Raw genomic sequence first — 56851 nt, 5'->3', positions numbered from 1 at the left:
GATCGCCGGCAGGTTCACGGTGAGGTGCTCGGGGCTCTTGCGGGTGGTCATCCACCCGTCGGCGAGGCGCGCCACCCGCCGCAGGGCGCGGGTGGCGAGCGGCTGCGGCACCGGGTTGGAGGCGATGTAGATCGGCGGCGGCGACTGCACGGGCCTGGGCCGCAGCGTCACGTCCTCGAACGAGGTGTACCGGCCGGCGACGGTCACGCCGTCCTCCGTCCAGAGGCGGCGGACCACCTCCATGTTCTCCTCCATGCGGGACGCCCGGGAGGCGTCGGTGACGCCGTAGAGCGCGCCCTCGCGGGCGGAGGCCTCGTTGGGCTTGACGATCCCGGTGCACACCGCGAGCAGCATCCGCCCGCCGGAGAGCTGGTCGAGCGTGGCCCACTGGTCGGCGAAGAGCACCGGGTCGCGCACCGGGAACGTGGCCAGGCAGCCCACGGCGAGGGTGACCCGGCGGGTGACGGCGGCGAGCGAGCCGAGCAGCGCCACCGCCTCCGGCCGCGGCTTGGCGAGCAGGCTGTCGCCGATCCAGACCGAGTCGAACAGACCGGTCTCGTCGGCCCAGTGGCCGGTCTCGACCAGCTCCGACAGGCTCAGGACGTCGAAGAACGTGCCTCGCTGCGGGAGCGTCAGCCCGATCGTGCGCTGTTGGGGCATCCAGGATCCTTCCTGCGCTCAGAGGGTGATGCGGCCGTGCGGGGTGTCGAGCACGGCCTGCAGGCCCGGCGGGCCACCGGTCTCGGGCGGAGTGACGTCCAGGGCGACGTCGAGGGCGGCCAGTACGCGCCGGGCGGCGGGCGGGTCCGGGTGGCGGCCGGTCAACGACACCAGCCGCAGCTGCGGCAGGCCGTCGGCGGTGGGGTGGCGGGCGTCCTGCCAGTCGATGAGCGCCGGTGCGAGGCCGTCGAGCCGGTCGCCGCGGTTGGGGGTGAGCCGCCACTCCAGGAGCCGCCCGTCCGGGGTCCGGCGCGAGAGCGGCGCGACGTCGCCCGGGTCGTAACCGGCCTCCCGGGCCCGGCGGACGGTCGCGTCGAGGTCGGCGGGCCGCACCACCCACGCGGCGAGCCGCGGCCCGGTGAGCCGGTCGATGCCGAAGACGTCCGGCAGGGGCCGCGCGGCGAGGTCGTCCGGACCGATGAGCTCCAGGTAGGCGCTTCCGCCGAGCCCGACGAGGTGGTTGCGGGTGCCCCGTCCGACGTGCCGGCCGCCGAGCACCGGCGCCACCCCGGTGCGGCGGGTGAGGTCCGCGACCAGCGCGTCGAGGTCGGGGGCCGCGAGGACGAGGTGGTCCAGCCGGGGCTCGATCACGGCGCCACCTCGGCCGGGGTCTCGCCCCACCGCCGCACGACGCCCAGGTCGAGGTCGAGGTCGAGGTCGAACAGGTCGAGCACCCGCCCGACGGTGTGGTCCACCATCTCCTCCAGGGTCGCCGGGCGGGCGTAGAACGCGGGCACCGGCGGCGCGATCACCGCGCCCAGCTCCGTCAGCTCGGCCATGGTGCGCAGGTGGTTTCGGTGCAGCGGGGTCTCCCGGACCATCAGCACCAGCCGGCGCCGCTCCTTGAGCACCACGTCGGCGGCCCGCGCGAGCAGGCTGGTCGTCACCCCGGACGCGATCTCCGACATCGACTTCACCGAGCAGGGCGCCACCACCATCCCGAGCGTCCGGAACGAGCCGCTGGAGATGGGCGCGCCCAGATCGGTGTTGGAGTGGCAGACGTCGGCGAGCGCGGTGAGGTCGGCGACGGACATGTCGGTCTCGTAGGCGAGCGTCATGCGCGCCGACTTGCTGACGACGAGGTGGGTCTGCACCGGGGTGGGGCGCAGCAGCTCCAGCAGCCGCACCCCGTAGGTGATGCCGGACGCTCCCGAGATCCCCACGATCAACCGGGGCTCAGCCACGGCTCGCCTCCAGCCAGTCGGGGGGCGCGGGCGCGGTGAGGGCGTCGATGTCGAGCTCCCGCTCCCCGGGCACGGCGATCCGCGTGAACGTCATCGGCTCGGCGTCCACGGGGACGGTGGCGTCCATGCCCATCTTGGCGCCGACGCCATCGGCGGTGGACGGGTCGAGCTTCGAGCCCTGGCTGCCGGACACGACGACGAGGTCGCGGTCGGCCTGGAAGCGCGTGGCCACGGCCCACTCCACCTCGGTCGGGTCGTGCACGTCGACGTCCGTGTCGACCACCGTGACGTGCTTGATGTCGTAGTGGGTGCCGAGCGCGCCCAGGATGACGTTCTTCGCCTCGCCCGGCGCGGGCCGCTCCACCTGGACGTAGAGGTGGTAGCGGCAGGTGCCCCCGCGCGAGAGGTGCACGTCGCGCACGCACGGGAAGCTGCGGCGCAGCCCGGCCAGGAAGGACGCCTCCCGCGGGATGCCGCCGAGCAGGAGGTGCTCCAGGCCGCCGCCGACGATCGTGTGGAAGATCGGCGACTCGCGGGACGTCAGCGCGTCGATCTCGACAACGTGCCGCTCCGCCCGCTGCCCGTAGTACTGCGGGAACTCGCCGAACGGCCCCTCCGGCTCGCGCACCCGCGCGAGCAGCCGGCCCTCCAGCACGATCTCGGCGTCGGCGGGCACCCGCACCTCGTTCGTCACGCAGCGGACGACGGGCAGCGGCTCGCCGCGCAGCGCCCCGGAGATCTCCAGCTCGTCGTGGTCGATCGGGACGATGGCCTGCGACGCCATCAGCGTGAGCGGGTCCACCCCGATCACCACGGCGATCTCCAGATCCGCGCCCTCGGACTCCTGCTCCCGGAAGAACGCCAGCGTGTGCCGGGGCAGCAGCAGCGCGCCCAGCCGGGCCGGCCCGCTCACCTGGAGGCGGTGGATCGAGACGTTCTGCACGCCCGTGTCGGGCCGGCGCGCGATGAGCAGGCCCGCCGTGATGTAGGCGCCGTGGTCGTGCTCGTTGTGGGTGGGGATCGGCAGCATCGCGGTGAGGTCGACGTCCTTGCGCACCACCTGCTGGCAGGCGGCCCCGTCGACCTCGCGGCTGGGCACCGGCTCCAGGCACGCGGCGCGGTAGCGCTCGACCAGCCGGTCCTGCGGCACCCCGGCCGCCTCGGCCATCCACGCGCGGTCCGAGAGCAGCCCGGACACGATCGGGACCGGGTGGCCGCCCGGACGCGGGAAGAGGGTGGCGCTGCGCCCGTCGAGGCGGTTCGCGATCCCGGCGACGCCGAACCGCAGGTCCACGCCCGGCCGGGCCACCGCGAGCCGGTCCCGCGACCGCAGGTGGTCGAGCCAGCCGCGCAGGGTCGCGCCCACGGGCGGGCTCACGACGCCTCCTCCCCGACCAAGAGCCGGTCCGGTGCCGCGCGGCGCCGTCGCAGCAGGTGCACCACCGTCATGATCACCAGCGGGCAGGCGACCGCGACGTAGGCGTTGTCGATCCCGAACGGGTCGCCGGCCAGGAACCACCCGGTCGTCGCCACCAGCGCCGCGAGGATGGACACGACCGCGCCGCGGCTGCTGCCGTACCCCGGCCGGTAGAACATCAGGACGATGAGCACGGCGAGCGCCGCCCGCAGCGACTTCGCGAGGAACGTCACCGCGAGCACGTTCGAGGCGAACAGCGCGAGCGCGATCGGGACGACCCCCGCCGCGAACGTCGCGACCCGCAGGAAGACGAGGTCCTTGCGGTCGTCGCCGGCCCGGTTGAAGTACGGCCGGTAGAAGTCCTTGAGCATCAGCGTCGCCGACCCGATGATCAGCGCCGCGATGCTGCCCAGGATCGCCCCGACCAGCCCGCACATGACGAGCCCGGTCACCAGCGGGTGGACGTCGACGGCGAGGGTGGGCAGCGCGTCGATCGAGTCGATGCCCGGGTACAGCACGGCGGCGACCATGCCGACGACGGCCGCGAGGATCCCGAACGGCACCAGCATCAGCGCCGAGTAGAAGCCGGCGCGCTGGGCCCGGCCGGGGTCGCGGACCGTCGTGACCGCCTGCACGACGTACTGGGTGGCGAAGATCGCGCCCACGCCGGCGATCAGCCAGGCGAAGATCTGGCCCCAGCCGACTCCGTCGACGGAGAAGGCGGTCGCGGGCAGCGCCGCCCGCAGCTCCCCGAGCCCGCCCACGCGCGACACGCCGATGCCGGCGAGCACGGCCACCGCCGCCAGCTTCATCACCGCGTGCAGCACGTTGGTGTAGACGACCGACCGCATCCCGCCTACCACCACGTAGACGGTGGCGAGCACGCCCACGACGACGATCGCCCAGGTGCGGTCGATGCCCAGCAGGTTGGACAGGATCGCCCCGCCGCTGGCGTAGATGGCGACGGCCACGATCAGCAGGGCGCAGGTCATGATCACCGACGTCGCGGTGCGCACGCCCTCGCCGTAGAACCGCGCGAGCGCGCCGGAGATCGTGTTCTCCCCCAGCGCCTTGTACTTCCGCGCCACGAAGAACGAGAACAGGACGAAGCCCACCGCGAGCGCGACGACGTTCCACGCCGCCGAGATGCCGACCGAGTACGCCTCCTGGGCGGTGCCGAGCGTCGCCGAGGTCCCGATGAACTCCGACATCAGCAGGAACCCGATCAGCACCGCCGGGAACACCCGGCCGCCGCTGGCGAAACCCTCCGAGGTGCGCGACGCGCGGCGCACGACGTAGCTCAGGGTGGCCAGCACCGCCATGTAGCCGACGACGATGAGCAGGACGATCCAGGTCGAGCTCATGTGAACACCCCGCCCCCGTCGACCACCAGCGTCTGCCCGGTCACGAAGCCCCCGGCGGCCGAGGCGAGGAACAGCACGGCCCCGACGAGGTCGTCGGGCACCATCTCGCGGCCCAGCGCGCGGCCCCGGGCTGCCGTGGCGATGTAGTCGTCGGTGTTGAGGGTGCGGGTGGCCTCGTCGCTGACGAGACCGGGCGCCACCGCGTTGACCGTGATGCCGTCCGGGCCGAGCTCGCGGGCGGCGGCCCGGGTGAGCCCGTCGACCGCGGCCTTGGACGCCACGTAGTGCGCGAAGCCGGGGGCGCCCATGCGCGCCACCGTCGAGGAGATGTTGACGACGCGCCCGCCGCCGGCCTCCCGCATCGCGGGCGCCACCGCCCGGATGCCCTGCCACGTGCCGCGCACGTTCACCCGCAGGACGGTGTCCCAGTCGTCGGTGGTCAGCTCCGTGAGCGGGCGCTTCGCGGCGATGCCCTGGTAGATCGCGGCGTTGTTCACCAGCACGTGCACCGCGCCGAACTCAGCCCGGGCCCGCGCCACCACCCGCGCCCAGTCGTCGTCGGAGGTGATGTCGCCGGGCTCGAACACCGCGCGGCCCGGCCCGGCCGCGCCGGCCTTCTCGGCGAGCGCCGCGCCCGCCTCGGACGCCGCGGGCACGTCCGTGGCGACGACGTTCGCGCCGGCCCCCGCGAAGGCGTGCACGTAGCGGCCGCCGATGCCGCCGGCGGCGCCGGTGACGACGACCGTCGTCCCGTCGAATCCCATGTCTCGGGTCCCCTTCCGGTCGATCACGCGGGAGCGCTCCCGGGCTGTGCCGCCGCTGCGGGGCCGGGCGCCGGCGCCGCCTCCCCGTCGCGGTCCAGGCCGCCGCGGGTCTCCGGCGAGAGCGCGGCGCCCACCAGGAACAGCGCCACGCAGGCGGCCAGGAAGATCGCGAGCCGGCCGGGGATGTCGGCCATCGTGGGGCTCGCCAGGCTGACGAACGTGGTCATCAGGCCGCCGATGGCGAAACCGCCGTTCCACACGAGCGCCGTCGCCGTCGCGCGCAGGCGGGTGGGGAACCGCTCGTTGAGGTAGATCGGCACCACGGCGTAGGAGGCGTTGGCGAGCACGGTCAGCAGCAGCCCGTAGCCGAGCAGCGCGCCGGTGTCGGTCGGCCCGTACCCGGCCATGCCCAGCACCAGCAGCGGCAGTGCGACGAGGTTCACCGCGCCCACGGCCAGGCACACCGGCCGCCTGCCGAACCTCTCCGACAGGTGCCCGGCGACCAGCGCGGCCGGCAGGATGGCGAGGCTGGTCCACACCAGCAGCAGCCCGCGCGGCCCCGGCGGCACCTCGTTGATGCCGGCGTAGAACGTCGGCAGGTACCCGGACGTGAGGTAGTACTGCGCGCCGCCGCCGATCACCAGCGCGAGGCTCGTCAGCAGCACGCCCCGCCGCTCGGGCGCGAACAGGTCCGCGGCGCGCGCCGGTGCGCCCTGCGGCGCCGTCCGGGCGGCCTGCCAGACCGGCGACTCCTCGACGAAGCGGAACAGCAGCAGGCTCAGCAGCGAGGCGACCAGGCCGGAGAGGAACATGACCCGCCACCCCCAGTGGGCGAACTGGTCGCCGGGGAAGGCCGCGGACACGGCGAGGAACACCAGCGACGCGATCACCGCCCCGATCGCCGCGCCGCCGCCGGCGACGAGCCCGGAGACCAGGCCGCGCCAGCGCGCCGAGACGGTCTCGGTGCCGAGCGTGTGGGTGGAGGCCACGACCCCGCCGACGAGCAGCCCCTGCACGAGGCGCAGCGCGATGAACGCGACCGGGGCGAGGGCGCCGATGGCGGCGTGGGTGGGCAGCAGTCCCATCAGCGCGGTGGCGATGCCGACGCCGACGACGGTGACGATCAAGGTCCGGCGCCGGCCGTTGCGGTCGGCGTAGCGCCCGAAGATCGCCCCGCCGAGCGGGCGCATCACCAGGCTCACGCCGAACGAGGCGAACGTGGCGGCGAGCGTCAGCGTCGGGCTGGACGACGGGAAGAACAGCGGCCCCACCGTCGAGGCGACGTAGAGCAGGATGAACAGGTCGAACAGGTCGAACCCGAAGCCGACCACGGAGGCACCGCCCGCCGTGATCATCTGCCGCCGCGTTGGGGCGGCGGGGGTGCTGGCGCTGGTCACGAAGTCCTCCGGTGGGGTCACGTCGGGGTTCACCAGGTCACGGGCAGCCGGCGCACGCCGAGGTGGCGCCCGCCGCCCTCGAGGGGGTCGGTGCGCTCCACCTCGCCCGCCACGCGGAAGCCCGGGATCCGGCGCAGGACCTCCTCCACCGCGGCGCGGATCTCGAGCTTCGCCAGCGCCATGCCCGGGCAGGTGTGGATGCCCGCACCGAACGCCAGGTGCCGGTTCGGCCTACGGTCGATCACGACCTCGTCCGGCCGGTCGAACGCCTCGGGGTCCCGGTTGGCCGACGCGAACAGCAGGATCACCCGCTCCCCCGCCTTCATCTGCTCGCCGGCCAGGCACGCGTCGGCGGTGAGCCGTCGGGGGAACCAGTGCAGGGGCGTCTCGTAGCGCAGGACCTCGTCGATCGTGCTCGTGACCAGCGTCGGTTCGTCGATGAGCCGCTGCTGCACGTCCGGGTGCTCGGCGAGGTGCAGCAGCGTGTTCGACAGCCCGAGCGCGGTGGAGTCGTGCCCCGCGTAGGTCAGGATGAACATCATGTTCGCGAGGGTCTCGTCGTCGGCGCCGAGGCCGTCCTCCTCGTTGGCCCGCACGAGGCCGGTGACGAAGTCGTCGCGCGGGTTGGCCCTGCGGTCCTCGAACAGGTCGATCCAGTACCGGCAGACCCGCTCGATCACGTCGCGGCCCTCCGGGCCGGAGGCGTGCTGGAGGAACTCGAGCGAGTAGCCGCGGATGTCCTCGGTGTGCCGGGCCTCGAGGCCGTAGAGCTGGGTGATGACGTCCAGCGGCAGCGGGATCGCCAGCTCCTCGACCAGCTCGGCCGACCCCCGGTCGACGAACCCGTCGACGAGCTCGTTCACGGTCGCCCGGATGCGCGGTTCCAGCGCCTTCGCCGCCGCCCCGCTGGTCAGCGGGGCGATCAGCCGCCGGAACGCGCTGTGCTCGGGCGGGTCGTAGTCGATCGGCGGGAAGCGGTGGTCCGACACCGCCGGCACGTACACGCCGCCCGTCGAGGAGTAGGTGGCGTGGTCGCTCGCCACCGCCTTCACGTCGGCGTACCGGGACACCGCCCAGTACCCGCCGTACTGCTCGCCCCGGGAGACCGGGCAGCCGGAACGCAGCTCCGCGTACAGCCGGTACGCGCGCTCCGGCGACAGGTCCGGGGAATGCGGATCGAAGACAGGACCACGCTGTCCGTTCTCGCCCACGCCGGCTCACCTCCACTCGAACTCCTGCAACGGTACGATCCGGACGGTCTGGAAGGTACGTCCGATCCGCAATGGGAGGCATAGCCCGCACGCGGCGGCTCCAGGGGGAGCGCTGTGGAGCGCCGCCCGCTACTCCGCAGCTGCTCCGGCCTCGCACCCCGTCGGCCGCGTCCCGCGACGCCGTACCGCCGGCTCTCCCGCCGTCTCGCCCGCCCTCTCGACCGCCGCGAGCAGCCGGTCCAGGAACGCCGCCACCGGCGGTGAGTCCAGCGCGCTGCGCCGCCACACGACGCCCAGCTCCCGGCGCGCCTGTTCGTCGGACACGGGCACCACGTGCTCGGCACCGGTGGCGGCGAGCCGGGGCAGCAGCGCCACCCCGACGCCGCTGCGCACCATCCCGTGCACGATCGACAGCTGGCCGGTCTCGAGCACGACGCGGGGTGTGAAGCCGGCCCCGTCGCACAGCTGGTCGGCCAGCTCCCGCAGGCCGTAGCCGCTGCGCATGCACACGAACTCCTCGTCGGCGAGCTCGGACAGCGCGACGTCCGCCCGGCCCCGCAGCCCGTGCCCGGGCGGGAGCAGCGCGACGACGGGCTCGCGGACGAGCGTGCGGGAGCCGAGCCCGGCGAGCGTCGCGGGCATGCGGGTGACGGCCATGTCGAGCTCGCCGCTGTGGACGAGCTGCTCGAAGTCGCGCGGGACGTCGTGCTCCACGATGCGCACGGCGACCTTCGGGTGCTCGGCGCGGAAGGCCGCCAGCACCGCTGGCAGCAGGTACGCGCCGACGCTGGGCAGCACCCCGACCGAGACGCGGCCCTCCCGCAGGCCGACGACCGCCTCCACCCGCTCGCGGCCGCGGGCCATCTCGTCAAGGGCCCGCTCGGCGTGCTCGAGGAAGGCCTCCCCCGCGGCCGTGAGGACCACCCGCCGGGCCAGCCGCTCGAACAGCTTCGCGCCGACCTCCTGCTCGAGCTTGCGGATCTGGATCGACAGCGTCGGCTGCGCCAGGAACAGCGAGGCCGCCGCCTGCGTCATGCTGCCCTCCCTCGCCACGGCGACGAAGTAGCGCAGCTGGTGCAGCTCCACGGCGGCCGCGCGCTACCGGGTCCGGCGCAGTCGGCGCAGGGCCGCTCGCAGGCGCGCCGCCAACGTGCCCGCGAGGAGCGTGAGCGCGCCGGGAGGCCGCGCCGGGGCGGTCGGGGCGCGCCCGCTGCGGGCGCTCTCCTCGACGGCCGCGGCGAACTGCTCGAACATCCGCCTGCTCACGTCGCCGGCCAGCGCGCGGCCGAACTGGGCGATGCGCCCGCTCAGGAACAGCGCCGCGTCGGCCCGCAGGACCGTGCCGCCCTCGGCCGCGGGCTCGGCGGCCAGCCGGATGTCGGCCTGCGTGGCGCTGCCCCCGGTGTCGGCGCCCTGGGCGAGCACCCGCATCCGATGCTGGTCCGGAAGGTGCTCGACCACCTGCGCCAGCCCGTCGAACGCCAGCTTCACCGGACCGAGGGCCACCGTCGCGCGGCCCCGGTAGCGGTCGTCGGGCAGCACCTGGACGAGCTCGGCGCCGGGCAGGCAGGCGGCGAGCCGGTGGAAGTCGGCGAGCACCTCCCAGACCCGGTCGACGGGCGCACCGAGCTCGCTGCGCACCTCCACCGTGGCCGACGGCGCACCGGCGGGCAGGCGCACCTCGGCGGGCACGGGTGGAGCCCCGGCGGCATCGGGGGCGCTGCCGTCGGCCCGCGCCGTGGGCGGCCCGCCGCCGCGCCCCACCAAGGTGCGGTGGCCGCAGTTGCGCGGGGCCGGCAGCCCGTCGGGGTGCTGCGCCGCGACGTCCGCGACGGCCGCGAGGATCCCGCGGTAGCCGGTGCACCGGCACAGCACGCCCGACATCTCCACCGGCAGCTCCTCGGGCTGGACGGCGGTGCCGCGCGGGCCGCTGGTCAGGAGGTCGTAGCTGCTCATCAGCATGCCCGGGGTGCAGAAGCCGCACTGCAGGCCGTGGTGGGCGGAGAACGCCTGCTGCAGCGGGTGCTGCTCCTCGGGGCTGCCCAGCCCCTCCACGGTGACGACATCGGCGCCCTCGCACTGCACCGCGAACAGCAGGCACGCGCGCGCCGCCTCGCCGTCGACGAGGACCGTGCACATTCCGCACACCCCGTGCTCGCAGCCCAGGTGGGTGCCGGTGAGCCCGAGCTGCTCGCGCAGCGCGTCGGCCAGGTGCACACGGGGCGGCACCGAGACCACGACCTCCGTGCCGTTCACCGTCATCGCGACGTCGACCCGCTCGCCGGCCGCGACCTTCGCCACCCGCGCTTCCGGGACCCGGGTCATGCTGCCTCCTCCGTCGACGTCCGGGCGCGGCGCAGCGCGGCGGCGAGCTCGCGCGCGGCGAGCACGCCGTAGAGGCGCCTGCGGTACCCGGTGGAACCGTGCGCGTCGCCCCCGGTGTCGACGACCTCGGCGGCGAGCCGGGCGGTCTCCGGGCGCAGCCGCTCCTCGGTCGGGTGCTCGCGCACGAGCGCGGTGACGTCCCGGGTGACCGGGCGGTCGGAGATCCCGAACCCGGTGATCCGGGCCTGCTCCACCGCGCCGTCGGCGCCGACGCGCACGCGGGCGGCGACGCCGGCGAGGGCGAAGTCGCCGTGCCGACGCGCGATCTCGGCGAACCCGAAGCCCTCCCCCGGCCGGGCCGCCGGGAACGTCACGGCGACGACGACGTCCTCGGGTCCCGCACCGGTGGTCATCGCCCCGGTGAAGAACTCCGTCGCCGGGACGGTCCGGCGCCCGGCCGGACCGGCGACCTCGATCGACGCCTCCAGGCACGCGGCCACGGCGGGCAGCTCGGCGGCCGGGTCGGCGTGCGCGAGGCTGCCCACGACGGTGCCGCGGCTGCGCAGCTCGCGGTGCCCCACGAAGGGCAGCGCCATCCCGATCAGGGGAACCGCCCGCGCCTCCGCCGATCGCTCGATGGTGCGCTGCCGCACCGCGGCGCCGACCCGCAGCCCGTCCCGGGACTCCACGGCGTGCAGCTCGCGGACGGCGCCGATGTCCACGAGGGTCGCGGGGCGGCCGAGCCGCATCGCCAGCACCGGCACCAGCGACTGCCCGCCTGCGAGCACCTTCGCGTCGCCGCCGGCCAGCTCGCCGAGGACGTCGTCGAGCGTGGCGGGACGGACGTAGGCGAACGGCGGGGCCTTCATGCCGGCCTCACCGGCCCTTGAAGTCGGGCTTGCGCTTCTCGCCGAACGCCTTGACCCCCTCGGCGAAGTCCTCGGTGGCCCGCAGCATCGCGTACGCCTTGCGCTCCAGCTCGATCCCCGTGTACAGCGGGCCGTCCAGGCCCTTGTCGAGGACCTCCTTGGCGGTGCGCTGCGCCGACGGCGAGAACGCGGCCATCTTCGCGGCGAGCTCGTCGACGGCGGCGTAGAGCGCGTCGCGGTCGTCGTGCAGGCCGGCGAGCACGCCCCAGTCGAGCGCCTGCTGCGCCTGGATGCGGGTGGCCGTCATGATGTGGAACTTCGCCCGGGACAGCCCGATGAGCCGGCCCAGCCGCTGGGTGCCCCCGGACCCCGGGATCATCCCCAGGTTCATCTCCGGCAGCGCGAACTGGCTGCGCGGGGTGGCCAGCCGGATGTCGCAGGACAGCACCAGCTCCAGGCCCACGCCGAAGCAGTAGCCGTCCACGGCGGCGATCACCGGCTTCGGGCTGCGCGCCGCCGCGGTGACGTTGTGCCCGAGGTCGGTGAAGTCGAACGGTTCGACCTCCATGAACCCGGCGATGTCGCCACCGGAGGAGAAGTGCTCGCCGTCGGAGCGGACCACCACCACGCGCACCTCGTCGTCGCGGTCGATCTCGGCGAACCGCTCCGCCACGAGCCGGCGCATCTCCCAGGTGATCACGCTGTACTTGCCGTGGGACAGGGTCAGGTACGCGACCCGCCCGTCGTGGCCGCGCTCCAGGAGGACGTCGCCGCCGGTCAGTGCCATGTCTGTACTCCTTGTTCCTTCTGGTCGAGCAGCCGGTGCAGTACGTCGCCGTGCAGCGGCAGCCGGGTGATGGGGACGCCTGCCGGGCGCAGCGCGTCGGCGACGGCGTTCGCGAACGCCACCGGGAAGCTCATGGACGAGCCCTCCCCGCACCCCTTCGCACCCAGCGGGGTGAGCGGGGACGGCGAGACCACGTGGTCGGTGCGGAGCTCGAAGGCGGTCTCGGCGCTGGTCGGGCACAGGTAGTCCAGGAACGTGCCCGCCGTCGGCTGGCCCGACTCGGCGTAGGTCATCTCCTCGTACGCCGCCCCGCCGAGGGCGTGGGCGAGCGCCCCGTACACCTGGCCGTCGAGCAGCTGCTGGTCGAGCACGGTGCCCGCGTCGTGCACCGACGAGACCCGGTCGACGGTGATCTCGAGGGTGTCCGGGTCGATCCGCACGGCGACGATCTCGGCGACGAAGCCGTAGCAGAGCGAGGAGTTGATCCGGTCGTCGCGGGTGGCCGCCCGGACCTCCGCCGGGGTGAACGCGGCCTCCTCGTAGAGGCGGGCCGGGGTGCCTGCGGGCAGGGCGCCGGGGTCCCAGTGCACGAGGCCGGCTGCGTGCCGGAACTCCACCGCGCGCGAGGGGTCGTCCCGGTGCCGGACCTGCCCCTCGGCGAGCTCCAGCTCCTCGGCCGGCAGGTCGAGCATCGCGGAGCCCGCGGCCCGGACGGTGGCGGCGATCCGGTCGGCGGCCTGCACGACCGCGCTCGTCACCAGCGGCGCGAAGCGCGAGGAGTAGCTGCCGGAGGTCACCGTCCACGGCGTGGTGGCGGTGTCCATGTCGACGACGACGCGCACCTGCTCCACGGGCAGTCCGAGGCGCGCCGCGGCGACCGCGCGGGCCACGGTGGCGTGCCCCTGCCCCTGCGGCACGCTGCCCAGCAGCACCGTCACCAGGCCCTGCACGTCCACCGAGAGGCGCACGTGCTCGGTGGAGCCGGACTTGTCCCGGCCCGGCCTGCGCTGCTCGGCCGGGGTGGCGAGGCCGACGTAGCCGATGTTGGTGCCGGACGGGTCGACCACCAGCCCCACGCCCACGCCGTAGTAGCCGCCCGCGGCGCGCACCTCCTCCTGGCGGGCCCGCAGCTCGGCCAGGTCGGCGTTCTTGGCCGCGAGGTCCACGGCCGCGAGGTAGTCGCCGGAGTCGTAGACGCCGCCGGTGGGTGTCTCGTGCGGGAAGGAGGACACGAGGTTGCGCCGGCGCACGTCCAGCACGTCGCGGCCGGTGGCGTCGGCGACGGCGTCCATGAGGCGCTCGAGGCCGAAGTAGAGCTGCTGGCCGCCGAAGCCGCGGTTGAGCCCCACCGGCATCCGGTTGGTGACGACCGCCCGCGCCCGGATCTCCACCGCGCCGATGCGGTACGGGCCGGTGATGTTGCCGTAGCACCGGTAGAGCGTGGACGGCTCCGGCGGGCGCAGGTAGGCACCGACGTCGTCGACGAGGTCGGTCTTCAGCGCGGTGACGGTGCCGTCCGCCGCGACGGCCGCGGCGAACCGCATCACGCGGTCGGCGCCGGCCGAGCTCGCGAGCAGGTGCTCGACGCGGTCCTCGCTCCACCGCACCGGCGTGCCCGCGTGCTTCGACGCCAGCGCCATGAGCACCACGTACGGGTAGATCCCGGCCTTGATCCCGAAGCTGCCGCCGATGTCGGCGGGCACGTGCAACCGGATCCGCGAGACGGGCACGCCCAGCGCGCCCGCCATCACCGGGACCATCGTGAACGGGCCGTGGAAGTTGGCCCAGGCCTCGACGCCCGGCCCGGCCCCGTCCTCGGTCCACGAGGCGATGACCGAGTAGCACTCCATCGGCACCGACGAGTAGCGCGGGAAGTCGTACTCGCCCTCGACGACGTGCTCGGCGGCCGCGAACGCCTCCTCGACGGGCCCGAAGGAGAACGTCCGGTCGGTGGCGACGTTCGACCCCGCCCCGTCGTGCAGCAGCGGGGCGTCCGCGGCCAGCGCGGCCCGCGGGTCCACGACGGGAGGCAGCGGCTCGTAGTCGACGCTCACCAGCTCGGCGGCGTCCTCGGCGGTGTACCGGTCGGTGGCCACCACCACGGCGACCGGCTCCCCGACGAAGCGCACCTTGTCGGTGCCCGTGGGGTAGTAGGGCATCGCCGCCCCGGTGGACAGCGGGAACGGGCGCAGCGCGGCGCGCACCTCGTCCGGGCCGATCACCGCGGCGACGCCGGGGTGCGCCCGGGCGCGCGACAGGTCGACCGAGCGCAGCAGGGCGTGCGGCTGCGTGGAGCGCACGACGGCGGCGACCAGCGTGCCGGGCAGCGGGTCGAGGTCGTCGAGGAACCGGCCCCGGCCCGTGACCAGCGGCGCGTCCTCGGTGCGGGAGGGGATCCAGCGCTGCTGCTCAGGCACGGCTGGCCTCCGGCGCGCTGTCGGCCAGTGCGTCGAACTCGCCGGCCACGAGCGTGCGGCGCAGCGTCTTGCCCACGCCCGACCTCGGGATCGAGGCGACGGCGATCACGCGCTTGGGCCGCTTGAGCGACGGCAGCGCCTCCCGGGCGTACGCGATCGCCTCGTCCACCGCGGGCATCGGCTCGGTGCCGCGGGCCGGCACGACGAAGGCGGTGACCGCCTGGCCCCAGCGGTCGTCGGGCAGGCCGACGACGCACACGTCGTCGACGGCCGGGCAGCGCACGAGCGCGGCCTCGATCTCGTCGGGGTAGAGGTTCTCCCCGCCGGAGTTGATCATGTCATCGACACGGCCGGACACCCACAGGTCGCCGTCCTCGTCGGCGACCGCGAGGTCGCCGGTGTAGTACCAGCCGTCGCGGATCGACTTCGCGTCGGCGTCGGGCCGCTGCCAGTACCCGCCGAATGCCTCCGGGCTCTGCATCGACACGATCACCTGGCCCTGCTCCCCCGGCCCGACGAGCGCGTCGGGGGCGGCGCCGGGCTCGGGGGCCACCAGCCGCACCCGGGAGAAGATCCCGGCGCGGCCGGCGGAGCCGGGCTTCGCGGCCACGTCCGGACCGATGGTGAAGGTGTAGATCTCGGTGCTGCCGAAGTGGTTCACGAACGCGCGGGGCCCCACCTCCGCGACGAGCTGCTCGGCCAGGGCCGGCGTCATCGCGGCGCCGGCGTAGGCCAGCCGGTCCAGGGCGCGGGCCTCGTGCAGGCGCCCGGTGCGCACGAGCGACCAGTAGATCGTGGGCACCAGGTACAGCGAGGTGACGTCCTGCGCCGTGATGAGCTCGAGCGACTCCTCCGCGTCGAACGCGGGCTGCGCGACCCACGTGCCCCCGACGACGATGCTGGCCAGCAGGGTTCGCAGGCCCATCGTGTGGAACATCGGCATGACGCCGAGCACGACCTCGCCGAGGCGCTGCTGGGTCTGCACGGCGTGCGCCACGGCCGCGGAGTGCTCGGCCCGGTGGGTGCGCGGCACGCCCTTGGGGCGGCCGGTCGTGCCCGAGGTGTAGAGCATCACGCTGGTGTCGGTCTCCGCGGGGTGCGCGTCGGACGCGTGGTCGGGCTCGCGCCCGGCGGCGGCGTCCAGCTCCGCGGCCTCGCGCACCACGACCGCACCGCCCGCGGCGGCGGCCGCGGCGCGCTCGGCGTTGGCCGGGTCGGTGACGAGGAGCCGCGCGCCCGAGTCCTCGACGCAGTAGCGCAGCTCGTCGGGCGAGAAGCGGGTGGACAGCGGCACCGACACCGCGCCCAGCTTCTGCGCCGCGAGGTGCAGGCTCGCGAGCGGCTCGCCGCCGGCCAGGGCGAGCGCGACCCGGTCGCCGGGGCGCACCCCGGCCCCCGCGAGGGCGCGCGCCAGCTGGTTCGTGCGCGCGTCCCACTCCCGGTAGCCGAGGTGCCGCCCGCTCCCGCGCACCGCGGCCCGGTCGGGGAAGCGCTCGGCCGTCCACCGCATCGCCGTGCCCAGATCCATCCGGCCTCCTATGCTCTGTTTCGGACCGTACTGCTCGGATGGACGCCAACGCAAGGGTGGACCGTACGTCTCGGACGGTGCCGTCGGTAGGATCGGCGTCCGCGGGGGAGGAGTGGTGCCGTGAGTGGCGCGATGGATGGCGCAGTGAGTGACGCAGTGGGTGTGCGACTGTCGGCGACGTCCTACGTCGTGCTCGGGATGATCGCCCTGCGCGGCCCGTCCACCCCGTACGAGCTCAAGCGCGCGGTGGGGCACTCCGTGGGCTACTTCTGGCACTTCCCGCACGCCCAGCTCTACTCCGAGCCCGACCGGCTCGCGGCGCTGGGGCTGCTGGAGCTCGCCGTCGAGGACCGCGGGCGGCGGCGCAAGACGTACTCGCTCACCGACGCCGGGCGCCGCGCCCTGCGCGCGTGGCTCGCCTCCCCCACCGACGAGCACTTCCAGATGCGCGACATCGCCGAGCTCAAGCTGTTCTTCAACGAGGCCGGCGACCCGGAGAACGTCACCGCGCTGGCCCGCGACCAGATCAAGCAGCACGAGGCCCGGATCGCGGTCTACGAGTCCATGGTCGAGCGCTTCGGCGCCGACCCGGCCGCCCAGCCCCGGATGATCACCCTGGAGCTGGGCCTGGAGATGGAGCACGCCGCGCTGCGGTTCTGGACCGCGCTGGCCGACGACGACCTCGACCGCCTCCGCGCGGAGCGCCGCGAGCGGACCTGACGCGCACCACGCGACGTGGGTGTAGACCTAGGCCGTCTCCGAAAGGGGCGACGCGCCTCCTGGACCCTCGATGAACAGCGGCTACCGCTGTGCCCGGACCGGCTCTACGTCCCCCCGTCGACGGGTGGCCGCGGGCCGCGGTGGACGCGCTGGCGCTCGCGCCAGCCACACGGATCTTCGGCATGCCACCGCCGGGTGCGCGACCGTGTGGTGTCGTAGAAGATCAGGTCGCACTCCGCACGAGCGCAACGCCGCAATCGGGACTGATCGAGTTCACCCAGTTCATCGATCAGTCGCCGCGCCAGCGCCGCGGCCATCGAAGCGTCCGTCCAGACGAACCGCCGCTGCGGGACACCGTCCGCCACGACGAGCTCGACGCGTGCAACGCTCTGCGCGGCAAGATCGTTGATCTCCCGGCAGTCCAGGGTCCCGTCGCCGACGAGCGCCTCTACCGCTGAGACCGCGGCCTGCTGGAGCCGGCGCAGGTCGGCCAGGTCCGCGGCCGCAACCGGCCGGTCGACGACCTCGGCCAACTGCACAGACGCGACCGCAGGATTCGACAGGACCGACTCGGCGTAGGCCGCGGTCGTCCCTCCAGGCCGCCGCGGCCGACCCAGGTTCGCCAGCAGGAGCAGGGCGTGCGGAGTCATCCGCTCAGCTCACGCGGTCCGCGACGATGCGTCGTCGAGGCTCGCTGACCAGGCTGTTGGCAGCCTGGGCGTTCGGGTGCGTCGCGTATCGCCGAAGAGACGCGTCGGCGTGCTCCCGGCTCACCCACTGGCTGAGCACCAGCAGGTGACCGGGGTCGTCAGCATCCACGAGCAGCTCGTGACCCAGGTAGCCGTCGAAGGCCGGCATGTCCCGCCAGATCGCCTCGGTGAGCGCCCGCCCTTCTGCCGCCCGCGCCGCGGGGAACCGGGACTCCCAAATCGAGTAGATCGCCATCGCGCACTCTCCCGTCACGGTCTTCAGATGATTAGACCGTGATCGGCGCCCTGGCGTCAACCCATGGAGGCGGGCCCTGGAGAGGACGGGCCGCCGCAGCCGGGAGGCATCACAACGTCCGGGAAGACCGCAGCCGCAGTTCGTCCTGCTGTTCGACCAGCACGGCACAGGCTCCGGCTCGGTCGCCGACCGTGCTCATTTGCCCCCTCAGGGCCCGGATCCCGCCAGGTTCGCGCCGGCCGGCTCCGGGGCAGCGGGATGGGCGCGTCGAGCCGCAAAGCCCTGGATGACGAGCACGGCTCCGAGTACCACGAGCACGATCCCGAACAGCCAGGTCAGAACGGCGAGGCTCGTGCCCGGATAGACCAGCACGACGGCACCGCCGACCACCGACAGGACGCCGGAGGCGATCCCCCAGCCACGTTCCGCCCCTCGTTCCGAGCCGACGGCGTTCGCGACACCGGCGACGCCCTGCACCACCCACAACGCCCCGATGACCAGCCCGAGGAGCAGCGCGGTCTGCAACGTCGACCGCAGGCACAGCAACCCGACCAGGATCGACAACGCCCCGAGCAACACGGACAGCACGCGAACACCGGGTCCGCGGCCGGCCGAGAAGCCCGACACCAGCTGCAACACGCCGGCAACGAGCAGCTGCACAGCGAACAGCCACGCGATGACCACGATCGTGGCGCCCGGCCACGCGAGGACGAGCACGCCGATGAGGATGCTCAGCGCCCCGGCGCCGAGCACCAGGCCCGGCGAATCCGCGATCTGCGTGAGACCCCGCACCCCCGCTGTTTCGTCTGGTGCGTGTGCGGTCATGGCTCCTCCTGGCCGTCGTCTCGGTCAGCGTCCACTTCGGCGACCCGGTCCGCCTCGCCCGGACCGGGTGACGCGGCCGCATCCAGGCCGTACGGGTGTGAGCATTTTCAGCCGGTCAGTTCGCTGCCCCACCCGATCCGGGTCGTCCTCGACATGACGGACGAGATGAGGCCGAGGATGCACAGACCGATGACGAGGTCGACGACGGCGGTCGCCAAGCTCCCGCTCAGCGTCCCGCCGATGGCGAACGGCAGCACGACCCCCACCACGGTCACGAGGCCGACGATCCAGGCGAAGAACGAGCGTGGACGCGGCGCTGTCACCGCGAGCAGGTGTGCGAGCCCGGTTGCGGCCAGCGCCAGGACGGCCGCGGTGATCGCGTAGTTCACGGCGAACGAGCCGCCCAGTGGCAGCAGCGGTGGCACGGTCATGTTCAGGTCCAGGGCGCCGTTGCCGATCAGCACGCCGACCAGCGCGACGAGCGCGGCCACGACCGCGGTCGCCACTCCGCCGGACCAGAGTCGGGCCGAGTTGACGATGACCCGCGGCTCGGCTCGCCTCTCCGGTGGGCTCATCGTGCCTCCGTCCTAGGAGTGCGGGGTCGCGCGGCTTCCGACCCCGCCGTCTCACGGGATCTGGGTCGGCCCGGCGGTTCGACAGGTGCCCGACGCTAGGCGGCGAGGCTTGCGAGCACCTCCCCTGATGAGGGTGACCGCAGACCGCGGCCCGCTCGGCGAACCCGTCCGAGACGCGGGGGCCGAATCACCTCGTGCAGGTGATTCGCGCTGTTCCAGGGCGCCGAAGGCTGACCACTCGATGGCGAGTCGGACGAACGCCCATGAAGAGCGCACAGAGGTCGCCGAGTGCGAATCCGAGAATCCGAGGTTGCAGCAGCGGAACGGCTGGTCGAGCGACTGGTCGACCGGGGTGATGACGAGGCCGTGGCGGAACTGCGGGCTCTCGCCAGTCGTGGCGACGCGTACGCGACGGAGGTCCTGGTCGCGATGAGCGACCCGCAGACGGCCGAGGCGGTGCGGGCCCGAGCCCACAAGGGCGACCGCCATGCACAGGACCTGGTGGTCGAGTGGCTGATCGATCCAGGCGATCCGGAGGCCGTACCCGAGCTGCGGACCTACGCCGAGGCCGGCAACGGCTATGCCGAAGAGCAACTGGTTCGGCTCCTCTTCCACCAGGGCGACGAGCAGGCGGCCACCGAGCTGCGCGCCCGCGCTGAAGCCGGCAACAGCTACGCCGCGATCCTGCTGGTCCGCCTACTCTTCGAACGAGGCGACCAGGCGTCCGTCACGGAGCTGCAGGCTCTCGCCGACGCAGGCGACCGCTACGCGAGCACGCGGCTCGCCACGCTGCTGACCGCCGATCGAGAGTCCGGTGCCGACTCGTAGAGAAGCACCCGACCACCGCGTCAGCAGAGCGTCCTTCGACCCGGCGGTGGGGGTCGTACCGATCAGCTCGAACTCGAGCCGCTCCATCGCGAGCAAGAACACGCCGATGACAACCGGGACGACAAGGACCACGAGCACGACCACACGAGCCTCCTGACGCAGGTGGGCCGGAGCATCGCAATCGATCGCACTGGCGCACCGGCGCCGTTCGGATCATGGGCCGACCTTTCACCGAGCGGCCGGTCGAAGCATCACCCGCAGCGAACGAGCCGCAGCGCGGGGCTACGCCGAGTGGGTGTGGCGCGGAGAGTACGAACGGCTCTACCCGTCGCGGCGTGGCGCGAGTTGACTCGGTCGTCCATAGCAGCAGGGGGGAGCCATGGTGACGGCACGGCGCGACCGCGGGCGGCAGCCTCGCGGCGCTGCCCGGGACGCGCACTCCGAACTGCCTGGTGACGGCCCTGCGGCATGGGTCGTCCACCGCAGGCAGGGCGCAGCCGCCGCGCGCGATGCGGTGCACGAGGTACGGAGCTCCCGATCCTCTGAGCCGATCGTCCGCCGTCCCTGCTTCATCCCGGCGGGGGGAGCCCAGGTCGTTCCGCTCGGCGGGACTCTTCCTGACGCGGACCTCGCGGGGATGAGAGGCGGGCATGGTGCGAATCGTGGATGTGAGCAGGTCGGTTCCGGGCCTCCCGGAACCGTTCGTTCCCCGCCCGAGGCTGCTTGCCGCGCTGGATGACGCCGGCGGTGACCGGACGGTGCTCGTCTGCGCCCCGGCCGGATTCGGTAAGACCTCGCTGCTGGCGCACTGGACCCGGTCTGCCGAGGCGGCGGGTACCGCGGTCGCCTGGGCCGACGTCCACCGCTCCGACGACGACCCGAGCAGGTTCTGGGTAACCGTCCTCAATGCCGTGAGGGCCTGCCGCGTCGTGCCCGCGGACAGCAGGCTCCACGAGCTGTGCCGCCTCGCCCCGAGTTCGTGGGCCACGTCCGGGTTCGTGACCGACGTCATCCGGGCGGTCGAGGCGCTGCCGGCACGGATCACGCTGGTCCTGCACGACGTCCACGAACTCGTCGCTCCGGCCACGCTGAAGGGTCTGGAGTCGCTCCTGCTGGCCCGGTCTGCACGGCTGCGCCTCCTGGTGTGCAGTCGCTCGGACCCACCACTGTCGCTGGGCCAACTCCGATCGGCAGGCAGGCTGCGCGAGATCCGGGCCGACCAGCTGCGCTTCACCGTGGATGAGGCCGGTGCGCTCCTGCGCCGATCGGGCCTTCGCCTGACCCCTTCGCAGGTCAGCGAGGTGCACGGCGGAACCCGCGGCTGGCCCGAGGGTATGCGTCTGGGTGGTGCCGCGCTGCGCGGCGGCGCCGATCCGCAGGAGTTCCTGCAGCGGCTCACGACGAACACCCGCCCAATGGCCGCCTTCCTCGTCGGCGAGCTTGTCGCCACGCTCCCGAAGGCTGATCGGAAGGCGCTGTCGGCGATCAGTATCGGCGGACCGGTGCCGGCCGAGCTGGCGGCCGTACTCACCGGCCGGCCGGACGCGGGCCCGCTCCTCGACCGGCTGGCCCGTGAGACCGGGCTCGTCGTGCCTGTCCGCGCACCTGCCGCGCCGTTCAGCATCCGCCCGCTCGTGGCGGCGCTGCTACGGGGTGAGGACTCGATGCGGACAGAAGAGCATTCGGAGCTCCACGCCCGGGCGGCACGCTGGTGGATGGCGCACGGCGATCCCGTCGCCGCGACGGCCCAGGCCATCCGGGCCGCCGACGACAGACTGCTCGTCGAACTGGTGCATCGGTGCGCGGCGGCGCTGCTGGTGACCGGCTACCACCTCGAGCTTCGCCGGGCGCTGTCAGCGGTGGGTGAGCGAGTGGTCGCCGGCGATCCGTGGCTCACCCTCTGCTCCGCGCTGCTCCGCATCGAGAGCGGGGACGCAACGGGGGCCGAGGCCGACCTCCGGCGTGCCGGCGAGTTGTTCCCCGCTGAGCCCGACTCCCGGCTCGCCGTCCTCCGCTCCATCGCCCAGCTGTTCGACTTGGCATCCAGCGCCGACCTCACGGCCGATCCCCAACCGCTCGGCGAGGAGCGAAGAGGATTCGACGCCCCGGAGTGGAACGCTTTGGCTCTGGTGAGTGTCGGAGGCCGGGCCTTGCTCGCCCACGCCGCCCCGGTGGCGGCCTCCGCGGCGTTGGAGGATGCGCTCGAGCTCACCCGCCGGCACGGCTTCCGCTACCTCGAGATGCAGTGCTTGGCGCTGCTCGCCGGGGTAGCGGGTGTCGCCGGGGACTACCGGGCGATGACAGCCGCGGCGAACGGAGCGCTCCGTGTGGCGGCCACTCGCGGATGGGATCGGTCGCCCTGGTCGGCCACCGCTCGATGGATGCTCGCCTACTCCGCGCTGATGCGGGCCCAGCCCGCCGAGGCGCGCCGCTACGCGAGCGAGGGGCTGCGGCGAGGCGGGACCGCGCTCCGGCCGCGGCTCGTGTCCGCGTTGCGAGCAGTGCACGGCGCCGCACTCTTCGACTCAGGCCGGCGGCACGAGGGCCTGCAGCAGATGCAGCAGGCGAGGACCGACCTCGGTGGCGTTCCGTTGAGCGCCGAGCAGGCCGCCGTGCTGGCGGTGCTGGAGCACCACGCCGCGGTCGTGCTCGACAGGCCGGTCGACGCCCGCACGGTCGTCGACTGGCTCTCCGACCGCATCGGCAGGCCGGGGGAAGTGCTGCTCATGCAAGCGTGGGAGAAGCTGTCCGTGGGCCGGAGCAACGCCGCCCGCGCGGACGTCGAGCCGATCCTCGCCGGCGCCGTCCCCTCGGTCCTGCCGCACACGCTCGTCGAGGCGCTGCTGGTCGCGGTCAGCGTCGACGTGTCGGGTGGCCAGGTGCACACCGCGAGGAACGCCCTGCGGGCCGCCCTCTCCTCGGGCGCGTCGCTGGAGGTCGTACGGCCGTTCGCGCTGGCCGAGGCGGAGGCGCGTGAGCTACTCGGAAGCCACGTCACCCACTCCGGTTCGACCGAGCCTTTCGCGGTGCGGGCACTCGCCGCGGGACGCAGCCACGAACGACCGACCGCGGATCTCGACGCCGCCGAGCGGCAGGTGATCGCGCTGCTGTCCTCGCCACTGTCGGTGGAGCAGATCGCCGACGAGCTGGACATCCCGATCGACGAGGCGCAGGCCCGGCTGCGCATGATCTACCGCAAGCTCGGGGTCAGCAGTAGGCGGACTGCGGTGACGGCAGCCTCGGAGCGCGGCATTCGCCGCTGAACGATCGAACTCAGTCCACGAACCAGACTTCGGCGAGGTCGACCGCAGCCAGGCCCTGGTCGGCGGCGATCCGTTCGAGTGCGGACGCGAGCCTCATCGACAGGTCGACGGCGACTTCGGCCACGCCGTCGATTCCGGCCTCGGCGAGCACGGCGGCAGCCAGGCTGCGCGCAGCGGATATTCCTTGCTCCTGGTTGCTGTCGTCGGACAGCGCGGCTCGTACCAACTGATAGGCGCGCCTTCGAGCATGGAGATCGATGGATTCGCCTCGACCCGTCCTGTCCTCGCTCACGCGTGCTCCTCCGGGCCCGACCCTAGGCTTAGCGCCGATCGTGCTGCCACGAGCCCGCGGCTCCGGACACTGTGACCCAGGATACCCACGCAGGGAGTCCTCATCGGTCCAGAGGGGTGGAGAACAGGTCCACCAGGCGGACTAGGGTCACCACAGCCACCCGGGAGAGCACGGGCACAGCGCCCTCGCCGTCGGCTCGAGGAGCATGAGCGTGAGTCACCCGCCCCCAGAAGCGCATTCCCGACGGAACGTGCTCGAGGCCATGCGCGCGCTGCTGTCCGACGACCACAGTTACGAACGAGGGCTGGCCGTCCTGCGGGATCTGGTGGACCAGATCGCCCGGGACGAGGGAGCGGCCGGACTCTGCGACTTCACCGTGGCGCTGTCACTCGGGCTGGCGGAGGCGCTCCAGCGGATCGCTCACGAGCAGGATCTCCCCACCGCGGACCTCGCGGAGGTCTGGTTCGCGGACTGACGGTGGACCGGCCCCATCGTCACACCTCCTCCCAGCGACCGCCGACCGAACATCTCGGGGCGCCGACGGTGGCCGTCTCCAGCGCGTGCAGCTCCGCCGCCTCCTGCGCGGACACCATCCCGATCGCCACGAGGTCGAGCGGGCTGATGAAGCCGTCGCTGATGCGGAAGCCGCCCGCAGCGGCCGAACTCGACCGCCGGCTCCACCGCCTCATCCACTGCGGGTGACCGACCAGCAGCCGGAACGGCGGCGAGTCACGGTGACCTCGGCAACCGCTGGAGGGAAACCACCTCCAGCCCCATGGCGCTGCAGAGCGCGAGCAGGTCACACAGGTCGGACTGGCCGCCCAAGTCCCCGAACATGATCGTCTGTGGAGGGACGGGACGTACGCCCATCGTGCAGAACGCGCCTTGGGCACGCTCCGAGAGGCGGCCGTTCACCCGAACCTCGTACCGAGCAGTAGCCATCGTCGGCCTCTCCTCCTTTCGCCCCCGTCGGGGGCGCACCCAGCCTGGCCCGCCAGATCCCACCCGGCATCGCCCCGGCCGGATGAGCGAGAGCGCCGCAGCTCCGCTCGACCGTTCCAGTCGTCGATCCACTCATCGTCTTGATTCGACGGCCGGTACCGCCTGGAGCGAATTGATGATCGTGCCGCCGGGAAACACGGAGTTCGCCGTCGAATTATCGATCTCGATCCTCGACCGCACCGCGGCCAGCACCGTCGAGAATGGACGGACGGACGGACGGACCTCCGACGCCCACGACGTACTCCCACCTGGTCGAAGCTCCGTAGGCCCCTCTACTTTCGAGGCGCCACGCCTGTTCCGCGTCCCTGGACACTGCCGATCGGTAGCGCCTATGGTGATTACTCTTCGGCCGGAGGCCCTGGACCCCGACCCCCTGCCCGTAGGCTGACCGGACTCCACATATACACCAAATGCCGTTCCTGACCTCTTGGATGGACCAATCAGCACCACAGGAGGCAAACGCACGAGCATTTGAGGGTCGACCAACCGAGGGGGATTGATCGTCGTGGCACCCGTTCCGCACGCCAAGATCTCGATTCCGCCGCTTCCGCCGGAGTTCGTCGTACGGACCGCTCTCCGTGCCGCCCTCGATGCGGGCGTAACAACCGACGTGACGCTCGTCTGCGCCCCCGCCGGGTACGGCAAGACTCTGCTGCTGGCGGACTGGTCGCGTTCGAGCACGGCGGCGGACACGGCATGGGTGAGCCTCTACCGCGACGACAACGACCCGAGGAGGTTGTGGGCGTCGATCGTGGCAGCTCTCGCCGCATGCCCGTCGGTCCCCCCTACCAGTCGCCTGCACGATCGGTGGATCTGGCGGGCCGATGCGCAGCCGGAGTTCCTGGCGGAGCTCGTCGACGCCGTCGAGGCAGTGCCCCGACCGATCCGGTTGATCCTCGACGACGTGCACGAGCTGGTCGATCCGGAGGCCCAGCACGGCGTCCAGATCCTGACCCAGAATCACCCGGCCGGCATGCAGCTCGTCCTCTCCAGCCGACTCGATCCCCCACTCTCCCTCCCGCGGCTGCGCCTCGCGGGCCGGCTCCGCGAGCTGCGCGCCGCGCAGCTGCGCCTCTCGCTGGCCGAGACGGGGTCGCTGCTCGAGAAGTCGGGGCTGCGCCTCATGCCCGCGCAGGTCGCCCTCCTGCACCAGCGCACCGGGGGATGGGCGGCCGGGCTGCGCCTGGCCGCGTTCGGCGTGGCCAACTCTGCGGATCGGGACGGGTTCCTGACCCAGTTCTCCGGCGACGAGCGCTCCGTCGCGGACTACCTCGTCGGGGAGGTCCTCTCCGACCTGCCCGAGGACGTGCAGGAGTTCCTGCGCGTGATCAGCATCAGCGACCCGGTCCCGACCGGGCTCGCCGCCGAGCTGTCGGGGCGGGAGGACGCCGGCAGCGTGCTCAATGGGCTCGACCACCGGACATCCCTACTGTCGCCGATCGGCCAGCGGCGCGATGCCTACATCGTCCACGAGCTCCTGCGCACACACCTGCTCGCCGATCTCCGGCGGCAGGGACTGAAGCGGGCAGCCGAGCTGCACGGCGTTGCCGCCCGCTGGTGGGCGAGCCGGCCCGAGCCGGTCCATGCCCTTGACCACGCAGCTCAGAGCCACGACTCGAAGCTGTTGACGGACCTGCTGCACCGGTTCGCCGTTCCGCTGATCCTGGCCGGGGACCACCAGCCGCTGCGGCGCGCCCTCGCCAGAGCCGGCGCGCAAGCCGTCGCCACAGATCCCTGGCTGGCTCTGACCTCAGCGGTGGCCCACCTCGAGGCCGGGGAGCTCCCTGCAGCTCGGGGCGATCTCCGCCGCGCCCGGCAGTCGTGGCCCGCCGACGGCCCGGCTGACCTGGCCGTGTTGCGCATGGTGGCCGAGCAGCTCACCACCTGTGTCGGCGAGCCAGTCGCGTCCTCGACCTCCCCTGCTCTCGGCGTCTTCGACGAGCTGCCCGTCGAACCCGAGCTGGAGGCACTCGTCCGACTGAGCCGCGGCACGGCTCGGCTGGAGAGGGACGACCGGGCCGGGGCACGCGCGGAGTTCGAAGCCGCGCTGCTGCTGAGCCGCAGCCACGGCTTCGACTACCTGACGATGCAGTGCCTCGCCCTCCTGGGCGCCGTCGCGGGCACGACGGGCGACATGCAGACGATGCGGACGATGAGCATCGAGGCCGCTGCCGCCGCGGTCGAACACGGCTGGGAATGCTCGGCGTGGTCCGGCACCGCCACGGCGATGCTGGCGTATGCCGCGCTCCTGCGGACGGAGACCGCGGAGGCCGAGCGCCTCGCGACCGAGGGCCTCGCGGTGGGTGGGGCAACGTCACCTTCCCAGCTGCGGTTCGCCCTGCAGGCCGTTCGTGGTGCCGCGGCCTTCGACCGCGGGGACAGGGCGGGTGGGCTGGCCGAGCTGCAGCAGGCACGCTCGGAGTTCGGTGACCTCCCGGCGAGTCCGGAGCAGGTTGCCGCGCTCGCGATGCTGGAGTTCCACGCCGCGCTGCTGCTCGGGCACTCCGCGGCGGCGCGGACGGTACTGGGATGGCTGGCCAGCCGCACCGGCGAGAACGGCGAGCTGCTGATGATGCGTGCGTGGGCCGACGCGACGAGCAGCCGCGGCGAGCACGCGCGGTCGCTGCTCCGGCCGGTGCTGGAGGGAGCCGTGACTGCGCTGCTCCCCCAGAGCCTGGTGGAAGCGTGGCTGCTGGAGACATCGCTCGCCGTCACCGCCGGAGAGCGACCAGCCGCGCGCCGGGCCCTGCAGAGCGCGCTGGCCATCGCCGAGCCGCTCGACGCCCTCCGGCCGTTCACGCACGCGGGGCCGGGCATCCGCGAGCTCCTCGTGCACCAGCACGGCAGCTTCGGCGCCTCGGACGCGTTCGCGGAGCGTGCGCTCGCCGCAGGCGCGGGTAATAGAACACGGCAGGCGCTGCTGAGCGAGCGGGAGCTCACGGTGCTCGGGCTGCTCCCGTCGCTGCTGTCGCTGGATGAGATCGCCGTCGACCTCACCGTTTCGGTGAACACCGTGAAGAGCCACGTGAGGTCGATCTACACCAAGCTCGGCGTGAGCAGCAGGCGACTGGCCGTGCTCTCCGCCCACGAACACGGGCTGCTCAGCGGCGGCGTGCGGCCGGACGCCCTGTCCGAAGTAGTTACAGGCCGGATTATTCAGCACTGATCCGCCCGGGCCGCCCTCCCCCGCTGTTCCCGGGTCGGGCGGGGCATCTCGTCGGCCCGCCGTGAACCGCCGCGTCGCGCTGTCACCTGGGTCATCACTGGTTCCTCCTCGGCACGGCGGACTGCGCGCTCATCGCGACGAGCTCATTCGAGGTGGGGCTCGCTCGCCCCTGCGAGCGCGTGGTGGATCCACCGGCGGGCCCCGGGCTCGAGCGTCAGCGCCTCGACGGTGGCGGGGTCGAACCAGGCGGCGTCGGTGATCTCGTGCCCGTCAGGGCGGGGACGTCCCCACACGGCCCAGCCGTGGAAGCACAACACGAACTGCTGGCGGATCTCGTCGCCCATCGCGGACTCGACGACGTGGGCCGGGTCGGTGAACAACCCGACCAGCCCGGTGATCTGCACGCGCAGGCCCGCCTCCTCGGCCGTCTCGCGCACCGCCGCCTCGACGGCGCTCTCCCCGACATCGACGCGACCCCCGGGCAGCTCCCACGCACCGCTGTCGCGGCGTCTCACCAGCAGCAGACGGCCCTGCTCCTCGCGGACCGCGACGAACACGGACGGCGTCACGACGGTTGCCATTGGGGCCTCGGGATCGCGGAAGTGCACCCTCCGGACGGCCCTGAGGCCGGTCCGCCCGCTCCCACGATCCACGTCCGTCGGCGTCATCGCTGCCTCCCGCCTCCCGGGACCGGACCGCCGGTCGCGGTCACCAGCGACGTTCCCGTAGGGGCGCGACACCTGGCATCGCCCACGGGGGGTGAGAGCACGGGCCATCCGAACGGTTCGCGCTGGACATCGGACTCGACCTCGTCGCCGTCCACCCCCACATCCCCCTCGCACCGGACGTGATCCGGGACGGGGAGCTTCACGTGGCGACTGATCTCGACGCCCGACACCATCACCCAAGGCAGGTGAGGTCTTACCGCGAATCCGGCGCCACGATCGACCCGGTCGTCGACGGTCGGCGGCGAACCGCCCGTGCCGGCCCGGGTCCGGCCTTGCTCACGGAGGAGACGTCATGACAGAGGCCTCCCGTACGAGCCGCAACTCGCACGAGGACTACTACTCACCGGACACGGAGATCACCGGCTGGGCGGGCTGGGTCGCCTTCGCCGGAATCATGATGATCATGCTCGGCTTCTTCCAGGCGATCGAGGGGCTCGTCGCGCTGTTCAACGACGGGTTCTACCTGGTTCGCCCCGATGGGCTCGTGGTGAACGTCGACTACACCACCTGGGGCTGGACGCATCTCGTCCTCGGCGCCGTCGCGGTCGCCGTCGGGCTCGGGCTCGTGGTCGGCAACACGTTCGCCCGCGTGGCCGGCATCGCGATCGCGCTGATCAGCGCCATCCTGAATCTCGTCTTCATCTCCGCATACCCGGTGTGGTCGACCATCGTCATCGCCGTCGACGTCATCGTGATCTACGCCATCGTGGTGCACGGCCGCGAGCTGAAGCGCACGAGCTGAAGCGCAGGAACACCGACCGGCACTTGGAGCGGCGTCGGCGACGTCGACACGACCCCGGCTCATCTGCGGCGGGTGATGCCGGTCAGATGCCAGGGGTCGACCGTTGGCCAATCGGCGGTGGCCCCGTGCCAGTAGCGGTGCCCCAGGCACGGATCGAGGAGATCGAGATGCCTTTGTGGGACGTGATCGTATCCATCTTCTGGTTCATGATTCTCTTCACGTGGATCTGGCTGCTGATCAGCATTTTCGGCGACATCTTCCGGGACCACGAGCTGTCCGGCTGGGGCAAGGCGCTCTGGATCCTGTTCCTGGTCGTAGCGCCTTGGCTGGGTGCCCTCGTCTACCTGATCGCTCGCGGCCGCTCGATGAACGAGCGCGCTCGGGCTCAGGCCCTGCGCAACGAGCAGGCGTTCGGGCAGTACGTCCGGGAGACCGCCGCGGCCGGCACGACGAGCACGGCCGACGAGCTCGCCAAGCTCGCCGACCTGCGAGACCGGGGCACGATCTCGGCCGAGGAGTTCGAACAGGCCAAGGCCAAGGCCCTGGGCCATGGCCCGGTGCAGGGTGCTCACGCGCGCCGCGACCAGCAAGCGACCACCTCATCCATCACGTGACGGAACCACTGCGATTCCCCGGCGTGCAGCCCGAGTGAGCGAGCTCGCGAGCGAATCGATGTCACAGGGCCTGCGCGCTGCGTTCACTCCTCATGGCCGGGCCGCCCGAGCGCAGCGAGGGCGAGCGATGAGCGGCGCGCCGGTGTGAGCGAGGCCGGAGGAGCAATGCGGCGATCGGTCGGTCGACTCCGCTCCAGGTGGACCGACGAGCGGGAGCTGGCCGATGCCGTCAACGGCACCGTGGTGGGGTCTGCGGTGATGGTGGCCGCAAGCCTGCACGGCTCTCTCGGCCAGGTCGTGATCGCCGTCGTCGCCACGTTGTTCGTCTACTGGCTGACCGAGCGCTACGCCGACGTACTCGGCTCCGGCGTGCAAGGGCCTGCGCCCAACCGGAGCCGCGTCGTCGGTGCGCTGCGGCGCGGTTGGCCGATGCTGCAGTCCTCCTACGCTCCGGTGATCGTGCTGCTCGCGGCCTCGGCGCTCGGTGCGGAGCTGCGGGGAGCGGTGCTGGCGGCGCTGGGGCTGTCCACCGCGTTGCTCGGCGGCCTCGGGTACGAGGCCGCGCGCCGTTCCGGCGCCCCGACCGCTGCCGCTCTGGGCTGGGCGGCCGGGACCGCCCTGCTCGGCGTTGCCATCATCGGGCTGAAGTACGCCCTGCACTGATGAGCCTGGCAGGACCACAACCTCACACGACATCAGTCCGCCGCTACTCGGGAATCGGATGCGCCGCCACCACGGTGATCCCGAGCGCCTGGAGCTGGACGATGATGCCGTGCAGGTGCGACTCGTCGAGCACCTCACCGTCGATGACCGTCTCCGGTGGAACCTCGGTGATCCGCATGTCGCCGAACGCCGCCCTGGCCTCGTCCGTCAGCCGACCTTCGACCCGGAACTCGTAGTGCATCGTTGCCATCGCCTCATCGCCTCATCTCGGGTCGCGGGCCGGCGGCCGACATCGATCGTCTGCCACCCGGGCACCCTGCGCTCACCTGCCGAACGGGACATCGCCCGGCCCGGGTGGAGTGACCGAAGATCGCCCGGCGCGGGGTGGGCGCCCTGCAGCTACTCGCGGGCGAGCATGGCGGCCGCTCGCCCCGGGTCATCCGCCGAAGGTGGTGCCGCCCCGAAGCCGGTGGTCCACGGTCGGCAGCGTGCTGGCCCGCGTGCGCACCTCGCTCCGGACCATGACGAGCTGACCACAGCATCGTCGGTCAGCCCCCCGTTCCCGTAGCGGACGCCACCGGACCCGGGCGGCCCAGGAACTCGATCACTCCGAGCACGCCGAGCAACACGGCAGCGATGATCAGGATCGTGACGCCGGTGGGCTGGTCGAGGAAGACGAACACCAGCGCGGCGAGTGCGACCGCCCCGATCCGCAAGCCGCGCACATGCGCGTGGGCCCAGGTGCCGACCGCGCCGGTCGAGGACGGGCCGACCCGGATCCGGTTCAGCAGCCCGGTAGCCCACCGGCGGACGCCGACGGCCGTCGCCGACGAGCCGGCCAGGAAAGCACCCAGTGCCACGACCAAGGCCAGCACGAGCAGCGATCGCCCGGCGGTTCGCAGGGACTCCACGACGATGTCGAAGCCCGACGCGGCAGCCGGCGCTCCGGCCGGTGGGACGGCACCGACCAGCAGTCCGCGCGCCACGAGCAGCCCGGCAGCGAGCACGACCAGCGCCAGCGCGACGCCAAGGCCGGCGGCGACCACGGCCCGCATCCGCACCCGCGCGAGGTACACGCCCACCGCGAGCAGCAGCAGCGTGATCCAGGGCAGCACGCTCGCGAGGGAGCCCAGCGTGGCGTAGGCCGTCTGCGCGCGCACCAGCTGGTCGGCCGGAGCGAGCGCGATCGTCGGGTGCACCTCGGGGACCATGGCGACGACGGTCAGACCCTCCGCGCTCAGCCGCTGCTTCGCCGCGTCGATGAACGGCGCGAGGTCCAGGTACACGGTGTCGCCCTGCACCGCGATCGCGCGGCTGTCGCCCGAGAGCACTGTTACGGCCTGCTGGTGGGCCACCCGAACGGCCTGGTCCCACGCCGCCGTGAACCGCGGGCTCGCCACGAGCTCGCCGACCTTCTCCCGCACGAAGCTGGTGGTCGCCGACTCGATCGTCGGGGTCAGGGCCTGCAGCCGCTGCACGAGCCGGGGTGGCAGGCCCTGCGCCGCGAGGGCGTCGATCGCCTCGTTCGCCAGTGCCTGCACGTCGACGTGCTCGAACACGGTTGTCGTGATCCGGTTCGTCAGGGCCTCCTGCACCGCGGGATCAGCGGCGAGCGGTCCGACGGTCTCGACGAACTGGTCGGTGTCGGAGACCTCGCTGCGCGTCCACACCGCGACGAGTGCCACGGGTGCCAGCACGCAGCCGAGGACGAGCAGCACGGTGGCGATCACCGACCGCCAGCGGATGCGCCGACGCGGGGGGTGCGGCTGGGTGCGCAGCGCCGAGTTCTCCTCCCGCAACCGCGTGAGCTCGGCGCGTTCGTCGGTTGTCAACGGGGCCCGGACCTCGTCGGGCCGGATCTCGCGGCCCTGCACCTGGGACATCTCCGGTACCTCCGCAGCGTCGACGACCACTGGACGCTCGTCCGTCGACGGGTTGTGTGCCTCGCCCGTCACGGATGACGTGGGCCGAGGGGCCCTGCCGAGCCGCACCTCGACCACGGGACGGGCCGTCAGGACGCGTCGCCGACCAGGCCGAGCACGCCGACCACGACCAGGTAGCCGCCCAGCACGCCGAAGAACACGATCGTGATCACCCGCTGGTGCTCGCGGATCCATGAGATGACCCGCTCGAGGAACTCGCGGGACACGGTCGGCCGGTAGACCGACAGCACCAGCGCCCAGATGGCGAGGCTGAACCAGATGCCGTTGTAGACCACCACCTGCAGCACGCCGCTCGCGGTGCCGCCCGCGCCGGCGGCGATCGCGTTCAGCGCGGCCAGATAGACGAGCCCGGGCAGGTGGGTGAGCACACCGGCGGCCGCGGCGCCGGAGGGCGACATGTCCGTCAACCGGCGCCGTAGCCAGCTGTCGGGTTCCGCCGAGCCGCGGGGCCGGGATCGGGGCAGCCATCCGACCCACGCACCAGCGGCGCAGCCCACCGCGGAGGTTCCCAGCACGAGGTCGAGCAGCGGGCGGACCGCCGAGGACGCGCGCGTCGACTGCAGTCCGCCGAGGAGGACGACGACCAGCGTCCCGACGGTGAGGCTGAACCCGAGCCCCGCGACGAGGTAGGCCACCAGCAGCCGCTGCGGACGCGGCGTCGAGAGCATCGCGAACACGGCCGCCGCGCTCGTCGGACGGATCACGGCGGTCAGGGCGAGAACGAGCGCCTCCGTGCTCATGTCGCCCAGGCCGCTTTCACGCGTTCAGGATCCGGCTCTTCTGCTGCTGGAACTCGGTCTCGGTGAGCACACCTCGGCTCTTCAGCTCGCCGAGCTGCTTCAGCTGCGCCAGCGTGTCGTCCATGCCCCCGGCGGCCTCGGGCTCGACGGGTTCCGGCGCGTCGGCCTGCTGCTGGTCCTGGCGGGCGCTCCGCGCTTCTCGAACACATTTTCAGGTCGGCGCGGCTTTCAGGTCCTGCTTCTGCTGCTGGCGTTCGCTGCGCCGCTCACGTCGCGACTTCTTCGCGGGCGCATCCGGGTCCGGTTCCTTCGGGGTGTCCCGCAGCAGCGCATCGGCCCACTTGGCCTGCGGATCGATGTCCACGAGCAGCGCCTTGGCCAGCAGCGTCAGCGGGATGGCGAGAATCGCCCCGAGCGGACCGAGCAACCACGCCCAGAACACCAGCACCACGAACGTCACGGTGACCGACAGCCCCACCGCGTCCCCGATGAACCGGGGCTGGATGATCGACTGGACCACGAAGTTGATCCCGCAGTACACCACGATGACGATCACCATCAGCTGCGGTCCGCCGGTCAGCAGCGCGAGCAGCGCGGGTGGCACGACGCCGATGATGAACCCGACGTTCGGGATGTAGTTGGTGATGAACGACAGCAGGCCCCAGGTGATCGCCAGCGGGATGCCCATCAGCGCCAGCGCCACCGAGTCGAGCACCGCGACGATCAACCCGAAGACGGTCGTCACCAGCAGGTACTGCCGGGTGCCCCAGGCGAAGTGCCCGAGCGCGTCGGCGATCCTCGGCCGGTCCGCCGCGATCGACGCCAGCCGGTCCCCGGTGCCCCCGGCCTCGACGCTGAGGAAGAGCAGCAGCGCCAGCAGGAACACGAGGTTGGACGCCAGCCCGGCCACGCTGCTCAGCAGCGACCCGAGCACGCCGGCGAAGCTGCCGAGGCTCAGGGAGCTCCTCGCCTGTGCGAGCTGCTCCGGTCCCACTCCCAGCGCGGCCAGCTGCGCGGTCGCGGACGTCACCAGGCCGTCGGCCGTCGACGCGTACTTCGGCAGCTCGGTCGCCAGCCGGGCAACGGAGAAGACGATGCCGAGGGCCAGGCCCAACATGATCGCGTAGACGAGGAGGATCACCACGAGCGTCGTGGCCCATCCCGGCCACCCGTTGCGCCGCAGCCAGCTCTGCGCCGGCGCCACGGCGATCACGATGATGAGTGCCATGAACGCCGGGCCGATCAGCCACGCGACCGCCTGCACCCCTGCGAGGACGATCACCGTAGCGGCCGCACCGACGAGGATGACCATCGCCCGCGGCAGGGCACCCTGCCGTGCCGGCGGGCGTGAGCGGACACCATCCGAGGGCGGACGGGCGGCCGGGATGGCGGGAGTGGCTGCCGGTGTGGTCACCCCGCGGACGGTAGGACCGGTGCCGGACCCGCGGCGTCACCCGCGGCGGGCGAATGCAGCTACTGCGGCCCGGGCCGCGGGACGCTCGTCACGCTCTCGTCCCACCTCCAGCCCGCCGCAAGATCGTGATGAGCACCACGATCGTCAGCAAGGCCCCGACGAACAACCAAGAATCCGACAGCACCAGCCCGACGAGCAGCAGGATCGCCGCAACAACGACGGCCGCCCACGTCCCCCAGCGCACTAGGCGCGCGCGCCACGGCGTGGGCCAGTGGCTCAGGAGTCCGGCCAGCGCGGGATCCTCCGCGGCGAGGGCCTCCTCGATCGCGCGGAGAGCACGCCGCTCCCGTGGGGTCAACTGCATCGCCGCCTCCTACCACTGCCTGTCCGGCACGAACAGGACGTGGTACATCGACGTGCCGGCGAACTGCACGCGGGCCAGCCTGACCGCGGACACCTCGGTCCCCGTCATCCGCTGGCGGTCCGGTCGAGCGCCTCGTCGAGGGTGATCGCGGCGTCGATGAGCGCCAGGTGCGTGAAGGCCTGCGGGAAGTTGCCGATCTGCTCACCGGTGAGGGCGATCTCCTCGGAGAACAGCCCGACGTGGTTGGCGTAGGTGAGCATCTTCTCGAAGGCGAGCCGGGCGTCCTCGAGCCTGCCCGCCCGCGCGAGCGCGTCGACGTACATGAACGAGCAGAGCGAGAACGTGCCCTCGGAGCCGAGCAGACCGTCGGGCGACGCGCCGGGGTCGTAGCGGTAGACGAGGCTGTCGGTGACCAGCTCGTCGTCCATCGCCCGCAGCGTGGACGCCCACATCGGGTCGTGCGGGGCGACGAACCCGACACTGGACATCCGCAGCAGCGACGAGTCCAGCACGTCGCTGGCGTAATGCTGGACGAACGCCTTCCGTTGCGCGTTCCAGCCCTTGGTCATGATCTGGTCGTAGATCGCGTCTCGGGCTCCGCGCCAGCGGTCGACGGCGGCGGGACGGCCGTGCGAGGCCGCCATCCGGATGCCCCGGTCGAGGGCCACCCAGCACATCAACCGGCCGTAGGTGAAGTCCTGACGGCCGCCGCGGGTCTCCCAGATGCCCTCCTCCGGTTGGTCCCAGTGCTCGGCGAGCCAGTCCAGGAGCTCGCGGATCGCGATCCAGCCGCGGTGCCCGACCTGCAGGCCGTGCTCGTCGGCGAAGAAGATGCTGTCCAGGGCCTCGCCGTAGATGTCGAGCTGGAGCTGGTCGGAGGCGCCGTTGCCGATCCGGACCGGGCGCGAGCCGCGGTAGCCCGACCAGTGCTCGAGCGCCTCCTCCTTGAGATCCGACGACCCGTCGACCCGGTACATGATGTTCAGCGGGCCACCCTCACCCCCGACGCGCTCGGCCACCCGGTCCCGCAGCCAGCCGCTGAACTGCGCCGACTCCTCGGTGAAGCCCAGCCGCAGCAGGGCGTAGATCGAGAACGACGCGTCCCGCACCCAGGTGAAGCGGTAGTCCCAGTTGCGCTCGCCGCCCACCTGCTCGGGCAGCCCCATGGTCGGAGCGGCCACCATCCCGCCGGTAGGGGCGTAGGTCATCAGCTTGAGCGTGATCGCCGAGCGCTGCAGTGCCTCCCGCCAGCGCCCCGTGTAGGTCGAGCGGGCCAGCCAGGAGCGCCAGAACGAGACCGTGTCGTCGAACATCTGCTGGAACTCCGCCACCCGGATCTCCCGCGGCGGGCCGTCGGCCGCCGACTCCAGCACCAGACCGCGCACGTCCCCGGCCTTCAGATCGATCGACACCCGCACGTCGCCCTCCTCGACGCGGACCTGCGCCAACCGAGCGTCGTCTGGCTCGCGCACCGCGTGCAGGGTCAGCGTCAGCGCATCGGTGCTGAACACCGCCCCGTGCTGGGTCAGCTCCGTCCGGTGCGCGCGACGGCCGTACTCGAACCGCGGGGCGATGTCGACCTCGAAGCTCATCTCGCCGCGTACGCAGCGCAGCATCCGCACCAGCCGGTGGTTCCCGGTGGCCTCCCGGCCCGACGGCGTCATGAAGTCGACGACCTCGCCCACCCCGGCCTCGGTGATGAACCGCGTGATCAGCACGGCGGTGTCCGGGAAGTACATCTGCTTCGACTCGCAGTCACGCTCGGGCCGCACCCGGAAGTGCCCACCGCGCTCGTCGTCGAGGAGGGCGCCGAAGACGCTCGGAGAGTCGAAACGCGGGCAGCAGAACCAGTCGATCGATCCATCCGTACTCACCAGCGCCGCCGTCTGCAGGTCGCCGATCAGTCCGTGGTCGGCGATCGCTGCCTCGGTCATGACTGCCTCCTGTAGTGCCGAACGAGAGACCGCTCCGCGAGCAAGTCACGCCCCACGGCCACAGCCGCCACCGTGCCCGGACGGGACGGCCGAGGCATCACCCGCGACGGACGAGCGACCGCAGTTGCCTCCACGGGCCCGCCCTGGTCCTGCCCGCCCGGTGCGCCCGCTGCCCGACAGCGCCCCGATTTCGGTCGGGAGCGCGCGACAGAAGCCCCGCCCGCCGCTCACCTCAGCCAGGCGATGCGTCGCCGTCGGCGCCGCCGGACCGTGGGCTTCCTCGACGTCGCGCTCAACCGGCGCCCGAGGAGTCGACGTGTCAGTCGGCCGGCAGTACGACGCCGTCGTCATCGGCACCGGAGCGGGCGGCGGCACGCTCGCCCACCGGCTCGCCCCGTCCGGGATGCGTGCTGATGCTCGAACGCGACTCGGATGATCGAGAGGGAGCACCGTGGCAGCAGACCGGGTGGACGCTCTCGTCATATTCGGGGCAACAGGTGACCTGGCGAAGCTGGAGACCTTTCCCGCCCTGGTGGGACTGGTGGACCGGGACGTGCTCGACGTCCCCGTCATCGGGGTCGCCAAGAGCGGCTGGAACCTCGACCGCTTCCGTGATTACGCCGCGCGGTCGCTGCGGGACAACGGCATGGACGTCGAGTCGCCGGCGGCGCGGACGATGCTCGGCCTGCTCCGTTACGTCGACGGGGATCTCGGCGACGACGCCACCTACGCAGAGATGTCCCGGGAGATGGGTGACGCCCGGCGGGCCCTGTTCTACCTGGAGGTGCCCCCGTTCCTGTTCGGCCGCATCGCCGAGGGCATCTCGAAGGCGGGGCGGGCCGAGGGCGCCCGGGTGATGGTGGAGAAGCCCTTCGGTACCGACCTGGACAGTGCCGTCGCGCTCAACGAGACCATGCACCGGTACTTCCCGGAGGACGCCATCTACCGCGTCGACCACTGGTTGGGCCTGGATTCGCTCAACGACGTCCTCGTTGCCCGGTTCGCCAACTCGATGATCGAGCCGCTGCTGGGCCGCGACCACGTGGAGAGCATCCAGATCACGATGGCCGAGGCCTTCGACGTCGCCGACCGGGGCCGGTTCTACGACGCGACCGGTGCGATTCGCGACGTCGTGCAGAACCACATGCTGCAGGTGCTGGCCACCGTGGTCGCCGACCCGCCGGACGGCTCCGGCGCGAACTCGTGGCTGGACGCGAAGGCGCGCGTGGTGGCCGCACTGCGGCCGCTGACGCCTGCGGACACGGTCCGCGGCCAGTACGACGGCTACCGCGACGTGGACGGTGTCGACGCGCTGTCGACGGTGGAGTCGTACGTCGCGGTCCGGCTCGCGCTCGACTCGTGGCGGTGGGCGGGCGTGCCCCTGCTCATCCGCGCCGGCAAGACCCTGCCCGTGACCGCGACGGAGATCAGTATCAAGTTCCGCCCGGTGCCGTACGACGTGTTCGCCATGTTCGGCGTGACCGGCAAGAACCTCACCAACGCGCTGCGGTTCCGCATCTGGCCGAACACCCGGATCAGCCTCACGCTGGCCGGGAAGAAGCCGGGCCCGGGAGCCGAGCCGCGGCTGAACGACCTCGTGTTCGCCGAGCACGCCGGCGAGGAGATGCGACCCTACGACCGGCTCATCGGCGCCGCCCTCGACGGTCGCCGGGTCTTCTTCGCCCGGCAGGACACCGTGGAGGCGGCGTGGCGCGTCGTCGACCCGGTTCTCGGCGACGCCGTACCCGTGCACACGTACCCGCGGGGCAGCTGGGGACCGAAGGAGGCCGACAGCCTGCTCCCGAACGGCGAGGCCTGGCACGACCCGGCCTGAGCGATGCCGAGAACGCCATGGAGGGAACCTGTGCCGGCCGCACTCCGTGTCCGGGCCGCTGAGTGGTCGGAGCCATCTCCCGCGGGTGATGCCGACGTCGGTCCAGGCGCTCAGAATCCGGCGATGAACAGCAAGCCGACCACCGAGCCGACCGCGCAGGCGAACGGCACCGGCCCGGAATCCGTCGCCACGCATCAGGCCACGCACACCACCACGTCGTGGGCGACAGGGCTCGCCCGCTTCGCCGGTCTGGCGATGGCCCTCCTCGGCGTGCTGTACATCGTCGCCGGGACGGGCGCGCTGTTCCAGAGCACCGCCCCCGTGCCCGGCCTGGTCCACGTGTTCTCGATCGACGCCGTCACCTGGGGCTGGATCCACATCGTCGCGGGCGCGCTGGTGGGTCTCGCGGGGATGGCCGTCATATCGGGGACGTTGTGGGGACGGGTGATCGGGATCGCGGTGACCGCCGTCGCCATCGGGGTGAGCTTCCTGTCGCTGTCGCACCATCCCGCGCTGTCGATCCTCGGGATCATGCTGGGCTTCGCCGTGGTCTGGGCCCTCTGCGTCTTCGACGAGGAAGCCTCAGCGGCATCGCCCACCATGCTGGACTGATCGACAGGCCGTCACGCTCCCCCGCACAGCTCGGTTCCCCATCCCGGCGTCTGGAAGGCGCGGACCATGGACGTGTTGGTCATCGTCGTGGTGGTCGTGGTTACTGCACTCGTCTTCGATTTCACGAACGGCTTCCACGACACGGCGAACGCGATGGCGACCTCCATCGCCACCGGAGCGCTGCGCCCCAAGGCCGCCGTCACGATCGCGGGACTCCTCAACCTGGCCGGTGCCTTCCTCTCCGTCGAGGTGGCCAAGACGATCTCCGGTGGGATCGTCGCCGAGGCCCTGATCACCCCGGTCGTGATTTTCGCCGGGCTCGTCGGGGCCATCCTCTGGAATCTGCTGACCTGGCTGCTCGGGCTGCCCTCCAGCTCCTCGCACGCGTTGTTCGGCGGACTCATCGGTGCCACCCTGATGGCGGCAGGGCCGAACGCGGTCAACGGCACGGCCGTCCTCGGCAAGGTCGTCCTACCGGCCGTGGTCTCGCCGCTCCTCGCCGGTCTCGTGGCCGTCACGGCGACGTTCGTCGCCTACCGGATCACCGCACGGGCCGACGCCGGGACCGCCCATCGCGGCTTCCGGATCGGTCAGGTGGTCTCCGCCTCGACGGTCGCGCTCGCTCACGGCACCAACGATGCGCAGAAGACGATGGGTGTGATCACGCTGACGCTGATCACGGCGGGCGCTCTCGCACCCGGCTCCGCGCCACCGTTCTGGGTGGTCGCCTCCGCGGGGCTGGCGATCGCGCTGGGCACCTATGTCGGCGGCTGGCGGATCATCCGGACGCTGGGCAGGCGCATCAGCGACATCCAGACGACCCAGGGCTTCACCGCCGAGACCACGAGCGCCACTGTCATCCTGGCTTCCAGCCACCTCGGCCTCCCGATCTCCACGACACAGGTGTGCACCGGTGCGATCTTCGGTGCCGGAGCGGGACGCAGGCTCGCGACAGTGCATTGGAGTGTCGCGGGCCGGATGGCACTGGCCTGGGCGGTCACCCTGCCCGCTGCCGCGGTCGTCGGAGCGGCCGCCTCGTGGACGGCGGCGAGCGGGCCGTTCGGCGTCGTCGTGGTCGCGGTGGGCGGGCTTGCGCTCGCGGCCGGCATGTACGCCGCGTCGCGTCGAAACCCGGTGAACGCGCTCAACGTCAACGACGTGCCCACGCTTCCGCCCGTACCCGCCGCGACCCGCTCGGGTCAGGAGGCCGCGTGACCATCGACTGGGGTTCCCTCGTCCTCGCGGCGGTCATCTCCGCCGGCGTCACCTTGGGCGTCGTGTCCCTGGTCGCGTTCGCGGTCGTCGGGCTCTCGGCACGCGCCCACCGGCCGATCGGCGGCCGGGACGACGGCGCCCCACCACCGGTGCGGCCCGCGGTGGGCGCGGCCATCGCCGCGGTCTGCGTGGTGGCCGTCGCGTTGATCGTCGGGTACGGCCTGTTCCTGGTCGTGACGTGAAGCTCGTCCGGCTTCTCGTGGACGGGGTCACCCCTTCAGGGTGATGCACCCCTTCGAATTGCCGTGCGAGAATTTCTGGCTTCGTGGATACCGAAGGAGCAGCAGCATGGGCTCATTGAAGAATAGACTGTCGAAGTTCGCGAAATCATCGAAGGGGAAGAAACTGCGCGACACCGCGATGCGCAAGGCCAAGGACCCGAAAGCGCGGGCAAAGATCGCCAAGAAATTCGGGAAGAAAGGCTAGCGGGAAACGCCATGACCGTTCCCGCGGCTTCCGTGTCCGGCAGGCAACGCGCAGCCGCCGCGGTCGCGCTCCTCACCGCGGTGCTGACGGTTGTGCTCGCCGTCGTGGTGGCGATCACCGACTTCCCGGAGGGCCTCGGCGTACTCGGTTGCGTCGCGATCGCGCTGGGGGCGGCCTGGTTCGGGGTCGTGCGAGGCGGTCGGCAACGCGGCGTAGGGATCGCGGTGGCGGTGCTGGCCCTCCTGGGGGGCGCGGCGCTGCTGATCCGCAACGGCAGCTGGCTCCCCTTGATGCTGCTCGTGCTCGGAATCGCGATCTGGCACGCCGCCGCCCGCGCGGCGTTCCAGGCGCATGTTCACCTTCCTGCCGCCGACCGGCCGCGGCGACCGGTGCTGTTCGTCAACCCGTGGTCCGGCGGCGGGAAGGCCGCCAAGGTCGGGCTGGCCGACGAAGCCGCCGCCCGGGGGATCAGGACCGTTGAGCTGCACCGCGGCGACGATCTCGAGCAACTCGTCCGCGACGCCGTCGCCGAGGGCGCCGACGGCCTCGCGGCGGCCGGCGGGGACGGCACACAGGCCATCGTCGCCACAGCTGCCGCCGAACACGGCCTGCCCTACGCGTGCATTCCCGCCGGCACCCGCAACCATTTCGCGCTCGACCTGGGTGTGGATCGCGACGACGTCGTCGGGGCCCTCGACGCCTTCGTCGACGGCGGCGAACACGTCGTCGACCTCGGGGAGGTCAACGGCCGGGTGTTCGTCAACAACGTCTCGATGGGCCTGTACGCCGAGGCGGTGCAGAGCGAGGGCTACCGCGACGCGAAGATCCGCACCTTGCTCGACACCGCACCGACGGTCCTGGGTCCCGCCGGCTCCGAGCTCGACCTGCGCTGGAGCTCTCCCGACGGTGTGGCCCACGCGTCGGCGGCCACGATCCTGGTGTCCAACAACCCCTACCGGCTCGGCCGTGCCGTCGGCTCCGGGACCCGTCCGCGCATCGACACCGGGCAGCTCGGCGTCGCCGTGGTACCGGCCCGTGGTGACGACGGGACGGCAGGGCACGGACCGTCCTCGCTGCTGCGGCAGTGGTCGACGCAGGCGTTCCAGATCGACTCGGCACAACCCGTCCCGCTGGGAATCGACGGTGAGGCCGTCGTGCTCGACCCACCGATCCGCTTCCGGATCCGACCCCGCACGCTGCGCGTCCGGATCGCCCCGCAGCACCCAGGGGCGTCACCATCGGCGATGCAGCCCGACCGGGTCGTGGACGGCTTCCGCGCACTGGCAGCGATCGCCGCGGGCCGGGTGCCGACGCCGGACGTGCTGCACCCCGAGGACCACCGGGCAAACGAGCAGCTGTGACGGAGAACGACCGGGCCACGGTCTTCTGACCCAATGACCGATCGGCTCCCGGGGGCCGAAGAGGAAGCCCGCGTCCGCATACCACCAGGATGGCCCGGTCACGCCGTGCTCGTGCGTCGCCTGCGGCCGCCGTACACGCCGCCGCCCGCGTAGCTGGCGATGTCGGCGAGCACCGCGATCCCCATCCAGAGGAGGTCCAGGCCGCCGACCAGCCCACCCGGCGCCACGATCACGTACATGAGGGTCGTCCAGGGGAGGATCAGGAATCCCAGGAACGGCACGATGAACGAGCCGAAGCTCGCCTCCCAGCGCATCGGCTGGATCAACCACCAGATGACGATCACAGACCTGGGGCCGAGCAGCAGCAAGATCAGGAACAGGCACATGGCAGTCCTCCCAGGGAGTGTCGAGCCTTTGTCGAGGCCGCCCTCAGGGCTCCTGCCCCGCCTGCTCGGCCGCGGGCGCCGAGCGTTGTGGGTGGTCCGGGATCCGGCGGGCGGCGAAGAGCCCGACCGCCGCGAAGAGCGCCAGCACGGTGAGGGCCGACTGCAGGCCCTCCACCCGCGCGTCGCGGTTCGCGTCGAGGGTGGCATCGGCGACCGGCGGGGGCACGGCGGCCTGATCCAGCGCCTCCTGGAGGTCGGCGTCCGACATGAAGGGAACGCCACCGGCGAGCTGGACGCTCGCCTGCGTCTTGACCTGCTCGGGAATCGCCGGGTTCTCCTGCACCCCCAGCAGGAAGGCCGCGGTCAGGGAGGTGATCATGATGGAGCCGGCGAGCGCGGTGCCGAGAGCGGCGCCGAGGTACATCGCCGTGTTCTGCAGCCCGCCGACATCAGGGCTCAGCTTGTCGGGCACCGCGCTCACCGTCACGGCTCCGAGCTGCGACGCGAGCGCGCCGATCCCCAGCCCGGCGAGCAGCAGCGGCACGGTCACGATCCGGGCGTCCGCGGCCGGGTCGATGGCCACGAGCAGGACGACTACGCCGGCGAGCATCGCGAGCAGGCCCAGCCGCACCACCCGGCGCGGGGACGCGTTCGGGAAGAACCTGGGGATCCCGACCGCGGCCGCGAGCAGCGTGATGGACAGCGGCAGGATCCGGACCCCCGTCTCGATCGCGGTCAGACCCAGTGACACCGACAGGAACAGCGGGATCGTGAAGAACAGCCCTGCCTGCACCAGGTAGAGCAGGAAGAACATCAGGAGCCCGCCCGTCATCTGGCGGTTGGTGAACATCGACGGCTTGACCAGGGGATCCCGGTTCGCCTCCTCCAGGCGCGATTCCCGTTCGAGGAAGGCCCACACGATCAGCAGCCCGATGATCATGAACCAGACCGTGAGCGAGACGCCCAGCAGCGACGGTGCGTCCGGCTTCGGGACGACCCAGCCCCACTCCGAAGATTGCAGCACGCCCAAGACCGCCAGCCCGAGCCCCACGGCCGCGAGGACGGAACCGATGACGTCGAACCGGGTGCGCACCTCGGGCGGGGCGTCCTGGACCCGCCGGGCCAGCAGCAGGATCCCGGCGACGACGAGCACCTCCCCGACGAACACCCACCGCCAGGAGAAGTACGTCGTCGCGACCCCGCCGACGAGCGGGCCGACCGCCACCGCGATTGCGCCGGCGCCCATCACCAGCCCGTACGCGCGCGGGCGGCCCTCGGGCGGGAAGTTGCCGGCGACCAGCGCGACGATCGCGGGCAGGATCAGCGCCGCTCCGATGCCCTCCAGCACGGACCATCCGATGATGAGGACCGGCAGGTTCGGCGCCACCGCGGTCAGCAGCGAACCGGCGCCGTAGACGACGCAGCCGATCGTGAACGCGCGCTTTCGCCCGATCAACGAGCCGACCTTGCCGCCCGTCACCATCAGCATCGCCATGACCAGGGTGTACAGCGTGATGGCCGCCTGGATGCCGGTGACCGTCGTGCCGACGTCCTTGGCCACGGTGGCGATGGCGACGTTCATGACCGAGCTGTCGAGGGTCATCAGGAACTGGCCCGCGGCGAGGGTGAGCAGCACGGAGCCCGCCCTGCCCGTCGCAGGGCCTGCCGGTGCCTCAGTGCTCATCGCCGCCTCCGTCACCGATCCCGCCGTGGGTGCAGGGCCGATGGTGCGGCGGTGAAGCGTGTACAGCCTCATCCCTGACGGATGAGGGCCCCCGCCGGTCGGGACGGATCGTCCATCCCCACAGCGCGCCGGAACGCTAGCCGGGCTGCCCCCCGGCCCTCGGCGCGTCACCGTCGTGCGCCGTTGACCGCCCGAGAAGGGCACGGATACCGACGAGGGCGGGTGGGGCCAGCAGCACGATCGGCACGATCGCGAGCACAGCCACCTTCAGGCCACCGGCGCCGAGCAGCGCACGGACCGCGGCGATCAGGGACAGCAGCCACACCGCGGCATAGACGAGGTTGACCCAGGTCGGCGGGACGCTGCCCGCGGCCCAGCCGTGGCGAAGCCGTGCGCGGAGCGCGAGATGGAAGCCGACGCCGGCGACGACGGCAACGGCCAGCACCAAGAGGACCAGTGAGCTGATCAACGGGTCCCGCTGGTTCGCGTACGTCCCGGCCGCGACGAAGAAGCCCGTGCACAGACCCACGACGACCGCCTGCACCCAGGCCGGTCGTTTCGTGAGGTACGCGGCCAACAACGCCCAGATCATCGGATCCTCCATGTGACCACCGGATCCCCGTCACAGACGCGCGAGCATCGTGCCGGCCGACTCCGGATCGTCCGCTGCAGCCCGGTGCTCGCGCGTCACCCACGCGAGGTGACGAGGAGACCGGAGGGACGACCAACGACGGGCCACCAGCCGCGCCCGCGAGCTACTCACTCGCGCCGAGCGGGCACATCGCCGATCAGGAGACTCGCCCTGCCCTGGTCCGCAGCGCGCGTTTCTGCACGAGCCACCCGACAACCGCCAAGATCACCCAGGCGGCGGTGGCGAGTGCACTCTGTGCGCCGGTGGTGGGTTGACCGAGGAAGGCGAGGCCGGCCGGGGCGAGGGTCGCCAGTGCGTTGAGGATGATGCTCGCGCCGCTGAGCGCGGTCACGGCCGCGAGCAAAGGCTCTCGGTGCCGGTCGGCCAGGAACCCGACGATCAGACCGAGGGCCGCCGCGAAGAGCACCGCGACCAGTGCACTGCCCTCACCCAGGCCCACGTGCACGTAAACCTTGAGCGCGATCGTGGCGCCGGCAAGTCCCCCGATCACCCACATCGCGAACCTGAACACCAACGAGACGAGGACGAGCCCGGCGATCGCCCCGCCGAGAGCTATGACGAGTCCGACGGGAACGTCCGCGCCGAGCAGGTCGGCGAACGCCCAGGCAAGCGCGAAGCCCAGACAGAACCCGGTCAGCCGGAGCGAACGGCCCCCGGCGAAGCACAGCACCAGCCCCACCAGGAGGAGGAGCACGCCCGAAGGTAGGGCTACCTGCGCTGGATCCATTTCTGGTTCATCCCTTCAACGGCGGCGGCGCCGGCTCGGTCGCCGTACGCGCTGCTTTTCGATCCGCTCGTTCCTGCTCCACCTCAGCGCTCAGGAGGGCACGGGTCTCGGCCGTTGGCCCGACGGCGGGTTGCCACCGGCGGGCACGCGGATCTGCATCCATGAGAACGGCCTTGGCGAGCAGCGTCAGCGGGACCGCCAGAATGGCTCCGATCGGGCCCATGATCACAGCCCAGAACAGCACCGAGAACAACGTCACCGTCTGGCTCAGCGATACCGCTTGGCCGACGACCCGCGGCTGGACGATCGACTGCACGACCGCGTTGATGACGGCGTACACGACCAACACGACGACCGCTGTCGACCAGCCTCCTACGAGAAATCCGAAGAAGAGGGGCGGGATGAGGGCGATGAAGTAGCCGACGTTCGGGATGAAGCTGCAGAGGAAGGAGAGCATCCCCCACAACAGTGCGGACGGTACGCCCAGGAAAGCTAACGCAATGGTGTTCAGCGTCCCCTGCACGATGCCGAGCAACGTGGTCACCACCATGTAACGGCGCACATTCGACGTGTACTGTGTGATCGCGGCGATGAAGTCCGGGTTGACCTCTCGGAGCTGGCCGAAGATCACGCGAGCGTACGCTGAATCGGCCGCCATCAGGATCATCATCGTGAGAACGATCACCAGCGCACCGGTCAGCGCCGCAACTCCGCCCAGCGCACCGGCGACCGTTGCCACGATGTTCCGGGGGTCGATCCCTGCCACGATGGCCTGGATCTGCGCCTGACCGATTCCCGCACTACCCAACCATCGAGCGACACCCTCACCGATTTGAGCGAATTGATCCGAATAGGTCGGCAACATCGCCAAGAACTGGGCCAAAGCGATCACGATCGCATACACGAATGCGGCCAGTACCCCGAACACGACGAGGACGATGGTTGGTGTGGCGATTCCCCTCGGCACGCCGCGCGCCGGCAGCCAGTCGCGAACGGGAGCTGCGCAGATCGTGAGGACGAGCGTGAGGAGCGTCGGAGCCAGGATTCCCCGCAGGCTGCTGATGCCCATCCCCGCGACGGTCGCACCGGCCAGGCCGACGAGAATGACGGCGGCCCGCGGGTACCTCTTCATGGAGACGCCATCAGCAGTCGTGGTGCGGCCACCTTCGACCATCTTCGGTGCGGCCGGGGACGTTGAGGGGGTAGTGGAATCTGTTGACATCGCCACCTACGGCGTCATGATGTTGAAGGAAGGGTTGCCTCTCTCGAGCACGTCCAGCAGCGACTGCAGGACCTTCCCGTCCCCCGCGACGTCGGCACCCGGACTGGTGGTGTCGCCTCCGAGGAGCCCGAGCATCCTGCTGGTGGTCAAGGTCAGGGTCATGTCCGCGGTGTTGTCGGCCGGTCGCTCGCGGTGGACGAGCACACCGTTGTGCAGGGTGAGCCGGTGATTGGTGTCGATGTCGGTGAACGTCACGTCGAGGGACAGGTCGAGGTCCCACGCGCGGGGTCCGTTGACCGAGATCGCCAGCGAGTCGAACAGCTGCGCCGGAGTCAGCTGGGCGACGATCGCGGGCGCGGCCGTGGCGGCCGGGGTGCCGAAGTTGCCTTCACGGAGTTCGGTGGCGCCGGACAGGAAGAAGTTGCGCCACGTGCCGTTCTCGGCGCCGTAGCCCAGTTGCTCGAGGGTGTCCGCGTACAGCTCGCGGGCAGGGCCGTGATCCGACTCGGTGAAGACCGCGTGGTCCAGCAGGGTGGCCGCCCACCGGTAGTCGCCGGAGTCGAACGCCGCCTGGGCGAGCTCGACGACCCGGTCGATGCCCCCGAGCGCGCCGACGTAGCGGGTGGCGAGCTCGGCAGGCGGGTACGGCCACAGCCGGGCCGGGTTGCCGTCGAACCAGCCCATGTAACGCTGGTAGATCGCTTTGACGTTGTGGCTGACCGAGCCGTAGTAGCCGTGAGTGCTCCACGAGTCCGTCAGGGCGGGCGGCAGCTCGATCATCTCGGCGATCTCGACGCCCGTGAACCCCTGGTTGAGCAGGCGCAACGTCTGGTCGTGCAGGTACGCGTACAGGTCGCGCTGGGTCGAGAGGAACGAGACGACCCGCTCGCGGCCCCACGTCGGCCAATGGTGGGAAGCGAAGGCCACGTCGGTCCGCGCCCCGAACGTCTCGATGGCCTCGGTCAGGTACTGCGACCACACGTGCGGGTCACGCACCAGGGCCCCACGCAGGGTCAGCAGGTTGTGCAGGGTGTGGGTCGCGTTCTCCGCCATGCACAACGCGCGGTACCGCGGGAAGTAGAAATGCATCTCCGCGGGAGCCTCGGTCCCCGGTGCCATCTGGAACTCGATCTCCACCCCGTCCACGGTCAGGGTCTGGCCGGTCGTGGTGATGTCGTGGGTGGGCACGATCAGCCCGATCTCACCGGTCGACGTCGTCTGCCCCAACCCGGCGCCCACCTGGCCCTGAGGGCCGCGCGCGAGCGCCGCGCCGTACATGTAGCCCGCGCGGCGGGCCATCGCCGTGCCCGCGTAGACGTTCTCCTCGACCGCGTGCTGGGTGAAGCCCTCCGGGGCGATCACCTGAACCTTCCCGGCGTCGACGTCGTCCTGCGTGGCGACCCCGAAGACGCCACCGAAATGGTCGACGTGGCTGTGCGTGTAGATGACCGCAACCACCGGCCGGTCACCGCGATGCTCGCGGTACAGAGCCAATGCCGCGGCCGCGGTCTCGGTGGAGATCAGCGGGTCGATGACGATCGACCCGGTGTCACCCTCGACGATCGTCATGTTCGACAGGTCCAGGCCGCGCACCTGGTAGATGCCCTCGACCACCTCGAACAGACCTTGCTTCGCCACCAGCGTCGACTGCCGCCACAGGCTCGGGTTGACCGTCGCAGGCGCCTCGCCGGTCAGGAACGCGTAGCTGTCGCTCTCCCACACCACCCGGCCATCGGCAGCACGAACCACGCCCGGCTCCCACGCCCCCAAGAACCCCCGAGCGGCGTCATCGAAGTCCGCCGTGTTCCCGAACGGCAGCGTCGTGGACATCTCCCGATGGGCGGACTCCGTGGACCCGGTCGGCGGCTTCTGGATCATCAGCACCCTGCCCGTCGTCGAAGCGTGTCCGGTCGACGCCGACCCTCGCGTGTTGTGGCCTCGGCCGCGTCACTCACGACGGGTGATCCGCGGGTCGTCGCGATGCACCCGCGGCCTCATCCCTGACGGATGAGGCACCTCGCCGCAGTCGTCGGGCAGGTTCGGTGCCCACCCGAGGACGGAGCGGCCGGTGACGAGGAAGCACTACGACAAGCTGACCCCAGCCGCGCGCAAGCGACTGGTCGTGGCGTCCCTGCTGCGGGCAGGCGCCTCGGTGACGCTGCTGGTGCTCGCGTACTACTCCATCCCGCTGGACCGACCACTCAATGCCGCGACCTGGATCGGGTTCGTGCTCGGCCTGGCGGCCTTCGCCGCGGTCATCGCCTGGCAGGTGCGGGCCATCCTCGTCTCCGACGTCCCGCGCCTCCGTGCGATCCAGGCCGTCGCCATCGGCCTCCCGATGCTCCTGCTGCTGTTCGCTTCGACCTACCTCCGGATCTCCCGCGATGCCCCGGACAGCTTCAGCGAGGCGCTGGGCCGGACCGACGCGCTCTACTTCACGGTCACCGTCTTCACCACCGTCGGCTTCGGAGACATCGCACCACGCAGCGAACTCGCGCGGATCCTCACGATGTTCCAGATGATCACCGGCCTCGTGGTCGTCGGGCTGGTCGCGAAGGTCCTCCTGGGCGCCGTGCAGACGGCGGTTCGACGGCGGGAGAGCGAGAGCCCGGCAAGGGCGGTGGCCCCGGACGGCCGGAAACCGGACGCGCCCGACCGCAGGTGACGGCTCACCCGTCACGGGTGAGAGACCGCAATCGGACGGGACCGACCTCCACCGATGCTCAGGTCGGCACCGCTCGCCGGACGGCCGGCGAGCGGTGACCGCGCGCCGGCCGGTCCGGAGTGCACCCGGTCAGGAGTGTGACCGCGCCGCGGCCTTGCCGCCGCGGGCGTGCTCGCGCGGCGTCGCGGCGGGCTCCGGCTCGGCCGACGCGGTAGACCACTTGAACTCCACCTCGAGTTCAACCTCGTCGCCGTCGACCTCCACCTCGACCTCGCAGCGGACGTGGTCGGGAACGTGGAGCTTCACGGTGCTGGCGCCGAGCTCGACCTCGACGTGGCCGCCTGCGCCGAGCGCATCGGCCAGCGCGGAGAGCCTGCGGGCCGCCTCGTGCCGGGTGAGCGACTCCTTCCGGCTGATCTCGACGTCCGACATCACGGTCTCCGTTCTGGATCAGGTTTCCGGCGTTGTGCTCGAGCGACTCACTCGGTGTCGGCGAAGGCCTCGCGCAGCTTGGCTTCCTGCTCGTTCGACAGGTTCGTCGACAGGAGGGTGGCGCCGGTCTGCTTGAACTCGTCCAGGACCTTGTCGACGACGACGTTCGAGGCCATGACGAACAGCGCCGATGTGCCCGGCGTGACCTGCTCCCGCACCTGGCGGACGAAGGAGTCGTCGATGCCCACGTCGGACATCGAGCCCATCAGCGCCCCCATGGCGGCCCCCATCGCCATGCCCAGCAGGGGAACGAAGAAGATGAGGCCGAACAGCAGACCCCAGAAGCTGCCGCCCAGCGCCCCGGCACCGGCGAGGCTGCGCAGCTGCTGCGTCTTCGGCTTCTTCCGCCCCTCGGTCCAGTAGACGTAGGCGGCGTCGTTGATCGTGATCAGCTCTTCTTTCTGCATCCGCTGGAGGAGCCCGAGAGCACCCTCCGCTCCGTGCACCGTGTCGAACTTCCACACCGTCAAGGTTGCTGCCATGCCCGGCCTCCTTCAGGAACGATCGGTCGTCACGCACTCTGCTGACCGCGACCCGCCGCGCCATCACCCCGGAGGGGCGATCGTGGGAGGCGGCTCGGTCCGGGGTGGGCCCTTGCCCTGCTACCGCACCGTCCGGTTCATCTGAGGCAACTGCCGCCGCTGCCCGAGCCGTTCGAGCCAGGCCACGAGCTGGTGATGCACCGAGTCGGCCCCGACCAGGTGCCCGGCGACCGGCCAGTCCGCGGGGTGGATCAGCACGCACCGGGACTGCCAGCCGCCCAGCCCGCCGTGGCAGCCGACGAGCTCCTCGAACGCCGCCACCTCGCCGGTGGACACGTCGATCCGGCTGTTCACGAGGATGTCGCCGACATGGGGAAGCCGGTCGTGACGGCGCAGGTCATCCGCTGCATGCCGGCCGAACATCGCCAGCGGATCGATGCCCTCCACGTGGTCGTCGCGCAGCCTGCGGGTGCCGTTCGCGCCGAGGACGAGCGGGCCGTGGGTGCGGGAGCGCACCACGACGAACCCGATCCCGGGATGCGTCGCGAGCCCGGCGATCAGCCTCGGGTGCAGCTCATCGATCTCCTCGAGCGTCAGACGCCCCGGTACGCGGGGGAAGTAGACGAGCCCGAGGTTGCCGGACGCGACGACCACGAGATCCGGGCGCTCGGCGCCGGGCGGCCGGCCCGCTGGCCTCCCCTCCTCGGGAGGACGCCGGCGCTGGATGCGGCGCGTCATGCCGCCCGCCATCCCGCCCTCGGCGGTCACCTCGGTGAGGAGCGTGTTGACCCGCCCCCATTGCTCCTGCCCGTGCGTCGCCGCCGCGACCTCGGCCCCGGCGCGCATCTGCTGCCGGACGAGGTCCTCCAACCGCATGCCGTAACGCTGCAGGAACGTGGCGCCCTGGCTCTGCCCGTGGTCGGACAGCACCACGAAGCGGTACGGCCGGGGCGCGGCCCGCGCGACCTGCTCGAGCGTGCCCAGCACCCGGTCGATCCCCTCGAGCGAGGCCAGCGATTCGGGACGCGTCGGGCCGGCATGGTGGGCGATCTCGTCGTAGTCGACGAGGTCGCAGTAGAGCGACGGTGCTCCCCGGCGGAGGTGTGCCGCGATCAGGTAGGTGTTCAGCTCGCGCAGCAGCACGTTCGTCACGCCACGCAGGGCCACGTAGGACGCGCCGCGATGGACCCGCGGCTCGATGCCGCGCAGCTGCTGGCGGCGGCCCTGGTACAGCTCCTTGATCATCTCCGCGACGGTGAGGACCAGCGAGCGGGTCAACCCGTAGGGATCCACGAAGAAGGCACTCAGCCAGCGGGTCGGGCGGTGTGCCGAACCCGACCCCGCCGTGCTCATCGTCAGGCTGCTGATCGGTGCGTCACCGGAGAAGATGTTGGAGAGGCTCACGCCGTCGTCGGCGAGCAACCCGCGCCCGTCGGACAGCCGTGACTCGACCAGCGCGCTGTCCTTGGGGTGGTTGGTCACGACGAGCCGGCCGGCGTCCTTCTCCCACCAGCGGAACGCCGGCACCTCGGCACTCCCGCCGTGCAGCAGGCCGGCCTGGCTGGCCGGGGTCGTCGCCGGTAGCTCGGCGTGCCACTCGGTGAGGGTGTGGCTGCCCGACCGGATCCAGCGGCTCAACGTCGGCAGGTTGCCCGCCTGGACGGCCCAGCGCGCGAGCGGGGCGGACAGGCCGTCGATCTGGATCATGACGACACCGGGGACATCCGTTGGCTTCGCGGCCCGGCGGGCGCTGCGCGTGCTGCGCAGGAGGTGCGCGATGACCGCACGGTTGTCCCCCGCCGTGACGAACCAGCTGGCGACGCTCACCAGGATCGCGTAGAGCCACGAGGCCCAGAACGCGTCCCAGAACCCTCCGACGTGGATTCCCGGGGTGACCGAAAGGGCCAGGAACATCAGCACGGCCTGGCTCAGGAGCCACCCCGCGATCACCCCGGCCCATCCGAGCCGCACGGCCACGGCCACGAACGCGGGCCGCAGCACCGCGGCGAGCAGCCCGAGGAGCACGACGGCGAGCAGGACGGCCCAGCGCACATCCAGGGATACGCCGGGCAGCACTGCGATCGTGAACCCCATCGCGGCCCATCCGACCAGGAGCAGCAGTACCCCGTGGCGCACAGCAGCCTCCGTCGTTCCCGTCGTGCATTCGCAACGATGGTCAGCGGAAGCAGTGCGCTCGGCCCCATCCATGCGGGATGAGTTCGGCCCGGGATCCTGGGGATACCAGGGGCCTGCAGCGCAGCGGCGCGCGGCAGGAGCTTCACCCGCGGCGGAGGATCAGAACGCTCTCGCCCGCCGTTAACGTCCTCCCCGGCGAGACCGAGAATCCTCGGTCGTCCTTCCGAGGAGGCACCATGGCCGCATCGCCATCGCCTCATGCCGGTCCAGCGGGCAAGCGTTACCGGCTGGTCACGCCCGCCGGTGTCATCGACATCTCCGTGATGCGCAGCTACCCGGACGGCACCGTCGACGTCCTGTGCACCTGTTGCGGCGCCCGATGGGAGCGACGACACCTCCAGCTCGGGAGCTGCCGGATCGTGACGCAGGAGATGTGACCACCCGGAAGTCAGGTCCGGGGGTCCGGCTGCCGTCGCGGCGGCTGCGCCTGATCGATGACGACCTCGACGTGGGCGATGAGCACCGGACGGCACCGCAGGCGCACCGACGACCCCGCCGCCTCGGTCATGAGCCCGAGTGGAGGACACGGCGGAGCCGCACCGCGTTGCCGCCCGCAGCGAGCCGACGTTGCACCACGAGGGTCAGCGTCCCGGCCGCAACCAGCACGGCCACGTTGGTGCCGAGGACAGCGAGTGCGCCCAACGCCTTGGTCGCTTCGCCGACGCCGGCCGCGACCCCGAGATACGCCGCGGCGGGGATCGTGGTGATCGAGATGCCTACGCCCACCGCCGCGCTCGCACGGGTCTCGAGGGCGAGCATGCCGGCGACGCCCGCCGCGAGCGCGACTCCTATGGTCGAAACGTTGATCGTCGTCAGCCCGGCGACCACGGCTTCGCCGACCACGAACCCGGGTGGCAGGACACCGAGGAGACCGAGGCACTTGCTCAGCACCCCCGCGGCGAGGCACGCCGCGCCCATCCCGATGGCCAGCGTCGCGAGCGCCCGCAGGACGAGCCGACCACGACGGCTCGCCAAGCCGACGCAGGCCGCGGTGATGGGCAGCAGGTCGGGGCTCAGCGCCATCGCTCCGACGATCAGTATGCCGCTCGCCTCGATCACGCCGAAGCCCGCGATGACGCCCGCCGCGACGAGGAACACGAGGTAGCGCGCGACCGGACGCGAGTTCTCCCTGGCCTGCCCGAGCACGTCGGCCCAGATCAGGCTCCCGGCCGTGCGCCCCGGCTTGATCGGCCCGATCTCGTCGATCCGTGCGAGCTTGATGTCCTCCTGGGCAACCCCGCTGCCCACGAGCAGCTCGAGCACGGCGTCGGCCGACTCCGCGAAGACCTCCGCGCTGAGGAGGACGTACCCAGCGCGTACCCCTGGGGCGAGGGCGATGTTGCGCGCCGCGCCGCGATCCTCGAGGTCGCCGCCGATCCGGGTGAGCGAGTCGGCGTGACCATAAACCCTGAGATGGAGCATGCTCAGAAGATCGCTATCGGTTCGAGCGGCGAACGGTCGTACGAGGACCCGTCGCCCCAGCGCCCGCAGTCGGAGACCGAGTGGAGGAGTTCACGGAACTCCGCCGCCGTCATGTCCACGCGCGTCACCGCGGCGAACCTAGAGCGACGCGGTTCGCTGCGCCTCGTCCGATTCGGGTGACGGGGCGGCCGGACCGATCGAGGTGTCACCCTCCAGCGGCCGCTACGTGGTGGTGGGGTCGAGTTGGATGGGCAGCCCGCCTGGGCGCTGTCCACGATGAGGGCCGCGGCCTTTTCGACCTCGCCGACGGACGTGGCGATCTCGCCGAGCTTCGCGGAGGGGTCGGTCTGGTTCTGCAGGCCCTCGACCGTGCTGCCGAGGGCGGAGATCGCCTCCTTCAGGTCCTGGGCCTGAGGGCCGAACTCGGCCGATGCGGCGTCCGCCAACCCCCTGCTAAGCAGGAAACCGCAGGTCAGGCCCGCGGCGACCGACGAGCGCCGGCCAGGCACGAAACCACCCGCAACGGATGAGAACGCTCGCCTGACTCGAGGCGACAGTGGCGTACGAGCGCAAGTGGCATGTAGGCGCACCCCGAGTGAGGGAAGCAGGGGTCGTAGCTGCAGGGGAAGGTCGAGCCGGCGGCTGAGGCGGACGAATGCGGAATGCCGTTTCGGAACGCGGCCCGGTCCAGGGGAGGAAGAATGGCAACAACCGCAACCGGAGCCGCCCGGCCGGGCGTCAGCGTCGGCCCCACGAGTGAGTTCAGCCTGTTCTTCCAGGTCAGGCCGGGTCAGGGGGAAGCCCTGCGGGAAGCGCTCCGGGCGCTGCAGAGCCATCCGGGGTACCGGCCCGGCGAGTACCACATGGCGATCGCGAGCATCCACGAGGCCAGGTTCGTGCTGTTCGACGACGACACGCGCCTGCTCTTCGCGACGAGCTTCGACGGCTCGTGGGACGCCTACATGGACGACTTCGCCACGTCCGGGCCGACGCTGCAGCTGTTCGACGCCATCTTCCAGCACGTCGAAGGCTACGAATCCCTGCCGGACGTCGCGGCGGTGAGGGCGTTCGTCCTGGGCGCCCAGGTGAGCGCCGCCGCCTACGCGCGGAACTACCCCGGCACGGTCAAGGAGATCCGCAAGGCCGTGCGCGTGAACAGGGCCTTCCAGCAGGTGCTCGACGACCCGGAGGCCGCCACGGTGCTGCAACAGCCGGCCCTGAAGCCGCTGTTGGACGAGGCCGCCGACTCCACGTAGCCCCTCGGGAGCCAACCAGCAGGAGCCATGGAGGAGCGGCGTGTCGGACCACATCTCAGGACCGCGGGCCTTGGCCGAGCCGATCGCGGACATCACCGATGTCTACGCGTTCCCGAGCCCGGAGCATTCCGGCCGGCTCGTGCTGGTGATGAACACCCTCCCGTTCGCCCAGCCATCCGCGCGGTTCTCCGACGGGCTGGTCTACCGCTTCCGGTTGCGCCCGGTCGCCGCGGCCGCCCCGGACGATCCTGCGCTGTTCGTGGTCGGCCCGGAGGAGTTCGCGTTCGACTGCGTGTTCTCCACCCCCGTGAGCGGCGGCGGCGCCGCCGGGTCCGACCAGGACGGCGCGTGCACCACGCCCGCGGGCGAGACGGTCTCCTTCCGTGTGAACGACGAGCGGGCCGGCTCGGCTCCCGGTGTTCGCGTCTTCGCCGGCCCGCGCTGGGATCCGTTCATCATGGACGCCCCCGCGGCGCTGGAGACGATCGCCACGGGCAAGCTGGCGTTCACCGATCCGAGTGCGATCTTCCTGGACGGCAAGAACGTCCTCAGCCTCGTCGTCGAGGTCGACTGCGCCGGGCTGCTCGGCGGCGCGGAGCTGGTCGGGGTGGTCGCCGAGACCCTGACCCGAGGCCCGATCGCCGTCCGCATGGAACGCGTGGGGCGACCCGAGGTGAAGAACCTCCTGCTGGCGCCCAAGCAGTTCGACCCCGTCAACCGCGACCTGGAGATCCGTGACCTGTACAACAGCGAGGACGCGTTCGCGCTCGCGCCGGCCTACCAGGGCGCCTACAGGGCGCGGCTGAACGCCAACCTCGCCTTCTGGGACCGCCTGGACGGCAATCGGGACTGGCCCGCGGACCTGAACGGCGCGCACCCGCTGACCGAACAGCTGCTGGCCGACTTCCTCGTCGTGGACGTCACCAAGCCGTACGCCGAGCAGGGCTCCTTCCTGGAGATCGAGCTGGCCACCCGAGGGGCCCGCCGACACCAGACCTGCGGTGGCCGGGCCCTCAACGACGACGCGATGGACACCCTGTTCACGCTGCTGGTCAACGCCGGGAACGGGCCCACGATCCGCGACGGCGTCGACCGGGCGACGATGCCCGCTTCCTGCACTTTCCCGTACCTGTCGCCGCCGAACCCGGATCCTCCCCAGCCTCCCGAGCACTTCTAGGAATGGGATGTCCATGGACACCGTGAGCGCGCGGGAGACCGTCGGCCTCGAGCTCGACGACGTCCAAAGTGGGGTGCTCCACCCACGACCGTCGCCGTACGTCGGCACCTACCTGCTGCTGCGCATCGACGACCGCGCGGCGGGGCGGGAGCTGGTGCGACGGCTGCACCCGGTGGTCAGCGCCGGCCGGCCCGCCTCCGACCCGGCCCGCGGAGCCTGGGTCACCGTTGCCCTCACCTAC

General features: G+C 71.8%; 58 protein-coding genes (2 of these 58 running past the window's edge). 19 read left to right on the top strand and 39 right to left on the bottom strand.

What is annotated here, in order from left to right:
- From FB388_RS11410 to FB388_RS11345, 14 genes are all read right to left on the bottom strand, one after another.
- Positions 1-660: the 5' portion of an LLM class flavin-dependent oxidoreductase gene (locus tag FB388_RS11410; protein ID WP_142100150.1), read on the bottom strand. It extends 324 nt beyond the left edge of the window; the window shows 660 of its 984 coding nt (coding positions 1-660); it begins with the start codon at positions 658-660; its stop codon lies beyond the left edge, outside the window.
- Between the two features lie 18 nt (positions 661-678).
- Complete coding sequence (locus FB388_RS11405; protein ID WP_142100148.1) at positions 679-1311, bottom strand: VOC family protein; 633 nt, start codon at positions 1309-1311, stop codon at positions 679-681.
- Entirely contained in the window at positions 1308-1904 is a 597-nt protein-coding gene (locus tag FB388_RS11400) for a UbiX family flavin prenyltransferase (RefSeq protein WP_142100146.1), read from the bottom strand. The genes FB388_RS11405 and FB388_RS11400 overlap by 4 nt, the downstream gene beginning before the upstream one ends.
- Positions 1897-3282, bottom strand: a complete 1386-nt coding sequence (locus FB388_RS11395; protein WP_142100143.1) for a UbiD family decarboxylase — start codon at positions 3280-3282, stop codon at positions 1897-1899. The genes FB388_RS11400 and FB388_RS11395 overlap by 8 nt, the downstream gene beginning before the upstream one ends.
- Positions 3279-4685 carry a sodium:solute symporter family protein gene (locus FB388_RS11390; RefSeq protein ID WP_142100141.1) on the bottom strand — a complete coding sequence of 469 codons (1407 nt, stop codon included), beginning with the start codon at positions 4683-4685 and terminating at the stop codon, positions 3279-3281. The genes FB388_RS11395 and FB388_RS11390 overlap by 4 nt, the downstream gene beginning before the upstream one ends.
- The gene (locus tag FB388_RS11385) at positions 4682-5449 is read right to left on the bottom strand and encodes an SDR family NAD(P)-dependent oxidoreductase (protein WP_142100139.1); all 768 of its coding nucleotides are present in this window, start codon (positions 5447-5449) and stop codon (positions 4682-4684) included. Before FB388_RS11385 ends, FB388_RS11390 begins: the two co-directional genes overlap by 4 nt.
- Before the next feature lie 23 nt (positions 5450-5472).
- Complete coding sequence (locus FB388_RS11380) at positions 5473-6879, bottom strand: MFS transporter (RefSeq protein ID WP_246121826.1); 1407 nt, start codon at positions 6877-6879, stop codon at positions 5473-5475.
- Positions 6876-8057: a cytochrome P450 gene (locus FB388_RS11375; protein WP_246121825.1), complete on the bottom strand. Its 1182-nt coding sequence runs from the start codon at positions 8055-8057 to the stop codon at positions 6876-6878. The genes FB388_RS11380 and FB388_RS11375 overlap by 4 nt, the downstream gene beginning before the upstream one ends.
- 129 nt (positions 8058-8186) lie before the next feature.
- A complete protein-coding gene (locus FB388_RS11370) occupies positions 8187-9143 on the bottom strand; it encodes a LysR family transcriptional regulator (RefSeq protein ID WP_142100137.1) in 957 nt (318 codons plus the stop codon).
- 12 nt (positions 9144-9155) lie between these two features.
- The gene (locus FB388_RS11365; RefSeq protein WP_142100135.1) at positions 9156-10382 is read right to left on the bottom strand and encodes a xanthine dehydrogenase family Fe-S subunit; all 1227 of its coding nucleotides are present in this window, start codon (positions 10380-10382) and stop codon (positions 9156-9158) included.
- Positions 10379-11251 (bottom strand): FAD binding domain-containing protein, encoded by an 873-nt coding sequence (locus FB388_RS11360; RefSeq protein ID WP_142100133.1) that lies wholly within the window; start codon positions 11249-11251, stop codon positions 10379-10381. Before FB388_RS11360 ends, FB388_RS11365 begins: the two co-directional genes overlap by 4 nt.
- A 7-nt stretch (positions 11252-11258) precedes the next feature.
- Positions 11259-12038: an enoyl-CoA hydratase/isomerase family protein gene (locus FB388_RS11355; RefSeq protein WP_142100131.1), complete on the bottom strand. Its 780-nt coding sequence runs from the start codon at positions 12036-12038 to the stop codon at positions 11259-11261.
- Complete coding sequence (locus FB388_RS11350; RefSeq protein ID WP_142100128.1) at positions 12029-14455, bottom strand: xanthine dehydrogenase family protein molybdopterin-binding subunit; 2427 nt, start codon at positions 14453-14455, stop codon at positions 12029-12031. Before FB388_RS11350 ends, FB388_RS11355 begins: the two co-directional genes overlap by 10 nt.
- The gene (locus FB388_RS11345; protein WP_142100126.1) at positions 14448-15983 is read right to left on the bottom strand and encodes a class I adenylate-forming enzyme family protein; all 1536 of its coding nucleotides are present in this window, start codon (positions 15981-15983) and stop codon (positions 14448-14450) included. Before FB388_RS11345 ends, FB388_RS11350 begins: the two co-directional genes overlap by 8 nt.
- 144 nt (positions 15984-16127) lie before the next feature.
- Between FB388_RS11345 and FB388_RS11340 the strand changes: the two genes are divergently transcribed.
- Entirely contained in the window at positions 16128-16703 is a 576-nt protein-coding gene (locus FB388_RS11340) for a PadR family transcriptional regulator (protein ID WP_342787891.1), read from the top strand.
- Between the two features lie 104 nt (positions 16704-16807).
- On the opposite strand, the gene FB388_RS11335 is transcribed toward FB388_RS11340, so the two are convergent.
- From FB388_RS11335 to FB388_RS11320, 4 genes are all read right to left on the bottom strand, one after another.
- Positions 16808-17242, bottom strand: coding sequence for a CGNR zinc finger domain-containing protein (locus tag FB388_RS11335; protein ID WP_142100124.1), 435 nt, complete (start codon positions 17240-17242; stop codon positions 16808-16810).
- 115 nt (positions 17243-17357) lie between these two features.
- Positions 17358-17648, bottom strand: coding sequence for a putative quinol monooxygenase (locus tag FB388_RS11330; protein WP_142100122.1), 291 nt, complete (start codon positions 17646-17648; stop codon positions 17358-17360).
- Between the two features lie 207 nt (positions 17649-17855).
- Positions 17856-18473 (bottom strand): HdeD family acid-resistance protein, encoded by a 618-nt coding sequence (locus FB388_RS11325; RefSeq protein WP_142100119.1) that lies wholly within the window; start codon positions 18471-18473, stop codon positions 17856-17858.
- A 107-nt stretch (positions 18474-18580) separates the two neighbouring features.
- Positions 18581-19048: a DUF6069 family protein gene (locus FB388_RS11320; RefSeq protein WP_142100117.1), complete on the bottom strand. Its 468-nt coding sequence runs from the start codon at positions 19046-19048 to the stop codon at positions 18581-18583.
- 288 nt (positions 19049-19336) lie between these two features.
- Here FB388_RS11320 and FB388_RS11315 point away from each other — a divergent pair, with 288 nt between their 5' ends.
- Together FB388_RS11315 and FB388_RS11310 are read left to right on the top strand one after the other, a co-directional pair.
- Positions 19337-19876 (top strand): hypothetical protein, encoded by a 540-nt coding sequence (locus FB388_RS11315; RefSeq protein WP_142100115.1) that lies wholly within the window; start codon positions 19337-19339, stop codon positions 19874-19876.
- A 662-nt stretch (positions 19877-20538) separates the two neighbouring features.
- Entirely contained in the window at positions 20539-23139 is a 2601-nt protein-coding gene (locus FB388_RS11310; protein WP_142100113.1) for a winged helix-turn-helix domain-containing protein, read from the top strand.
- A gap of 10 nt (positions 23140-23149) precedes the next feature.
- Here FB388_RS11310 and FB388_RS11305 read toward each other — a convergent pair whose 3' ends face one another.
- Positions 23150-23431: a hypothetical protein gene (locus FB388_RS11305; RefSeq protein WP_142100111.1), complete on the bottom strand. Its 282-nt coding sequence runs from the start codon at positions 23429-23431 to the stop codon at positions 23150-23152.
- 211 nt (positions 23432-23642) lie between these two features.
- Between FB388_RS11305 and FB388_RS11300 the strand changes: the two genes are divergently transcribed.
- On the top strand, positions 23643-23906 hold the full coding sequence (locus FB388_RS11300) for a hypothetical protein (protein WP_142100108.1): 264 nt from the start codon (positions 23643-23645) through the stop codon (positions 23904-23906).
- Positions 23907-23925: 19 nt separating this feature from the next.
- Here FB388_RS11300 and FB388_RS11295 read toward each other — a convergent pair whose 3' ends face one another.
- The gene (locus FB388_RS11295; RefSeq protein ID WP_142100106.1) at positions 23926-24120 is read right to left on the bottom strand and encodes a hypothetical protein; all 195 of its coding nucleotides are present in this window, start codon (positions 24118-24120) and stop codon (positions 23926-23928) included.
- 818 nt (positions 24121-24938) lie between these two features.
- On the opposite strand from FB388_RS11295, the gene FB388_RS11285 reads away from it, so the two are divergent.
- The gene (locus tag FB388_RS11285; protein WP_142100102.1) at positions 24939-27599 is read left to right on the top strand and encodes a winged helix-turn-helix domain-containing protein; all 2661 of its coding nucleotides are present in this window, start codon (positions 24939-24941) and stop codon (positions 27597-27599) included.
- A gap of 143 nt (positions 27600-27742) precedes the next feature.
- Here FB388_RS11285 and FB388_RS11280 read toward each other — a convergent pair whose 3' ends face one another.
- Positions 27743-28180: an NUDIX hydrolase gene (locus tag FB388_RS11280; protein WP_246121823.1), complete on the bottom strand. Its 438-nt coding sequence runs from the start codon at positions 28178-28180 to the stop codon at positions 27743-27745.
- A gap of 439 nt (positions 28181-28619) precedes the next feature.
- On the opposite strand from FB388_RS11280, the gene FB388_RS11275 reads away from it, so the two are divergent.
- The 3 genes from FB388_RS11275 (at position 28620) to FB388_RS11265 (ending at position 30346) form a co-directional block, all read left to right on the top strand.
- Positions 28620-29069: a DUF7144 family membrane protein gene (locus FB388_RS11275; RefSeq protein ID WP_246121822.1), complete on the top strand. Its 450-nt coding sequence runs from the start codon at positions 28620-28622 to the stop codon at positions 29067-29069.
- 125 nt (positions 29070-29194) lie between these two features.
- The gene (locus tag FB388_RS11270; protein WP_211361858.1) at positions 29195-29683 is read left to right on the top strand and encodes an SHOCT domain-containing protein; all 489 of its coding nucleotides are present in this window, start codon (positions 29195-29197) and stop codon (positions 29681-29683) included.
- 165 nt (positions 29684-29848) lie between these two features.
- Entirely contained in the window at positions 29849-30346 is a 498-nt protein-coding gene (locus FB388_RS11265) for a hypothetical protein (protein ID WP_142100097.1), read from the top strand.
- Between the two features lie 43 nt (positions 30347-30389).
- On the opposite strand, the gene FB388_RS11260 is transcribed toward FB388_RS11265, so the two are convergent.
- From FB388_RS11260 to FB388_RS11230, 7 genes are all read right to left on the bottom strand, one after another.
- Entirely contained in the window at positions 30390-30596 is a 207-nt protein-coding gene (locus FB388_RS11260; protein WP_142100095.1) for a BAR domain-containing protein, read from the bottom strand.
- Between the two features lie 298 nt (positions 30597-30894).
- Complete coding sequence (locus FB388_RS11255) at positions 30895-32259, bottom strand: hypothetical protein (RefSeq protein WP_246121821.1); 1365 nt, start codon at positions 32257-32259, stop codon at positions 30895-30897.
- Positions 32260-32357: 98 nt separating this feature from the next.
- Entirely contained in the window at positions 32358-33029 is a 672-nt protein-coding gene (locus tag FB388_RS11250) for a GAP family protein (protein WP_142100092.1), read from the bottom strand.
- A 16-nt stretch (positions 33030-33045) separates the two neighbouring features.
- Positions 33046-33153 carry an SHOCT domain-containing protein gene (locus FB388_RS11245; protein WP_142100090.1) on the bottom strand — a complete coding sequence of 36 codons (108 nt, stop codon included), beginning with the start codon at positions 33151-33153 and terminating at the stop codon, positions 33046-33048.
- 87 nt (positions 33154-33240) lie between these two features.
- Positions 33241-34443, bottom strand: coding sequence for an AI-2E family transporter (locus FB388_RS11240; protein ID WP_142100088.1), 1203 nt, complete (start codon positions 34441-34443; stop codon positions 33241-33243).
- A gap of 88 nt (positions 34444-34531) precedes the next feature.
- Positions 34532-34807, bottom strand: a complete 276-nt coding sequence (locus FB388_RS11235) for a DUF3040 domain-containing protein (RefSeq protein ID WP_142100085.1) — start codon at positions 34805-34807, stop codon at positions 34532-34534.
- Between the two features lie 104 nt (positions 34808-34911).
- Entirely contained in the window at positions 34912-36741 is a 1830-nt protein-coding gene (locus FB388_RS11230; protein WP_142100084.1) for a glycoside hydrolase family 15 protein, read from the bottom strand.
- A 451-nt stretch (positions 36742-37192) separates the two neighbouring features.
- Between FB388_RS11230 and zwf the strand changes: the two genes are divergently transcribed.
- The 6 genes from zwf to FB388_RS11205 all read left to right on the top strand — a co-directional run bounded on the left by zwf (position 37193) and on the right by FB388_RS11205 (position 42249).
- Positions 37193-38575: a glucose-6-phosphate dehydrogenase gene (gene zwf / locus FB388_RS11225; RefSeq protein ID WP_142100082.1), complete on the top strand. Its 1383-nt coding sequence runs from the start codon at positions 37193-37195 to the stop codon at positions 38573-38575.
- A gap of 123 nt (positions 38576-38698) precedes the next feature.
- Positions 38699-39187, top strand: a complete 489-nt coding sequence (locus tag FB388_RS11220; RefSeq protein WP_142100080.1) for a DUF7144 family membrane protein — start codon at positions 38699-38701, stop codon at positions 39185-39187.
- Between the two features lie 66 nt (positions 39188-39253).
- Positions 39254-40402, top strand: a complete 1149-nt coding sequence (locus tag FB388_RS11215; protein WP_142100078.1) for an inorganic phosphate transporter — start codon at positions 39254-39256, stop codon at positions 40400-40402.
- Positions 40399-40644: a hypothetical protein gene (locus FB388_RS11210; protein WP_142100076.1), complete on the top strand. Its 246-nt coding sequence runs from the start codon at positions 40399-40401 to the stop codon at positions 40642-40644. The genes FB388_RS11215 and FB388_RS11210 overlap by 4 nt, the downstream gene beginning before the upstream one ends.
- Positions 40645-40750: 106 nt before the next feature.
- Positions 40751-40888, top strand: a complete 138-nt coding sequence (locus FB388_RS39375) for a hypothetical protein (protein WP_170225570.1) — start codon at positions 40751-40753, stop codon at positions 40886-40888.
- An 11-nt stretch (positions 40889-40899) separates the two neighbouring features.
- A complete protein-coding gene (locus FB388_RS11205) occupies positions 40900-42249 on the top strand; it encodes a diacylglycerol/lipid kinase family protein (RefSeq protein WP_142100074.1) in 1350 nt (449 codons plus the stop codon).
- Between the two features lie 98 nt (positions 42250-42347).
- On the opposite strand, the gene FB388_RS11200 is transcribed toward FB388_RS11205, so the two are convergent.
- From FB388_RS11200 to FB388_RS11175, 6 genes are all read right to left on the bottom strand, one after another.
- Complete coding sequence (locus tag FB388_RS11200) at positions 42348-42635, bottom strand: hypothetical protein (RefSeq protein WP_142100071.1); 288 nt, start codon at positions 42633-42635, stop codon at positions 42348-42350.
- Positions 42636-42678: 43 nt separating this feature from the next.
- Complete coding sequence (locus FB388_RS11195) at positions 42679-44319, bottom strand: MFS transporter (RefSeq protein WP_142100069.1); 1641 nt, start codon at positions 44317-44319, stop codon at positions 42679-42681.
- 136 nt (positions 44320-44455) lie between these two features.
- Positions 44456-44923 (bottom strand): hypothetical protein, encoded by a 468-nt coding sequence (locus tag FB388_RS11190; RefSeq protein ID WP_142100067.1) that lies wholly within the window; start codon positions 44921-44923, stop codon positions 44456-44458.
- A gap of 184 nt (positions 44924-45107) precedes the next feature.
- Complete coding sequence (locus FB388_RS11185; RefSeq protein ID WP_170225569.1) at positions 45108-45665, bottom strand: TM7S3/TM198-like domain-containing protein; 558 nt, start codon at positions 45663-45665, stop codon at positions 45108-45110.
- A gap of 40 nt (positions 45666-45705) precedes the next feature.
- Positions 45706-46830, bottom strand: coding sequence for an AI-2E family transporter (locus FB388_RS11180; protein WP_211361857.1), 1125 nt, complete (start codon positions 46828-46830; stop codon positions 45706-45708).
- 96 nt (positions 46831-46926) lie between these two features.
- On the bottom strand, positions 46927-48798 hold the full coding sequence (locus tag FB388_RS11175) for an alkyl/aryl-sulfatase (protein WP_142100061.1): 1872 nt from the start codon (positions 48796-48798) through the stop codon (positions 46927-46929).
- Positions 48799-48988: 190 nt separating this feature from the next.
- On the opposite strand from FB388_RS11175, the gene FB388_RS11170 reads away from it, so the two are divergent.
- The gene (locus tag FB388_RS11170) at positions 48989-49585 is read left to right on the top strand and encodes a potassium channel family protein (protein ID WP_246121820.1); all 597 of its coding nucleotides are present in this window, start codon (positions 48989-48991) and stop codon (positions 49583-49585) included.
- Between the two features lie 129 nt (positions 49586-49714).
- Here the strand turns inward: FB388_RS11170 and FB388_RS11165 are convergent, their stop codons facing one another.
- The 3 genes from FB388_RS11165 to FB388_RS11155 form a co-directional block, all read right to left on the bottom strand.
- On the bottom strand, positions 49715-50017 hold the full coding sequence (locus tag FB388_RS11165) for an amphi-Trp domain-containing protein (protein WP_142100059.1): 303 nt from the start codon (positions 50015-50017) through the stop codon (positions 49715-49717).
- Positions 50018-50064: 47 nt separating this feature from the next.
- The gene (locus FB388_RS11160) at positions 50065-50559 is read right to left on the bottom strand and encodes a DUF1269 domain-containing protein (RefSeq protein ID WP_142100057.1); all 495 of its coding nucleotides are present in this window, start codon (positions 50557-50559) and stop codon (positions 50065-50067) included.
- 120 nt (positions 50560-50679) lie between these two features.
- Positions 50680-52695 carry an alkaline phosphatase family protein gene (locus tag FB388_RS11155; protein WP_211361856.1) on the bottom strand — a complete coding sequence of 672 codons (2016 nt, stop codon included), beginning with the start codon at positions 52693-52695 and terminating at the stop codon, positions 50680-50682.
- 236 nt (positions 52696-52931) lie between these two features.
- Between FB388_RS11155 and FB388_RS11150 the strand changes: the two genes are divergently transcribed.
- On the top strand, positions 52932-53132 hold the full coding sequence (locus FB388_RS11150; RefSeq protein WP_142100053.1) for a hypothetical protein: 201 nt from the start codon (positions 52932-52934) through the stop codon (positions 53130-53132).
- A gap of 127 nt (positions 53133-53259) precedes the next feature.
- Here FB388_RS11150 and FB388_RS11145 read toward each other — a convergent pair whose 3' ends face one another.
- A complete protein-coding gene (locus tag FB388_RS11145) occupies positions 53260-54177 on the bottom strand; it encodes a DUF389 domain-containing protein (RefSeq protein WP_142100051.1) in 918 nt (305 codons plus the stop codon).
- Between the two features lie 2 nt (positions 54178-54179).
- Positions 54180-54686 carry a hypothetical protein gene (locus tag FB388_RS11140; RefSeq protein ID WP_170225567.1) on the bottom strand — a complete coding sequence of 169 codons (507 nt, stop codon included), beginning with the start codon at positions 54684-54686 and terminating at the stop codon, positions 54180-54182.
- 192 nt (positions 54687-54878) lie between these two features.
- Between FB388_RS11140 and FB388_RS11135 the strand changes: the two genes are divergently transcribed.
- The 3 genes in view from FB388_RS11135 to FB388_RS11125 are tightly spaced (at most 40 nt apart) and all read left to right on the top strand, a layout consistent with a single transcriptional unit that may run on beyond the window.
- Positions 54879-55433 (top strand): hypothetical protein, encoded by a 555-nt coding sequence (locus FB388_RS11135; RefSeq protein ID WP_142100047.1) that lies wholly within the window; start codon positions 54879-54881, stop codon positions 55431-55433.
- Positions 55434-55473: 40 nt separating this feature from the next.
- Complete coding sequence (locus FB388_RS11130) at positions 55474-56610, top strand: DUF4331 family protein (RefSeq protein ID WP_142100045.1); 1137 nt, start codon at positions 55474-55476, stop codon at positions 56608-56610.
- 13 nt (positions 56611-56623) lie between these two features.
- On the top strand, positions 56624-56851 hold the beginning of the coding sequence (locus tag FB388_RS11125) for a Dyp-type peroxidase (RefSeq protein WP_142100043.1). It continues 1125 nt past the right edge of the window; only the first 228 of its 1353 coding nucleotides appear in the window; its start codon is at positions 56624-56626; the stop codon falls past the right edge of the window.

The sequence above is a fragment of the Pseudonocardia cypriaca genome, assembly GCF_006717045.1.
GTDB classification, from domain to species: domain Bacteria; phylum Actinomycetota; class Actinomycetes; order Mycobacteriales; family Pseudonocardiaceae; genus Pseudonocardia; species Pseudonocardia cypriaca.
The sequence above is the reverse complement of the archived record's forward strand: the minus strand, read 5'-3'. Positions and strand labels throughout refer to the sequence as shown.

Coding starts and splice junctions, on each gene's coding strand:
- FB388_RS11345 (WP_142100126.1), bottom strand. CDS start 15,983: ATGGATCTGGGCACGGCGATGCGGTGGACGGCCGAGCGCTTCCCCGAC.
- FB388_RS11230 (WP_142100084.1), bottom strand. CDS start 36,741: ATGACCGAGGCAGCGATCGCCGACCACGGACTGATCGGCGACCTGCAG.
- FB388_RS11325 (WP_142100119.1), bottom strand. CDS start 18,473: ATGACCGCACACGCACCAGACGAAACAGCGGGGGTGCGGGGTCTCACG.
- FB388_RS11295 (WP_142100106.1), bottom strand. CDS start 24,120: ATGAGGCGGTGGAGCCGGCGGTCGAGTTCGGCCGCTGCGGGCGGCTTC.
- FB388_RS11360 (WP_142100133.1), bottom strand. CDS start 11,251: ATGAAGGCCCCGCCGTTCGCCTACGTCCGTCCCGCCACGCTCGACGAC.
- FB388_RS11260 (WP_142100095.1), bottom strand. CDS start 30,596: ATGGCAACGATGCACTACGAGTTCCGGGTCGAAGGTCGGCTGACGGAC.
- FB388_RS11385 (WP_142100139.1), bottom strand. CDS start 5,449: ATGGGATTCGACGGGACGACGGTCGTCGTCACCGGCGCCGCCGGCGGC.
- FB388_RS11160 (WP_142100057.1), bottom strand. CDS start 50,559: ATGGCAGCAACCTTGACGGTGTGGAAGTTCGACACGGTGCACGGAGCG.
- FB388_RS11320 (WP_142100117.1), bottom strand. CDS start 19,048: ATGAGCCCACCGGAGAGGCGAGCCGAGCCGCGGGTCATCGTCAACTCG.
- FB388_RS11145 (WP_142100051.1), bottom strand. CDS start 54,177: ATGCTCCATCTCAGGGTTTATGGTCACGCCGACTCGCTCACCCGGATC.
- FB388_RS11200 (WP_142100071.1), bottom strand. CDS start 42,635: ATGTGCCTGTTCCTGATCTTGCTGCTGCTCGGCCCCAGGTCTGTGATC.
- FB388_RS11390 (WP_142100141.1), bottom strand. CDS start 4,685: ATGAGCTCGACCTGGATCGTCCTGCTCATCGTCGTCGGCTACATGGCG.
- FB388_RS11180 (WP_211361857.1), bottom strand. CDS start 46,830: ATGAAGAGGTACCCGCGGGCCGCCGTCATTCTCGTCGGCCTGGCCGGT.
- FB388_RS11250 (WP_142100092.1), bottom strand. CDS start 33,029: ATGAGCACGGAGGCGCTCGTTCTCGCCCTGACCGCCGTGATCCGTCCG.
- FB388_RS11280 (WP_246121823.1), bottom strand. CDS start 28,180: ATGGCAACCGTCGTGACGCCGTCCGTGTTCGTCGCGGTCCGCGAGGAG.
- FB388_RS11215 (WP_142100078.1), top strand. CDS start 39,254: ATGGACGTGTTGGTCATCGTCGTGGTGGTCGTGGTTACTGCACTCGTC.
- FB388_RS11190 (WP_142100067.1), bottom strand. CDS start 44,923: ATGGAGGATCCGATGATCTGGGCGTTGTTGGCCGCGTACCTCACGAAA.
- FB388_RS11245 (WP_142100090.1), bottom strand. CDS start 33,153: ATGGACGACACGCTGGCGCAGCTGAAGCAGCTCGGCGAGCTGAAGAGC.
- FB388_RS11330 (WP_142100122.1), bottom strand. CDS start 17,648: ATGGCGATCTACTCGATTTGGGAGTCCCGGTTCCCCGCGGCGCGGGCG.
- FB388_RS11150 (WP_142100053.1), top strand. CDS start 52,932: ATGGCCGCATCGCCATCGCCTCATGCCGGTCCAGCGGGCAAGCGTTAC.
- FB388_RS11235 (WP_142100085.1), bottom strand. CDS start 34,807: ATGCAGTTGACCCCACGGGAGCGGCGTGCTCTCCGCGCGATCGAGGAG.
- FB388_RS11195 (WP_142100069.1), bottom strand. CDS start 44,319: ATGAGCACTGAGGCACCGGCAGGCCCTGCGACGGGCAGGGCGGGCTCC.
- FB388_RS11205 (WP_142100074.1), top strand. CDS start 40,900: ATGACCGTTCCCGCGGCTTCCGTGTCCGGCAGGCAACGCGCAGCCGCC.
- FB388_RS11220 (WP_142100080.1), top strand. CDS start 38,699: ATGAACAGCAAGCCGACCACCGAGCCGACCGCGCAGGCGAACGGCACC.
- FB388_RS11275 (WP_246121822.1), top strand. CDS start 28,620: ATGACAGAGGCCTCCCGTACGAGCCGCAACTCGCACGAGGACTACTAC.
- FB388_RS39375 (WP_170225570.1), top strand. CDS start 40,751: ATGGGCTCATTGAAGAATAGACTGTCGAAGTTCGCGAAATCATCGAAG.
- FB388_RS11135 (WP_142100047.1), top strand. CDS start 54,879: ATGGCAACAACCGCAACCGGAGCCGCCCGGCCGGGCGTCAGCGTCGGC.
- FB388_RS11365 (WP_142100135.1), bottom strand. CDS start 10,382: ATGACCCGGGTCCCGGAAGCGCGGGTGGCGAAGGTCGCGGCCGGCGAG.
- FB388_RS11175 (WP_142100061.1), bottom strand. CDS start 48,798: ATGATCCAGAAGCCGCCGACCGGGTCCACGGAGTCCGCCCATCGGGAG.
- FB388_RS11265 (WP_142100097.1), top strand. CDS start 29,849: ATGCGGCGATCGGTCGGTCGACTCCGCTCCAGGTGGACCGACGAGCGG.
- FB388_RS11165 (WP_142100059.1), bottom strand. CDS start 50,017: ATGTCGGACGTCGAGATCAGCCGGAAGGAGTCGCTCACCCGGCACGAG.
- FB388_RS11355 (WP_142100131.1), bottom strand. CDS start 12,038: ATGGCACTGACCGGCGGCGACGTCCTCCTGGAGCGCGGCCACGACGGG.